Annotated in this window: 40 protein-coding genes and 1 pseudogene (1 of these 41 running past the window's edge); 20 read left to right on the plus strand and 21 right to left on the minus strand. The window is 49.7% G+C overall.

The features are described 5' to 3' along the window. Together G451_RS0118095 and G451_RS0118100 are read right to left on the minus strand one after the other, a co-directional pair. A pseudogene (locus G451_RS0118095) lies at positions 1 to 248 on the minus strand (helix-turn-helix domain-containing protein); the annotation flags it as partial. A gap of 507 nt (positions 249 to 755) precedes the next feature. Then, entirely contained in the window at positions 756 to 1862 is a 1107-nt protein-coding gene (locus G451_RS0118100; RefSeq protein ID WP_084448641.1) for a nucleoside hydrolase, read from the minus strand. 401 nt (positions 1863 to 2263) lie between these two features. Between G451_RS0118100 and G451_RS0118105 the strand changes: the two genes are divergently transcribed. The 9 genes from G451_RS0118105 to G451_RS33050 all read left to right on the plus strand — a co-directional run bounded on the left by G451_RS0118105 (position 2264) and on the right by G451_RS33050 (position 13481). Beyond that, complete coding sequence (locus G451_RS0118105; RefSeq protein WP_027185359.1) at positions 2264 to 3619, plus strand: phosphatidylserine decarboxylase family protein; 1356 nt, start codon at positions 2264 to 2266, stop codon at positions 3617 to 3619. Between the two features lie 278 nt (positions 3620 to 3897). Further along, the gene (locus G451_RS0118110) at positions 3898 to 5358 is read left to right on the plus strand and encodes a hypothetical protein (RefSeq protein WP_027185360.1); all 1461 of its coding nucleotides are present in this window, start codon (positions 3898 to 3900) and stop codon (positions 5356 to 5358) included. Then, a complete protein-coding gene (locus G451_RS30255; RefSeq protein WP_051261653.1) occupies positions 5355 to 6326 on the plus strand; it encodes an AAA family ATPase in 972 nt (323 codons plus the stop codon). The genes G451_RS0118110 and G451_RS30255 overlap by 4 nt, the downstream gene beginning before the upstream one ends. Before the next feature lie 2 nt (positions 6327 to 6328). Next, on the plus strand, positions 6329 to 9148 hold the full coding sequence (locus G451_RS34820) for a formylglycine-generating enzyme family protein (protein ID WP_211236364.1): 2820 nt from the start codon (positions 6329 to 6331) through the stop codon (positions 9146 to 9148). Between the two features lie 192 nt (positions 9149 to 9340). Then, positions 9341 to 10153, plus strand: a complete 813-nt coding sequence (locus G451_RS0118125; RefSeq protein WP_027185362.1) for a formylglycine-generating enzyme family protein — start codon at positions 9341 to 9343, stop codon at positions 10151 to 10153. Between the two features lie 183 nt (positions 10154 to 10336). Continuing rightward, complete coding sequence (locus tag G451_RS0118130) at positions 10337 to 10792, plus strand: DUF3795 domain-containing protein (RefSeq protein ID WP_156921705.1); 456 nt, start codon at positions 10337 to 10339, stop codon at positions 10790 to 10792. A 450-nt stretch (positions 10793 to 11242) separates the two neighbouring features. Further along, positions 11243 to 11716, plus strand: a complete 474-nt coding sequence (locus G451_RS0118135; protein ID WP_027185364.1) for a hypothetical protein — start codon at positions 11243 to 11245, stop codon at positions 11714 to 11716. A gap of 27 nt (positions 11717 to 11743) precedes the next feature. Next, entirely contained in the window at positions 11744 to 12148 is a 405-nt protein-coding gene (locus G451_RS0118140; RefSeq protein ID WP_156921706.1) for a hypothetical protein, read from the plus strand. Positions 12149 to 12158: 10 nt separating this feature from the next. Then, the gene (locus G451_RS33050; protein ID WP_051261654.1) at positions 12159 to 13481 is read left to right on the plus strand and encodes a GGDEF domain-containing protein; all 1323 of its coding nucleotides are present in this window, start codon (positions 12159 to 12161) and stop codon (positions 13479 to 13481) included. Between the two features lie 236 nt (positions 13482 to 13717). On the opposite strand, the gene G451_RS0118150 is transcribed toward G451_RS33050, so the two are convergent. Further along, positions 13718 to 14284, minus strand: coding sequence for a flavodoxin family protein (locus tag G451_RS0118150; RefSeq protein WP_027185366.1), 567 nt, complete (start codon positions 14282 to 14284; stop codon positions 13718 to 13720). An 849-nt stretch (positions 14285 to 15133) separates the two neighbouring features. Between G451_RS0118150 and G451_RS0118165 the strand changes: the two genes are divergently transcribed. After that, positions 15134 to 16888 carry a hypothetical protein gene (locus G451_RS0118165; protein ID WP_027185369.1) on the plus strand — a complete coding sequence of 585 codons (1755 nt, stop codon included), beginning with the start codon at positions 15134 to 15136 and terminating at the stop codon, positions 16886 to 16888. A gap of 221 nt (positions 16889 to 17109) precedes the next feature. Here the strand turns inward: G451_RS0118165 and G451_RS0118170 are convergent, their stop codons facing one another. Together G451_RS0118170 and G451_RS0118175 are read right to left on the minus strand one after the other, a co-directional pair. Next, a complete protein-coding gene (locus G451_RS0118170; RefSeq protein WP_027185370.1) occupies positions 17110 to 17568 on the minus strand; it encodes an Lcl C-terminal domain-containing protein in 459 nt (152 codons plus the stop codon). Positions 17569 to 17613: 45 nt separating this feature from the next. Next, complete coding sequence (locus G451_RS0118175; RefSeq protein ID WP_027185371.1) at positions 17614 to 20454, minus strand: Lcl domain-containing protein; 2841 nt, start codon at positions 20452 to 20454, stop codon at positions 17614 to 17616. A 691-nt stretch (positions 20455 to 21145) separates the two neighbouring features. Here G451_RS0118175 and G451_RS0118180 point away from each other — a divergent pair. Further along, on the plus strand, positions 21146 to 21997 hold the full coding sequence (locus G451_RS0118180; RefSeq protein WP_027185372.1) for a class I SAM-dependent methyltransferase: 852 nt from the start codon (positions 21146 to 21148) through the stop codon (positions 21995 to 21997). 109 nt (positions 21998 to 22106) lie between these two features. On the opposite strand, the gene G451_RS33755 is transcribed toward G451_RS0118180, so the two are convergent. Continuing rightward, entirely contained in the window at positions 22107 to 22676 is a 570-nt protein-coding gene (locus G451_RS33755; RefSeq protein ID WP_084448642.1) for a DsbA family oxidoreductase, read from the minus strand. Positions 22677 to 23234: 558 nt separating this feature from the next. On the opposite strand from G451_RS33755, the gene G451_RS0118195 reads away from it, so the two are divergent. From G451_RS0118195 to G451_RS0118240, 8 genes are all read left to right on the plus strand, one after another. Continuing rightward, positions 23235 to 25787, plus strand: a complete 2553-nt coding sequence (locus G451_RS0118195; RefSeq protein ID WP_027185375.1) for a hypothetical protein — start codon at positions 23235 to 23237, stop codon at positions 25785 to 25787. A gap of 2 nt (positions 25788 to 25789) precedes the next feature. Beyond that, the gene (locus tag G451_RS0118200; RefSeq protein ID WP_156921707.1) at positions 25790 to 26254 is read left to right on the plus strand and encodes a hypothetical protein; all 465 of its coding nucleotides are present in this window, start codon (positions 25790 to 25792) and stop codon (positions 26252 to 26254) included. A gap of 351 nt (positions 26255 to 26605) precedes the next feature. Beyond that, positions 26606 to 29650 (plus strand): formate dehydrogenase-N subunit alpha, encoded by a 3045-nt coding sequence (gene fdnG / locus G451_RS0118215; protein WP_156921708.1) that lies wholly within the window; start codon positions 26606 to 26608, stop codon positions 29648 to 29650. Between the two features lie 55 nt (positions 29651 to 29705). Beyond that, positions 29706 to 30452 carry a 4Fe-4S dicluster domain-containing protein gene (locus G451_RS0118220; protein ID WP_027185379.1) on the plus strand — a complete coding sequence of 249 codons (747 nt, stop codon included), beginning with the start codon at positions 29706 to 29708 and terminating at the stop codon, positions 30450 to 30452. Positions 30453 to 30614: 162 nt separating this feature from the next. Further along, positions 30615 to 31538: a formate dehydrogenase accessory protein FdhE gene (locus tag G451_RS33055; protein ID WP_051261655.1), complete on the plus strand. Its 924-nt coding sequence runs from the start codon at positions 30615 to 30617 to the stop codon at positions 31536 to 31538. Positions 31539 to 31554: 16 nt separating this feature from the next. Continuing rightward, positions 31555 to 32337 carry a formate dehydrogenase accessory sulfurtransferase FdhD gene (fdhD, locus tag G451_RS30270; RefSeq protein ID WP_051261656.1) on the plus strand — a complete coding sequence of 261 codons (783 nt, stop codon included), beginning with the start codon at positions 31555 to 31557 and terminating at the stop codon, positions 32335 to 32337. Between the two features lie 233 nt (positions 32338 to 32570). Next, the gene (locus tag G451_RS30275; RefSeq protein ID WP_084448643.1) at positions 32571 to 33002 is read left to right on the plus strand and encodes a winged helix-turn-helix domain-containing protein; all 432 of its coding nucleotides are present in this window, start codon (positions 32571 to 32573) and stop codon (positions 33000 to 33002) included. 116 nt (positions 33003 to 33118) lie between these two features. Beyond that, on the plus strand, positions 33119 to 34012 hold the full coding sequence (locus G451_RS0118240) for a transposase (RefSeq protein ID WP_084448644.1): 894 nt from the start codon (positions 33119 to 33121) through the stop codon (positions 34010 to 34012). A gap of 100 nt (positions 34013 to 34112) precedes the next feature. On the opposite strand, the gene G451_RS0118245 is transcribed toward G451_RS0118240, so the two are convergent. The 13 genes from G451_RS0118245 to cbiR all read right to left on the minus strand — a co-directional run bounded on the left by G451_RS0118245 (position 34113) and on the right by cbiR (position 52683). After that, entirely contained in the window at positions 34113 to 35855 is a 1743-nt protein-coding gene (locus G451_RS0118245) for a diguanylate cyclase (RefSeq protein WP_169727901.1), read from the minus strand. 258 nt (positions 35856 to 36113) lie between these two features. Further along, complete coding sequence (locus G451_RS0118250; protein ID WP_245587843.1) at positions 36114 to 37904, minus strand: aldehyde ferredoxin oxidoreductase family protein; 1791 nt, start codon at positions 37902 to 37904, stop codon at positions 36114 to 36116. Positions 37905 to 38118: 214 nt separating this feature from the next. Then, positions 38119 to 39273 carry an iron-containing alcohol dehydrogenase gene (locus G451_RS0118255; RefSeq protein ID WP_027185383.1) on the minus strand — a complete coding sequence of 385 codons (1155 nt, stop codon included), beginning with the start codon at positions 39271 to 39273 and terminating at the stop codon, positions 38119 to 38121. An 85-nt stretch (positions 39274 to 39358) separates the two neighbouring features. Then, a complete protein-coding gene (locus G451_RS0118260; protein WP_027185384.1) occupies positions 39359 to 40783 on the minus strand; it encodes a solute carrier family 23 protein in 1425 nt (474 codons plus the stop codon). A 789-nt stretch (positions 40784 to 41572) separates the two neighbouring features. Next, the gene (locus tag G451_RS0118265) at positions 41573 to 43030 is read right to left on the minus strand and encodes an NAD-dependent succinate-semialdehyde dehydrogenase (protein WP_027185385.1); all 1458 of its coding nucleotides are present in this window, start codon (positions 43028 to 43030) and stop codon (positions 41573 to 41575) included. 425 nt (positions 43031 to 43455) lie between these two features. Next, positions 43456 to 45540: a sigma 54-interacting transcriptional regulator gene (locus tag G451_RS0118270; RefSeq protein ID WP_027185386.1), complete on the minus strand. Its 2085-nt coding sequence runs from the start codon at positions 45538 to 45540 to the stop codon at positions 43456 to 43458. A 154-nt stretch (positions 45541 to 45694) separates the two neighbouring features. Further along, on the minus strand, positions 45695 to 46312 hold the full coding sequence (locus G451_RS0118275) for a retron system putative HNH endonuclease (RefSeq protein ID WP_027185387.1): 618 nt from the start codon (positions 46310 to 46312) through the stop codon (positions 45695 to 45697). Then, on the minus strand, positions 46309 to 47562 hold the full coding sequence (locus G451_RS0118280) for an AAA family ATPase (RefSeq protein ID WP_027185388.1): 1254 nt from the start codon (positions 47560 to 47562) through the stop codon (positions 46309 to 46311). Before G451_RS0118280 ends, G451_RS0118275 begins: the two co-directional genes overlap by 4 nt. A 220-nt stretch (positions 47563 to 47782) precedes the next feature. Next, complete coding sequence (locus G451_RS0118285; protein WP_051261658.1) at positions 47783 to 49237, minus strand: NAD-dependent succinate-semialdehyde dehydrogenase; 1455 nt, start codon at positions 49235 to 49237, stop codon at positions 47783 to 47785. 143 nt (positions 49238 to 49380) lie between these two features. Further along, positions 49381 to 50361: an HD-GYP domain-containing protein gene (locus G451_RS0118290; RefSeq protein ID WP_169727902.1), complete on the minus strand. Its 981-nt coding sequence runs from the start codon at positions 50359 to 50361 to the stop codon at positions 49381 to 49383. Positions 50362 to 50391: 30 nt separating this feature from the next. Next, positions 50392 to 51381 carry a DHH family phosphoesterase gene (locus G451_RS0118295; RefSeq protein ID WP_027185391.1) on the minus strand — a complete coding sequence of 330 codons (990 nt, stop codon included), beginning with the start codon at positions 51379 to 51381 and terminating at the stop codon, positions 50392 to 50394. 1 nt (position 51382) lies between these two features. Further along, positions 51383 to 51907, minus strand: coding sequence for a bifunctional adenosylcobinamide kinase/adenosylcobinamide-phosphate guanylyltransferase (locus G451_RS0118300; RefSeq protein WP_027185392.1), 525 nt, complete (start codon positions 51905 to 51907; stop codon positions 51383 to 51385). Continuing rightward, on the minus strand, positions 51904 to 52683 hold the full coding sequence (gene cbiR, locus G451_RS33060; RefSeq protein WP_156921709.1) for a cobamide remodeling phosphodiesterase CbiR: 780 nt from the start codon (positions 52681 to 52683) through the stop codon (positions 51904 to 51906). Before cbiR ends, G451_RS0118300 begins: the two co-directional genes overlap by 4 nt. A 170-nt stretch (positions 52684 to 52853) precedes the next feature. Between cbiR and G451_RS34590 the strand changes: the two genes are divergently transcribed. Further along, on the plus strand, positions 52854 to 52997 hold the full coding sequence (locus tag G451_RS34590) for a hypothetical protein (RefSeq protein WP_169727903.1): 144 nt from the start codon (positions 52854 to 52856) through the stop codon (positions 52995 to 52997). A gap of 82 nt (positions 52998 to 53079) precedes the next feature. Here G451_RS34590 and G451_RS0118315 read toward each other — a convergent pair whose 3' ends face one another. Beyond that, positions 53080 to 56319: a UvrD-helicase domain-containing protein gene (locus G451_RS0118315; protein WP_027185393.1), complete on the minus strand. Its 3240-nt coding sequence runs from the start codon at positions 56317 to 56319 to the stop codon at positions 53080 to 53082. A gap of 118 nt (positions 56320 to 56437) precedes the next feature. Continuing rightward, positions 56438 to 57671, minus strand: partial view of an HD-GYP domain-containing protein gene (locus G451_RS0118320; protein ID WP_169727904.1) — the 3' portion only. Its footprint extends 206 nt past the window's final position; the window shows 1234 of its 1440 coding nt (coding positions 207-1440); its start codon lies beyond the right edge, outside the window; it ends in the stop codon at positions 56438 to 56440.

Here is a 57671-nt window from a genome sequence, read left to right on the forward strand (position 1 = left end):
CGTTCAATAGCGGCCTCAAGCCCCTGCTCTACAAATCTTTTTTTTAAGTGCTCAAGGCTACGAGTGGTCACTCCCAAGGCTTCAGCGACCTTAGCGACAACCCACTTGGGGCCATGTTCTCCTGCGTCGAGAAGGAGCAATGCACGCCCGTAAAGCACAGTACGCGCAGCCCTTTTTCCCTTAGATGATATTGCCTCAAGCTCAGCTCGTTCTTCCTGGGTCAGTGTCACTTTGTAGCGCGGCGCCATTCCTTCTCCTTCTTAGTGAAGAGAGAATAGCCTATTGCAATACAAATGCGAAGACTTAAATTTTACGATGTACTAGTCTTCATTTTTCATTTTGCCCGGTGATGGCCCTGCACAATAATATTGTTGATCTACATTGTGCAATTTATTCTTTTTGAATTCCGGTTTGAATAGTGAAAAAGTATTGATAATATTGAACAAAGATTTAAGAAGATAACAAGTATGTGTTGTGTCTGTTGCTCGATGTCGGCAAAAATATGAGTTCCTCCAACGTCATATCGTCGCAGTCGTTACACCGAGAATATTTTCGACTGTCGCAGTATAATACAGGGGGCCGCGATAATGATAAAGTTATTGAATAACTATATGATGGGGATAGTGTTCAAAGGTAGTTTGAGTTTGTGCTGCAAGTTCGGTCGAGACATCGGCTCTATTCTTCGTCAAAAGAGAATAGAGCCGTTTCTCGTAGCTAAAAATCGGGAGCATTATGATTTCAAGCGATCTAGCCGTTTAATTATTGTTCAATACCGCCGCAAAATCTTTTGCAAACAGATAGTTGGAAACCCCCTGGATGACGCGGATTTTGCGTGATCCGTTGTCGACGTGAATGAGGCGACCGCAGGTGTCGTGTTCTTCGGATTCCTGGATATCAACGTCGAGATAGACCGAGACGTATTCGTAGTTCTTCAGACCGTGTGCCATGACCATGGTTGCGAGAGGATCGAAAATAGGCACGGGGATGCCTTCTTTATGCGGTCCGACTTTTTCTGTCAGAATATTTTTTGCCAGTTGCGAAATCGAATCATTGCCTTTGATGGTGTTGACGACTTTTGGAGACAATAGAACGTAGTCACAAGCATCAAGAGGAATCAATGTGAGCGGAATTTTTGATTCGAACACCGTTTTTGCGGCCAAAGGGTCGACAAATATATTCCATTCGGCGCGATAGTTTTGTCCATAGACAGGCCCTTGATCCCATGATTTTCGGGCATTGTTGAGCAGGGCAACGTTGCCATCGACAAAAATGGCTCCAGCCATGGCATAGACGTTTTTGATCATATCAATTTTTGTATCAGGGTATTCTTTCAACATCATGGCGAGGTTGGTGAATCCGCCGAGACATAAAATAGTCACGGGCTCTTTGGTTGTGTTCAACAGGTCGGAGAGGAGTTTCCAAGCCGGCCTCGGATCGAGCTTGACGTCTATCGTCGGATTGATTGTTCCCAAGAGCCCCATCAGGTCGTTCATATCGTTGCGAAAGTTTTGTGGGAATATATGGTCGAACTTCATCGGGGTACTTGTCCCGGCACTTACGGGAACGTGAGCGCGATCTCCCAAGTCCATCAAACTTCGAGCAATAACCCTGCCCCATCGCAAATTCGTTTCACCGCAGCCAGTAACGGACATTCCGATGATTTCGATATCGGGTCGTTTCATCAGATACAATGTCGATAAGGTGTCATCCCACCCCATATCTGTATCGATAATGATTTTTTTCTTTGGCTTGTGCGGTGACGTTTTTTCTTGGGGAGATGCATGGTATGCCGATTGTTTCGCGAGCGATAGGGAGGGGCAACAAACAAGAACACAGAGTGCAAGAATCAGAGATAATTTCATACTGTTTTCCTTCAGAAATGTTGAAGTTAATATTGTATGTCCATATGATATATGTTTCTTTCGTCTTATTAGTATGATGGTTCATTTATGAGCTTCAGTATGACGTTTCAATTTTATGCACTATTGATCATATTCCATATGGTCAATAAATTATATTGTCGATAGGAGATCATGAAAACTGTCTCCAATTCGATTGTATAGGGGGGCGAGACGAGTGTGTATTCCTTGGGGGATTTGAGAAAAAATTTTAAGAAATGATTTTTTCTTACAACACATAAAGAGAATGATGATGGAATGTCGTGTCAAAATTGTGCTAACGCCTGTGATGAACCCATGTGGAAATGCGAACCGAATGGCATGACAGAGGACAATATCACTTCAACGGGTAGAGGGAGGCGTGTATGAAAAGGCGTTTGTGGTTGGCTGGTGTCGTTGGCACATTGTGTCTGGTGTTGATTGCTGTTTCGGTGCCGCCTGTTTGGGCGGATACGCCAGCGGCATCACCACCGTATCAGGTGGGGAAGTGGCTTCCGTCGGATCAACACACGTTGGACGAATGGAAAGCAAAGCTCATTCAGGAAACAGAAGCCGAGACGGTACAACGTCCACTGTTGCCTGTCATTCGAGACTTCAAAAGACTGATTGAAAGAGATCCTCAACTCTTCATGCTGTTTACTGAGATGTTCAATCAGGTTCCCCGCACGCCGGAATATGCCAATGATCCCACCGGCAGTCCGCAAATTCGAAATTATCACCAGATGTTGCAGTTGATGAATGTTATTTTGACACAGGCACCGGAATTCAACACAACCGGCTTGGTTGGGTTTCCCGTTAATGCGATTTTGGATTGGCCTATGGGCACGCAGGCTGGGTCCGTGGCCTTTTTGAATACAAAAGTGAATCGCCAGTTGAAGAAGATTCTTAATCAATGGGCTGTGTTCCTTGAATCCCCTGATTCACGCTACGTATTGAGCGATGACCCTGAACACGGTTGGTTCGGTCGGGATGCCCAAAAAGCGATGCCGACCTTTGTGGACGACTTTATCTGCGATCCCAAGGCGCCATATTATGGATTTACGTCATGGGATGACTTTTTCACTCGCCAGTTTCGCGAAGGACGGCGTCCCGTGGCCGAGCCTGAGAATGATGCTGTGGTGGCCAATGCGTGCGAGTCTGCGCCGTATCGTCTGGCAACGAACGTTAAATTTCGTGACACGTTTTGGATCAAAGGTCAGCCGTATTCTTTGACCCACATGTTCGGCGGCGATCCCATGGCAAAGCAGTTTGTGGGCGGAACCATCTATCAAGCGTTCCTCAGTGCATTGAGTTATCACCGTTGGCATAGCCCGGTCAGTGGACGGGTGGTACGAACCAAACTGCTGGATGGGTCCTATTATGCCGAAGCACAAAGCGAAGGCTTTGACCCGGCCGGCCCCAATATGTCGCAAGGCTATATCACCAATGTCGCCGCCCGCGCCTTGGTTTGCATCGACGCCGATAACCCGGATATCGGCCTGATGTGTACGATGTTCGTCGGTATGGCCGAAGTCTCGTCCAACGAAGTCACGGTCTACGAAGGCCAACACGTCAACAAGGGCGATCAACTCGGCATGTTCCACTTCGGTGGCTCCACCCATACCCTCATGTTCCGCCCCGGTGTCGAACTCGACTTCGACCTGCACGGTCAAGAGCCAGGTTTGGACTCCCACAATATCCCGGTACGCGCTAAAATTGCGACGGTGAAAACGGGGACATGACACCTGAGCGTATACCGTCAACTCAAAAGAGGCAGGCATCACGTTTTGTGTAGTATTATACCCTTTATGAAAACAGAGCGGCCGCTTTATGCGGCCGTTTTTTTATTGGGAGAGTACAGATAAAGACTAGATTATTAACCTTGAAGAAATATAAATTTAGATTTATATTCTATGACATTTTTATTTATGTGTAAAATTGATAGTTTTTATCGTGTGTTTTTTTGTGTAATCAATTTGTTCTATGCTTTAGGTGTTGTGAGGTAAAAGTGAGTTACGGCATGAGTTTGATCTATGATTATCTTGCAAATCATGGACCTAATATTTGTACATATTTGGGGACTATTCCTCTCGTTGTAAGTATAGTGAAAAAATTCAAATCACGAAGCTCTACGATACGAATGAGCTATACAAATGTTCATTTAGATAGACTACAAAAAGAAATTGAAAAATTGTCGCGTGATCAATTGGGTGGGGAGCGACGCATTTCAGACAATATTATTTCCCCTAGGCTTTTTTTGAAGAAAATAATTGATGAAGGTCATGTTGCTGATATTTACGACTTGTGCGAGGATTATATAAAGTCAACATGTGATTTGTCTGTCTGTAAAAACAATATCAAATATGGAGAACTAAAAGAAAAATCAAAATCATTTCAGCTTTCTTCTCAAGATGTATTTGATACGTATATGACAACTTTAATCCCTCTTTTTTCTATTGTTATTTTCGATACACCTAGTGCTACTGAATTGCTTATTCTCAAAGAGTTGAGTTCCATCCAAGAGCTTCTGATCAATAGTGGTATAGGTAAAGACTACGAATTTTTTGAAAATAACTTGTCGTCTGTAATATCAGTGATAACGAATTGGAAAGAAATTGAATTATTTAAAGGCGAAAGTAATGACCATGAAGAGCGGGTTAGAGTGTTGTGTTATTCTTTGTTGATGATTTGCGAACGACGTATCCAGGACATCATAAAAAGATCTGCGTCGAAACTCATTCATGATAACATCGAACAGAATTGCTTTGCATTGTTTCGTAATTTTATTAGCCATGAAGAAAACACATTTACAGAAATTTCAGATGCAATACTGAGTTCAGTAAGAGAGTTACGAAAGAATAATATGCCCATGGATGATAGGTTGAGGAGTGATATCATTGGTCTTATTCTTTTGATTGGCCTCCTGAAAGAGAAGAGTATTAACAATAATGTTGTCAAATTATGTGTAAATGGTTGTGAGAAAAGCCATTATGAATGTCAGTTTCATAGTAAAAAATTGGTTGATTTAGATGTGATTATCTCATTTTTTTTGCCAAAGAGAATTGATATCAATAATATTGATGAATATTATTCTGAAGTATCTTGTATTGAGGGTGGGATTGGAGATAAAAGTAGTATAGATGATTTTTCGTATCCTGAGACAATTACAGCAGTGATGAATGCTTTTTTCTTAACAGAGAACAATGAACGTAAAATTGTTTCTATTTATCAAGATGCTATTGATGATGTTACTGATAGATCTCGAAGGATTTTAAAAGATGATGTGCCGAGTTATCTGATTGCTGTCCTTCCTTATTATGTGGGAGATAGCGCCATAGAAAAACTTGTGTCTATATTTCCTAGTGTTGTTATTGTTAGAAGAATGAAGGGAGATAATCACCTTTGTTTATTAAATGAGAAATTTATTCGGCAATTTTCAAAAGACATTAACGCAGATTTAAAAGTTAAAGGTATAGAATGAAAACAATTCAAGAGAATATACGGCAACATAATTCTGAAAATATGTCTTATTCCGGATTCAGCCAATACCAATGGGATGAAAATCACAAATTTGCCGTACAAGCTGCATTGGCAGCGAACCGCCCTTTGCTTGTTCGGGGCGAACCGGGGGTTGGGAAAAGTTCTCTTGCACGGGCTGCCGCAATCGAGTTGCAGCGGCATTGTATTGCTGAAGTCGTGACGGCCAAAACCGAACCGAATGACCTGCTGTGGCAGTTTGATGGCGTGCGACGTTTGGGAGACGCAACCGCGGTTTGCAATATAGACCAGAAGCAGGTCGCTGAGCTCTTGGATAGAAAAAAGTATACTTCTCCTGGTGTGCTGTGGTGGGCTTTTCAGCCGAAACAGGCATACGACCAATTTATACAATGCCCAACAGGGGCGTGTCCGTCCTCGAAAGTGAGGGAACGTGTCGCGCCGGGGACTGACACGACCGGCTGGGTCGTGCTCATTGATGAAATCGATAAGGCTGATGCGGATGTTCCCAATTCCTTGTTGGGCGCGTTGGCCGATCAAGAATTTCAAGTACCTGGTTTTGATGTTCCCATTCAGCAAGCCTCTGTTAAGCCTCCGCTTATCATTATCACCACCAATGAAGAACGCGAGTTGCCCCCGGCGTTTTTGCGGCGGTGTTTTGTTTTGCACATGGATTTCCCCAACGAGGATCAAAAGACGTGGCTCAAGGATCGTGCACGGAAACACACGACTACTGTTTCTGATGACGTCATGAACACAATGGCCGACATGCTGTTGACGGCACGTGAACATGCACAAGGTTGTCATACCCCAGGATTGGCCGAGTATATCGATTTTGTATGTGCGTATGAAAAATTGCTTGAAGCAGAACACCAGAAATCAAATGGACTGGATGGGGCTGCAATTTTAAAACGCATTGCTTCGTTCACATTACACAAAAACGCTCGCCGTTAATCATGGGCAACCCTACGTCTGGTCGAAACCATGCCGCTGTCGGGTTTAGCGATCTGGTTCGCCTGTTACAGGCATTTCCCGATGAAGAAGAGCGTATTGCCGCCTTGTTGGGGTATACGTATACGGCTCCGGCTCCCAAGGGACAATCTTTTGTAGACGGAGAGATAGCTTTACATGGGACTTCAACAGCGACGATGGCTGGACACGTTGAGTCCGAATCTTCTCCACCCCTCATGCCGCATTTCTGGCATGTCAAAGAGCGCGAACGCAAGGCGACCACACACGATTCATTCCCAACAGATCTCCCCAAACTCGCCGAACTCCCCGATATCAGAACGAACGTTTCTCCGCCGTTTTCTCCCATCGTCCCGTGGGCTGGATTGTGGCCGTTTCTCAAACGTGTGTTGTGTGGCGAGCAGCATTCGCGCGAACCGGACGTGGAAGAGGCCGTACAGCACATCGCCCGCGGAGAGTTCCTGACGCATATTCCACGAAAAACACGTTCTACGTGGGCGGATCGGGCGCGTGTTGTGGTGGATAACTCGCCGCGACTTTTCCCGTTTTGGGGGGATTTCAATCAGGTGGTCGATGGTCTCACCGCTTGTCTCGGGACGTTTCGCCTTAGGGTTTCGCGTTTGAAATCCGGGCCGTTTGGTCTGGACTATGATCCGCACACTCTGTCACATACTCCTTTTGATCCTCGTCCATTTGATGTGCCGCTGCTTATTCTTTCCGACCTTGGGGTCTATGGTGGGGAAGAGGAAAAAGAAGCATGGCGTCGATTTGGTGTTATGCTGCAGAAACAGGGCGTCCGTCCTGTTGTGCTGACTCCGGTTCCCAGCAGATTCTGGGATGCACGACATGATCATATCTTTCATAGAGTTGTTTGGGATGACACGGTCCCACGGCCTCGTTTGAACGGGCCACAAGCGCGTGAATCCGTCTCTACGGTGTCGGAGAGTGAGGATATCGAAACGCTTCTTACACTCTGTTCGACTGCTGTACGAGTGGAGCCGCGACTGTTGCGCGCCTTGAGGAGGCTTATCCCCTTTGCCGATGTCGGGACCGAGGGGATGGTGTGGAATCATGAAGCGGTTGATTCGACGTTTCTCGCCTTTTCATTTCAATGTGGAAACGATGAAACGTATAGAAAGAAGTTTGAGACGCTTGAGCCCTCTCTCTGCCGGAGTGCGACGCAATGTATCCGCCATTTTCATACGTTTTTGCCCCCGGAAGTCCAGATGGAAGAACGGCTTGCGCAATATGTGTTTCGTCCCGACAAGGACGATGACGCTTTTGACAGTGAATTGGTGCAGTTTCTCGGCTGGTTTCAAAACCAGCAGTCGGACATGGGGGACCCGGAGGCGGTGAAAGAATGGTTGCGGCGTGTTGGTTGGCGGCTATCGTCGCGGATTACAGGTATGCCGCAGGCGCAGTTTTTGCGCAGCAAATTTGTCGAGGCATTTCTCGAAGAAATTGCGCATGGGGGTGATCGACCGCCCGTCATGACCGAGCAAGATATTGCGAAGAGTACAGGGAGAGACGTCAAACCGATAACACCATGGCGAATTCTTCAGATCGGGGAGACGCTGGTCTTCAAGCAAGGCGACGACACAGAACAAGGCGAGTTTCCTTTGGGCTGTGTTTTGGCCCGGATTCGTGCGCGAGGCATGATCACCGTATCGAAGGATGGGCGCGCAGTGCAGCATACGTTGAGCGACAGATATACTTTACCGCTTCCCGCGTATGGGCCGTTATCTGTGAGCACAGAGGGAGATACCGTTGTTTTCGATACAATGGAGAAACCGCCATGGGCGGAGGCGCTTTACCATGGGACACAGGATATTTTGTGGCCAGCTCAAAATGGTATGGCTGACTCTGCTTTCTTTGCACGTCTTCCTCTTAGTGATGCGACTATCAAGTGGACTTTTCCTGATGAGCGGATTGGTTTTTATGGCGTTGAACCGACTCGAAGTGAAGCAACAAGAAACAAACAATGCGGTCGATGGATAAATTTATCGCAAATTAAATATCTTAGTGTGCATGGAGTTCCTGACCTTTCTTGGACACAAGAGCACGGCATTGATCAATATGGCTTATGGGCGGCTTTTGAGGTGTCGGAAGTACGGCAGGTCATGCGCTGGATTCAGCCTGGACGTTTTCTCATGGGGTCGCCGGAGGATGAACCGGAACGGGGGGATGACGAAAGGCAACATGAAGTGGTTTTGACTGAGGGGTTTTGGTTGGCCGACACGACGTGTACACAAGAATTATGGACAGCGGTCATGGGCAAGAATCCCAGTCATTTTACTCATGAGGCTGAATTACCGGTGGAGAAAGTCAGTTGGGAAGATTGCCAGGAGTTTTTGCAACATATTAATGGACGGTATTCGAGATTAGAGTTGCAATTGCCCACGGAAGCGCAGTGGGAATACGCCTGTCGGGCTGGTACAGAAACTCCCTTTTCTTTTGGGGAGAATATCACTCCGGATCAAGTGAATTATAATAGTAACGTTCCATATCGTAATGGGAAAAAGGGGATAGACCGTGAGAAAACCGTTCCGGTAAAGGCGTTACCGTGCAATTCTTGGGGATTGTACCAGATGCACGGTAATGTGTGGGAATGGTGTGCTGACTGGTATGGCGAGTACCCAGAGAGTGTGATAACCAACCCCGGTGGTCCTGATGTGGGCGGGGACCGTGTCATTCGTGGTGGGACTTGGTTCTCCTACGCCGGGAACGTTCGTTCTGCGTTCCGCTACTGGGCCTGGCCGAATTCTCGCGACGACTCCGTAGGCTTTCGTTTTTTTCGAGGTCGATAAGGCGCCGGAGGCGGGCATGAGGGGGAGGCTCTGGCGGTCCGGCCGCGGATGCGGCGGACAAGCAAGAGCCGGATTTATAGAATCTCTGCTTTTTCCCGGTTGCAGAACAGTACTGTGAGATTCGATAATGCAATATGCGTTTTTTTCTATTCCAGCATTGAGTGATTGACTGTGCGCGATAGGACACAAATCATGCCCCCAAAATTTTCAGACAAAAACCAACCTCCTTCCCCATTTCCACCGGAATGGGCGTGTGCCTGGGGGCAAGATCAATATGGCCTGTGGGCGGCGTTCGAGGTTTCTGGTGTGCGGCAAGTCATGCGTTGGATTCGCCCCGGTCGTTTTCTCATGGGATCGCCGAAAGGTGAGATTGGACGGGATGATGACGAAAGACAACATGAAGTCGTATTCACGTCCGGGTTTTGGTTGGCCGACACCGCATGTACCCAAGAATTATGGAGGGCGGTCATGGGCAAGAATCCCAGTCATTTTACTCATGAGGCCGAGCTACCGGTGGAGAAAGTCAGTTGGGAAGACTGCCAGAAATTATTGCAACGCATCAACGGACTGTATTCGAGATTAGAGTTGCAATTGCCCACAGAAGCGCAGTGGGAATACGCGTGCAGAGCCGGTACAGAAACTCCTTTTTCTTTTGGGGAGAATATCACTCCGGATCAAGTGAATTATAAGGGTCACTCTCCATACCGTGATGGGAAAAAAGGGATATACCGTAAGAGAACCGTGCCGGTGAAGGCGCTACCATGTAATCCGTGGGGATTGTACCAGATGCACGGCAATGTGTGGGAATGGTGTGCTGACTGGTATGGCGAGTACCCAGAGAGCGTGACAACTGACCCCATTGGTCCTGATCGAGGCGAGAACCGTGTCATTCGTGGTGGGTCTTGGATCTTCTACGCCGGGGACGTTCGTTCTGCGTACCGCGGCAGGGGCGGGCCGGATAATCGCGACGACACCGTAGGCTTTCGTTTTTTTCGAGGTCACTAAAGCCGCCGGAGGCGGGGGACAAAGGAATGAAGCCCCTGGCGGACCGTCCGCGGATGCGGCGGGCAAGCTCGGGGGCGTTTTGGGGGCATCTCAGATCCTTCTTTCGCCCTTGTCCTCAATCTTTGAAGAAGCGTTCCTCCCCCAAACTTGTTCCCCCTCCGTTCTTCCGATACCATTCCTCGCATGACCACCAAAAACAATACCGCGTATTGCGGCATCTATTGTCCGGATTGTTTGCATCTTCATAATCAGTACAGCACGTTGGCCCGGCAGCTTGAGGAGCATCTTGTTGCTCTTGGGTTCGACAAATATGCGTCCATTGAAAGTCCGTTTGGGCAGGGTTTTCGGCATTGGCAGGAATTTGCTGACGTCTTGCATACGCTGGCGACGACGCAGTGTGAGCGTCCGTGTCGGTCGGGTGGGGGATGTTCGGGGAAGCCGTGTGCGATTATGGAGTGTTGCTTGGACAAAGGCTTTGAGGGCTGTTGGGAATGCGATGGGCTTGATGACTGCGATAAATTTGATTTTTTATCGCCACGATGCGGGAGCATGCCGAAAGACAATCTACGCGAAATTCAGCAGCATGGTTTGGACGGATGGGAGTCGCGGCGGCATCCGTTTTATGTTTGGCAGAAATGATATATTGTGTTGTGCCGAGATATTCTTGTGAGGTGCGTTCTGTCGGTGTGATCTCCATTGCTTTAATGATACTCTGGTATTAACTGGTGTATCATTATTGAGCAAATATTGTGCATGAGAACGGTGGGTGTCTTTCCGTCTCTCGGCACACCATGTCATGACGATTTATGTATACTGTAGCGTTCAATGACGTGAACATGGGAAACACCTCTTTGTATCTGGACGAATGGGCGACGAAACAGGCATAGAGACGAAAAGGAGGTGACAGGATTCGACGGTATCGTTCAGTTTTGTCCCCATTTTCAGAAGGAGTGCGTTTTGTTTGTGTCGTATGACTGACGAGTCAGTGCACAGAGGGGGAGACGAAAACTTCAAAATATGAAATAATGAAACGACGTTGTACTCTTTGTGAATTTGGCCATGCAATCAAGAGATGTAAGGAGATTGCACATGATTCGTCGTATGAACGCTCAGTCTGGGAGCCGTGCTCTCATACCATTCTGGAAGAAGTTTCTGTTTGCCGTTGTCTGTCTGTGGATAACGATATTCCCATCACGCGCCTTCAGTAAAGAAACCATTCATTGGCTCCGATTTGATTATCCACCCATGTATATCGTGGAAGGCGAGTACGCCGGCCAGGGATATATGGACAATATTCTCAATCTCCTCATTGCACACCTTCCGCAGTACGAGCATTCTGTTCGAGTCGCGAACCTCAGTCGCATCATGTCGGAAATGGAGCAGGGAAACGAGGTGTGTATCGCGTCCTTGTTTGTCAATGAAGAACGCAAACGATTGGGATGGATTTCCGAGGGGAACACGACGTTTCTTCCTCCTGTTCAGCTGGTGTTCAGGGCGGAAGACGCCGACAAGTTTGCCAAGTTCGGTTCTCCGGCCTCGCTGGAAGAAGTGATCAGAGATTAGTCTCTTATTTTGGGTGTCTCCGATCGTATGTCGTATGGCAAGGTCATTGATACCGTTGTTGCAGCGCACAATGGTCAACCGAATGTGTTTTTGCGAAGTGGAGAAGACGTCGGCCTGGGACTGCACGAGATGCTGTTGAAAAAACGGATAGATTATACGGTGAATTATCCGTGGGCCGCCACGTTTACGGCGGGGCCGGAACATGCCGACACGTTGCGATTTCTGCCATTTATCGAGGCAGGGAAAAATCCGGTGCATCATGTGATTTGTACGAAAACTCCGCTGGGAAAGCAGGTTATCCAGGATGTAGAAGCGCTCCTGGTTGATCCGGATATCACGGTGCAACGCCGGGAATATATTGAGAAATGGCTGCCGAACGAAGGAAAAGACGAATTTCTCACGAAATTTAATGCTCATTTCGGTTTGCAATAGGGCAGATTGAATGAGTCACGTCGCGCTTGTAAACAGCCTGGCTTATCGACAGGCTATGACTTGTGTCTGTGTCGCTTTTGTCATTGGGACATTGTTGAGCGCCACCCAGGTGCTCTTTGATTGGTTTCAAGAAAAAGATCGACTTGAAACGAATATCATTCAAGTCATGCGAACGCTTGAAAAGCCGGCCTCGCAGGCGTTGTACACCGTAGACCGCTCTTTGGCGGGCATCGTGGTGGATGGGTTGATGGAATACAAAACCGTCTATCGCGCAGCCTTGGTGGATGAATTCGGCGATGTCTATGCGGTCAAGGAAACCCTGCCTCCGGCCGGACTGTTGCGCGATGTTTTTATGACGATTTCGGATGCCAACCCTGAATTCAGCATTACCCTCGAATATGGAGTCAAAAAACGCAACGTAGGGCATATGGATGTCTCGCTTGATATCTATAGCGAAATGTTCGATTTTTTTGAGCGTGCGCTCATGACGTTTTTTAGTGGCATGTTCAGAAATTTCGCCCTTGCACTCTGCCTTATTGCCGCATTCAACTTGACGCTGGTCAAACCCTTGAAACGTCTGATTGCCGACATCACCATGCTGAAGCCGGGAAGCGAACACCGACACGTGGGAATTCCCGAGCATCACGAAAAAACAGAGTTGGGTATTCTTGCGGAAAATGCCAATCGCATTTTTTCTCTCTATGAAGAAAATGCCCAGTCTCTCCGTGCCGTGGAAAGAGAGCTGTTGAATCAAAAGAGTATGCTGGAAAAGACCGTTGAAGAGCGAACAACGGAATTGCGAGAAATCAACGAAAAATTGTCCTTGATGTCGCAAACCGATGCGCTCACCGGGCTGGCGAACCGGCGCTGCTTTGACAACACGCTGCAATCCGAATGGGCTCGTGCCCGTCGGACTGGGCAACCTTTGTCGTTGGCTATGATCGATGTGGATCATTTCAAAGTGTTCAACGACACCTATGGACACCCGGAAGGAGATGCATGCCTTCAAACCGTTGCCCGTGTTCTGTCGGAGCAAATCAGGCGGTCCGGCGATCTCGTCGCTCGGTATGGAGGCGAGGAATTCGCCCTGATTCTTCCCAGCACCAGTGAAGCCGACGCGATTCTCTTGGGAGAAAAAATTCGCAACACGATAGAATCAATGGAAATACCCAATGTTCTCACGTCGTGGCACGTTCTCACCGTCAGCATTGGCGTTGCTGCTCTGAACGTAACAGGAGATCAAGATATCCAAGCGCTGCTTGAAGCCGCCGACCAGAGACTCTACGAGGCGAAACGTAAAGGGAGAAATTGTGTAGAGCCCGCTGCGGCCTGAAGTCGTGCATGTCGTGCTGTTCTTCCAATTTGGAATACACAGCGCAGCCCTTCTCGACTCATCCTAACCGTGAGAAGTTTTTGAAGATGCTCAAGAAACTTTTTTCAAAAAGTTTCTTGAGTAGTCGGAGGCGTTGCCCTCTCTTTACCGAAAAATACTCAAAATATAGACAAAGAACGGGGTGAATCGAACAGACTCGATCCACCCCGTCGTATGCAATCGAATACCGCGTGCTTCTATAAACAGAGCCCGCAAGCCAGTTCAATGGCGCGCTCCTGGGTGCCGTCCGGCAGTGCATCCGGCGTAGAGCATCCACCAACAAACAGTTCAGCAGCCTTTTTTGTCAAAAGATATCCACTGAGACGATCAAACGCCGTGAACATGCCGTCGGCATTGTTTTCAAATTGTCCCCCGCCCGTGGCAAGCAGGGCAATGTTTTTGCCTTCCATGAGCGAAGCATGATTTGGCGTATGGTAGTTGACGACCAGTGAGTAGGTCCGGTCGATCAACGCTTTGAGCTGCGCCGTGAACCCCCAAAAATAGACCGGAGATGCAAACAGCACACAATCGGCTGCAATCATCTTCTCCATGATTTCAATGGCGTCATCGTTTTGGATACAGCCAATCTCTTCAGCTTTTTCTCGACATTTGGCGCACCCGATACACCCGCCGATGGTCTTGCGCGTTACGTTGATACGCTCAACCGTATGGCCTTGTGACTTCAATTCGTCTTCCACCCATCCAAGAATCGTCGCCGTATTGCTTTTGGGCCTGGCACTGCCCAAGAGTGTGAGAATGGTCATGTGTTGTCTTCTCCAAATTGTGTTTACTATACTGAGTGCTCGTGCGCGGACGAGGAGTTTAGACTGGGGCTTGGAAGATCACAAATGAATTTTTGTGCGGTGTTTGAACAGAGGGTGGGGAACGTGTTCGGCTTCGGTCTTGGAGGTGCCCGTCATTTGTAGGATAAGGTATTCTTATCCTGGCTATCCGCGCCGGACAAAATCAATCATTGAGATGAATGAGCGCGCAGGGAAGCTGATCAGGTACTTTGTGCTCCTTTGAGCAGTGGCTGTGTCATGTCACTTCTAAGGTCGCGAAACGTCCCCCCTGAATTGAAGCATCTGTTTGGTGCATCCTGATTCCTTGAATTGAATGTGATATATTGCATTATAATATTTGATAGATAGTGTAGATATGTAGAGTTGTTTGTTTGTGTTTTCTGGTGTTGCATAAGAATATTCGTTGAGCAAAAAATAAAATTGTCGTATATTGAAAGAGGCGTATTCAGTTTTTCATGGAGCAAGGTTTGCTCGGCTGACTCGAAGACGCTCATCGCCGAAGAGTGTGTTGTGCTTGCCCTGCGCCTCTCCTGGGATGAATTGAAGAGAAAACGGCTTGAGTTTGTTGTCTATTCTCAAAAACATCACTGTTGGCGTAAAAAAAATCCAGGTGGATACTGCATAGATGTGGAAAACGTGATCGCAGCATTTACCTCTCTCAGTGCGAAAGCAAACGTATTCTTCAATACAGCGAGCTTGGGGCAAACATACGGATTCGGAAAATTATAACCAAATTGAGCGATTTTTGACTGTTGTACTGGGTTTTCATAATTTAATTCAATCATACTTCTCGTATAGAAGGATAAAGTCATGACAACGACTATCTCTTCTTCCGTCAACCACATTCTTACCAGCTCTTCTTCTCTGCAAACAGATTTCCAAGACGTTGAAAACGTTTCACAGCAAGATCAGAACAATACAAAAAGTTCTGAGGATACAGTTTCTATTTCAAAAAAAGGCCGTGCGCTTCAAACCAAAAGCACGGGATTGAAAAATACAAATGCAGTGGAACGATGGGCAAGACTCTTTGGGTTTGTCGAGGGAGAACATTCTTTAGATAATGGTGGTTCGCAGGTTATATCAATAGAAGGAAGCGGGGTTGAAATACAAGAATATGATAAGGATGGAAGATTAGTAAAAAAAATACATGGCGCTTTAGATGGAGATAGAGCTGTTCTTGACACGGAGATTTATGGTCTTGATCGGAATATTTCACAGACAATACATGTCGAAGTCTCCGGTTTGCACGATGCATTGTATAGTGAAACAACGGCAAAAATTTCGAGAACGGTCTCCTGGTATGATGAGGCGGGAGAGGTCAGTCGACAAATGCGTGATTCCATAGAATTGGAAACAACGTACTCCAAACGAGCCGAAGGGGATCACACCAATGTAGCGTCGTCGTCAATAACGAAGTCAGCGTTGCAGATGGATTCTCTTTTTGATTTAGGAAAAGTAAAACAAAATGTAAGTCTTGAGGATTTATCTGGAACGATTACAAACGATACACAAAATGTTAACTATTCTGTGGAGATTCAAGATTATGTTAATGGACAATTGCGTCAAGAACTAAAAATGGGGCAAGATCTGAGTTTTCATATAACAACGAATAGATCTTCAACGGCATATGAAGGCCAAGATCCGCATACATCATCTCAACACAGTTCTTCTTCAAGCAATTCTCATGCTTCATTAACAAACTATGATGAAGATGGAAAAATAGTGAGTTCGATGCGTTTTAATAATGGAGATGGCACACGTGAATCTCCATCAGACATTGAAATATCGTTGTATGAAGATGGAGTTATTGCATATCACGGGAGTGGTTACTTTTCATCGTCAGAGAGTATCATGCAAGAAGCAAGTGATACTATGTCTTTCTTCCAAACGTTTCATATCGATCAAGAATCGTACGCAGACACGACGCCTCTCGCAGCATCAGAAATTTTATCCGGTATGGCGTATGAGGCATCAACAGAAGATACATTCTTTGAAGATACGCTAGGAAAAAATGTACTGAAATCAATCGAAAAGAAGGTTGATATGTTGAAATCTGTTGATGAAATAGCTTCAGAAGATGCCATCTATGATTTTGCTTGGACTGAAGAAGGCTACAAAAATGGTGAACTTCTGTATCGTCAGGAAGATACAGCCTCTTCACGATTGGAATCCATCGAAGGAAGTCAAGGAACAAGTACCGGAGGAGACTATGATTTTACTGTTGGAGGAAGACTGACGAAAGAAGATAAAACCGTACTTTTACACGAGTCAAGTCATCACTATGAGACATACGAGAACAATATTCTCAAGTCTGATGTGAAAATTACAGGAAGTGAATATGTAAAGGAAAATGAAGATGGTTCGTATGAACTTCGATCAAAATTGCAGACTGAACGACGCGATGGCGTTTTGAATAGACAACACAACGACCAAGATGTGGCTGGACCTCTGGAAGAGGTGGACGGTTTATTTCACAATGTCGAGGATGATATTTCTGGTCAACTTCAGGTGCTTTTGGATGGACTTACAAATACCATTACAAATCTTACATCCGTTAAAGAATGATTGCTAAAAAACGGAAACAAACCAAATATGATCTGTTGTGTTGTTGAAAAATGTTGACACAAAGCATACTCCCTATACTGAAATTGATCATAACTTGGGTTCTCTTCTAGAATTCGCATTATAAAATTGATATTTCAAACCACAACACACCGGCTGACTTCATACATGTCAGCCGGTGTGTTGTGGTGTTTCCAGTTATGCAGGCAATGTATGCAAATGCATTATTGTGTAGAACGAACACAACGGACGTAGAGTTGTGATGTTTTGTTGCTTGAGCTCAATCGGCCGTCATAAAAGTTGACAATGTAAGCCGACGAAACGTCGCCTCCATTTTTTCGTACGGTTGTACTTGACCAGTATGAGCTGTTTTTACCCTGAAAAAAGTAGTGTGCTGCCGGTGCCTCTCGTTCTTGGTTTACGAGTGAGGCAAGTTCTTTAATGTTGGGGAGTCTCCACGTGGATTCCCCCCCGAGCGTCAAGTTTTCGCAATAGTCGAGCGCTTCTTCCCAAGTCCGCTTGTATTCGTCGTTCGACTGCATCCACGTCAGTTGCGTTGTCGTGTCGACAACTTCATCGTCCATAAGCAGATATTCGGCATACGTTGTTGAGTGTATTCCAAGTGCAAGGAAAAGGGTGAGACATGCCAACAGTCCAAAGTGTCGTTGAAATGAAGCCTTCATTGTTGAATTCCTTGTATTGAATGCCGTGTGTTTGTTTTATTTATATTACCGGACACAACGGATACGATAATAGCTTGTCTTACTGGTGTGGTGTTGATCCAACGTTGCGTTGAAACCAATTTTCCAGGCAAGCGAATCATCTGACGCCACGCTGTTGGACGTCCAGTACCATCCCGTCGTAAAGTAAAAGTACGGAGGAACGGGTGGTGAATACCGCGAAAAATCGGCGAGATTGATGAACTCGTTCGTTGTGGGTAACCGCCAATCGGAAAAGCCACCAAGCGTCAGCGCATCGCAATATTCCACGGCTTCATACCATGTATGTCCTTCGCCATCATCGTCTTGCGCCCACACGAGTCCGGTGATGTTGTCGGTGACGGTGCCGTCGCCGTTGTCGGTAAACGACTGCTGTTGAGCAACCGGATTGTATTGCGCATCCTGTCCATAGAATGCTTCTCCTTGGGATGGGCAGGAAATTTGCGAATCTCCATTATAACACTTGGTCACACCGGTATCAGGCAATACACCGGATGCTTCCTGTTTTGTCTCTTGCGACACCTCAACAGATTTGCCGGCAGCCGTTATGCTCCCTGACCTGTCCTGGTCCGTTTCATTGGTCGACGCCGTTATGGAGAGGGTTGCACTGCCTTGCCCGGCCGACGCGGAAACCGAGAGCCAACTCAATGCGCTTGTCACCGTCCAGGAGCACTCGGATTGCGTCGATATGGTGAATTGTTTGGTGCCGCCAATCCCAGGAAACGTCACTTTCAAGGGAGAGACTTCATAGGAGCACGTGCTTTCTTCGGCTCCATTTTGGGATATATTGATTGTTTTTCCTGCAACCGCGGCGATGGCATTACGTGGTTCTGTAGACGTGTTTTGTGTAGCCTGAATCGTCACGGACCCGCTTTGATTGCCGTTTGTTCCTGTTATGGAAAGCCAATCTTCATTGACCGACGCATCCCAAGAGCAGCCTGTTGTTGTGGCGACGGTGAGTGTTTCACTTCCACCGGATGCACCAAAGAAAAGTGAAGCAGGAGACACCGCATACGAGCATGTCGTTCCGGACGAGAACTCGAAATGTTTATCATATCCAAGTGTTCCCGATGCTAAATACCAATGCCACTTGTCTTGTATGTTTGATGACGTTGATACGGTATATCCAACATCATTAGAAAGCGGGCTGTAATCGCTGCCGAGTATGCCGCCTTCTCCTGTATTGGGAACAAGGTGGATGGTTTGGAGGAACCAGACAGGAATATATGGTACGTCGTTATTGGAAGCATCGGTCAAAGAGAGCAGGCTTTCCACAGACGATTGATCCATATATTTCGAGAAGTAGATCCCTTGAGAATACGGGCTCTCGACATAGTATTGCATGACAAGTGGATCATATCCTGTGTCCGCCGCAGGAACCTGAGGCGAAAGGATTTCGATATCTTTGACATTGGCAGCTTCTTCCGTAGCGGAAGCAACGGGAGTCAGCGTAAGAAATTCCGATTCAGGACGACCGGCTTTCAATTGTAATGTATCGATGACGCCGGAAACCATCGTTGCCGACGATGCGGCCTTGTCCCTGGCGGTGAAATAGAGCTTGTCTCCGCCACCATCCTGTTTCCAGGCATAGATTTCGTACCGCCTTTCAGCAAGCAACGTCACGGTGTTGCCATTCGTCAGGCCCATAACGTTGATGACGTCGCGCGTACCAAGACCGTCGTTGCCATCGATTTGCGCAACATAATACAAATACCCCTTGGACATTTGCACCGGGGTGTCATTGAAAGAAAATGACGATTGTGAGCCGGCGTCGACATCATGCAGTACAGTGGAACTATACGGCAGGACTTCATAAACATTCAGGTGCGTACCGGAGCTCTGGACGCCATAGAGCTTGCCGTCGTCACCACGGCTGATCCATGGGGTCGTGTTTGGGAAGCCGGCCCGAATCACGCCTCCCTCGTCCAGTGAGCGCAGAAAAATCAACTGCTCACCGGCCTTGAAGAAAATGGTGCTCGAATCATCTTGATCCAGGGAGTCAACGGCCTCGTTGGTCAGGTCTATGTTGTTGACGCTTTCTTTCCATAACCAGAGCTTTGTGGAATCAAGACTATTGCTCGCCTGATAGACGATTTCACCCGAAGGCATGACCAGAAAAAAATCGATGGTTTGGGCATCGTCGGTGAGTTTGGTCACGGTTTCATTGGCAATGCGATACACCCCACCCGAGGTGGCGTTGTCGACAACGCCGTCTTGCACGGCATAGCCATTGAAAAATATGTTTCCAGCCTGATCGAATTGGACTGGCTTTTTTCCTCCCTGGACTTTTGTATAATAGTCGTCGGGAAGCGTTGCCACCACATAGCCTGGGGCAACCGCTGTCCAGTCATCAGTGGAAATGTTGGCTTTTATGAGACCGGACCCGATGGTTTGGATAATGGATAAAGTCTCGGTGTCTGTATAATCGAGCGCGATATACAGATATTCCCCCTGCGGTCCCAGAACGGTGAAGAGTGCTTTGACGTTGCCATCGGGAGCCGACAGGGCAATTTGCGTGGTGCCGTCAGACGAGACTTGAAACAGGTTGGAGCCGGTACCTGTTGATGATGTGCGGGTGCGCTGTTGTTCAGAGGTTACTGTATAGCGGAGCGGAACGTTGGAAGAACGGGTTGTTGTTGCGGGAATAACAGTCTGGTCGAGGGTATAGAGTTGTGTTGCTCCTTGAAGATGAACCTGAAGGGAATCCGATGACTTTCTGATGTGCGAGAGTATTGTCGGAATAAGATCCAAAATGACATCGTCATCCGATTCCGCGGCATTTCCCGGTGAGGAGACCAAAAAAAATATGGAGAGGAAGACGATACTCACCACCAAACTACCTTTTCGCATACATACCTCCGTTACAGATGAAACCCGTAGCGTTTCATGTTTGGTGCGTTATTGAGCCTTGCCTGCACTCTACAAATATTTCATCGAGTTTGGCGTGCGACTCGCGATTTTGTGGATTACGCTTTGGAAATAAAAATTCGTTGTTTCCCCTTGTACATTCCCCTGTGGCGATGGTTCTTCTGTGAATCTGTTAAAGATGTTGCATCGATATCGCAACATTTCCATTGTTTTTTGTGCGACACGTGATTGTTTCATGAAGGAACGAATACAGTTTGCATGGAACAACGCAGTCCATGAGGCAAAAAATATGCCTGGAATCCCGACAACATCGCGTCAGTGATTCTTTTTTTGGAGGAAAGAATCTGTCAGCGGAATAGGGTGAAGCGTATGCTTCGTAATGGTCAGGAAGGAAGTGTGATTGCTCTGTCGTTGAAATGAAGCCGTATATCATTTCCAAGAAGCTGAAGACGAGAGTGGTACATCGTCGGGCCTGAATGCAAATACTGCCTAAAATACGTTTTTTCCATTAAGCATGCTCTCATTGTATCAATGCAATTTTCAAAACTCAAGAAGTTAATTGTCTGATTTTGTTGTATAAAACTTGACGACAGGACTGTGTCGTGTCATATGTATTCAATTGGTCGAGTATTCTTTCTGATGTTGTAGAGACTGACCAGAGAGGGGGAGTTTTATGAGAAAAAACAATTTCAGTATAACGGCATATCACACTGCTTTGATGCGTGCAGCACATCAGCTTCTTGATACGCCAAAGATATTTGATGATCCTTTGGCTTTGCGTATCATAGGGAGTCAAGCGGCGTCTGATATCCGTGTTCAAAGAAAGTATAAATTACGAATGGAGAAGTATATTCGGGCTCTTGTTGTCGCACGAAGTGAATTTGTAGAGCATGAACTTGCTCAAGCGATACAGCGCGGTTGTCGTCAATATGTTCTTCTTGGTGCAGGGCTTGACACCTTTGCCTATCGAAATCCGTATGCTGTAGACGGATTGCAGGTCTATGAGCTTGATCATCCCGCCACACAAAAATGGAAACGCCAGCGGCTCAAAGAAGCGAACATCACGCTTCCGGAATCTGTATCCTTCATTCCTGCGGAATTTGACCACCAATCCTTGCCATCTCTGCTCAAAGAAGCCGGAGTCAAAACAAATGAACCGACGTTCTATTCGTGTCTTGGCGTCTCAATGTATCTCACCAAAGAGATGATGATGAGCATGATGAACGATCTCTTTGCATGCAGTGCCCCAGGGAGTGTCATCGTGTTCGACTACATGATCCCTCCCCCTTGGCGCAATATACTGCGCTCGATGGTTTTTCTCCTGTTGTCGCTTGGAGTGCGCAGACTGGGAGAGCCCTGGCGAGGCTTTTTTCGCCCCAGTACATTGAAAAACGATTTGCAAGCAATCGGATTTACAAACGTTGAAGGCTATTCTCCCGAAGACATCAACGCCATGTATTTCAGCAATCGAACAGATGGTCTGCGAGCTGGGCAATTTGGGTATTTGATGAAGGTTGTGGTGTAGGGTGGGGAAGACTCTCTGAGTTTTTTCAAATTTTAATTATTAGCATAACAAAGGCGCCTCCCACCCCGGGACACGCCTCTTCTTCAATTTCCCTTCAATACTCCCCACCTCATCCCAATATCTCCAAGCCTTTTCCCATGGCTTTATCCAATGCGGCTTTGAAGATTTCTATGCCTACGGCACCGACGATGCGGGGTTGATCTTCGATGAAAAATGTCGGGGCGGCGGTGATGTTTTTGTCTCGGGTTTCTTTGGCTGCTTCAATCAGGCGGGATTCATAGTCGCCGTGGGTGAGGGCGCGTTCGAGAGCGCTGCTGTCGAACCCGATCTTGTGGGCGACGTCGAGGATGACGCCCATGTCACCAATGTTGCGACATTCTGTAAAGCAGGCGTGGAAGAGACCTTCGTGCATGGCATCGTGTTGCCCGTGGTCGCGGGCAAACTCTCCGGCGGCAAGGGCCAGGTGCGAGTTGGACAGTATGGTCCAGTGTCCGAAGGTGATGCGGAATGGTGCGCATCGTTTATTGAAGGATACGACCGCCTCGTCGATATCCCAGCCGGGGAAGCGATCTTTTATGGCAACACCGCTGAGTGGGGTTTCAGGGTGGACTTCAAAGGGAAGCCATGTATCAGCAATGGGGTAGGATTCTTTCAATTTTTCGACAAGACCTTTGCCGATATAGCAAAATGGTCAAATGTAGTCGGAATAAATGGTCATTTTGATTGGATGCATACGGCAATCTCGTGTGGTTGAGGTGGAGGAGGGTTTTCGTCTTCTTCAGCATCATGCCAATGGGGAGAATGCTGGTCAAGCGAAGAGAGCTTTCTCTTCCTTTTTCACGCGAGTTTATTGCATTCATAATTATGAGCGTATGTTGCGTTTATGGATTCATTTGAGTGTAGATTGGGGGACTTGCTGGAATTGCTTTGTTGATTTGTATCGCTCACGTTGTATGTGTTGTTATTTTTGGTGTGTCGCCACCTCATGCATACTCAATCGTAGAGAATGATTGTGTTCTTCTTTTTTTAGAAAAAATGATTATGTAAAATGTAGTTTTGTTGTGTTGATGTTGAGCCTGTTTGGTTACGCTCTTTATGCTAATTATGTGGATTTTTTTGTTTAAATTGTTTACTCTTCGGTGTGGTGCTCATTTGGCAATAAATTTACATATATAGCAAGTGTGTCGTTGAAAAATACTTTCGTTAACTGAATTGTACAAGAGCATGGAGGTTTGTAATGCGAAAGCTATTGATATCTACGCTTGTATTCGTATTTTGTATTCTCTCGCTGCATTCAGTCTACGCAGCCAATGATGACGATGATATTTTCGTCTTAATCGTTGGAGCTGTTACAGCACAACAAACAGTACCGTATGTTGTCGTCAAAGACATTGAAAACAATTGGCTGGAAACGACGGCAACATCAGTTGTACTTTCTGGGTATTATTCGGGGAGCACTTCGCTGACGTGGAGGAATACGACGAATAATACGTCGGGGAGTGTCGTTGGGACGTATGAATTTAGTACGGCATCGATTCAACTTGCCTTGGGTGATAATACAATTCAATTTCTTAATGGCTCAAAAGTCCTGACAACCATCACTGTCACCAGAAGCCCTACGGGCGTTGATATTAACAGTCTACCGACCTTCAATCCTGGGCAAATTGAAACAGACACCTCGACCACAGTGTACTGTACTCTCGGTGTAGATATACAACCAGGTCGAACCTATACTGTTATATTATACAACTCCGATGCAGATGGTCACTTAGGGACTCAAGCAGCGACCATGCTTGATGATGGCGATTTCCAGGGAGCAAGTGGTGACGATATCCTCAATGATGGAGTGTTTACGGCCAAGCTGGTGCTTTCCCCAACGGAGGAAGGTTTTCAGTATTATCGAGCCGCTGTCACAACGGACTTGAACGATACGGCGCAATCATCGCTTGGATTGTTGGAAGTCTATGCTGCGCCATCGCAGGAACATATCACGCAGGCGGAAACAGTCAGTACCGATATCAACAGCTTTTGGAACAACATTGCACCGGTATCCTCCATGTATCGGTCAAAATCCGCATATCTGCGTGCAGTCAATGACGCGCAGGATTCTCTTGTTTCTCACATTTCTTCCATGAGCAATGCGATTTTTGCCACCAAGGGGGAAAATGCGGTCGTCTTTGCCTTCAAGGACGTTCCATTTCTCATGATGCAGAAAACGATTTTTGATCTCTCACAATGGGAATCCAGTCTTGACGATGGTGTCCCGGCGGTGCCGGAGGGGGCCGTCGTGGTGGGACCACCGGTTGATGCGACGACAACGAGTCTCGATCGGTCGGGCGGTGTGCCACAAGTCGTGGCTGGTGCCAAGTATCCCACGTTTCTTCCCTCGGGAAAACGGACAACACGTGCTACCGCTGACGAAAACATCATCAAAAACAAGAGTGCGCTCTTTCTTGATCCGTATTACTGGCAGCATGTGCATAGCACGAAGATGAATGATGCCAACGGCCCATGGCCGGTTATTACCGGTTCGGAAAAGCCAAAGTTGACGTCGACAACCGTCCTCAACGGTTCCGATGCCTCCGCGAATGTCGATCCGAAACGCACAACGCTTGAAATTCTCGATGCGTTCAAGACGTGGTCGCAGTATGGAACGGTTATATTGCATACGCATGGAGCATATTGGAGCTTCCACACACCGAGCTGGTTGACCGAGTTGAAAAATGTAGTCGCAAGCCTTACTGACCCGACGGTCAAAGCCGCGTGGCAAACTATTGTGAATAACATTGAAAACTCCATGATGAGTTGGAACGGTAAAATGGTGCTGTTGACCACTGGAACCTATGTCGGCACCAGTTTTGTGGATATCGTGGATCACACGTATGTTTCGGACATTGTTACGGGGCGAATTGTTGTGGCGACGGATGGTGAAATGTTGGTCACGCCGTGGTTTATCGATAAGTACAACGACAATTTTCCGAACTCGTTGATCTGGCTCGGAGCCTGTCATAGTTTGCAAAACGATACGCTCGGCTCGGTGCTGCGCAAGGATGGTGCCGGGGCACTCTTCGGATTTGACGAATCGGTGTATCGCTCCTGGAACGTGTCGCGCGCCGGGGTGGTGCTGTCCACGATGCTCAAAGACAAGAAGACCGCGCAGGAAGGGTTTGATAAGGCGATTGAAAACGGTAACAATGATGGTGATGGTACAAAGCTTGTCTTATCGGGTAATGGGAAGCTGAAGTATGACAACAGCTTGCAAAATCCCGACTTTGAAGATCCTGACGGTGCGGGAAGCCTCCAGTCGTGGACGAAGAGTGGAGACGCTCGAGCCATCAAGGCCATGCAGGACGATGTTCCTACGAGCGGCAAAACGATGGCCATTATCTCGTCTGGTCTTGGTCGAACCACTTCCTACGGGTCGTTCTCGCAGAGTTTCACCGTACCCGCCGGGGCAACGAACATGACGTTCTCGTGGAACTTCTATTCGGCCGAGTTCAATGACTACTGCAACAAGGGGTATGACGATACATTCCGCGTGCTCATCAATGAAGCCGAAGTGTTCCGTACATCGGTCGATTCGTTGTGTGGTACAGGCTTGATCGAGGTGGAAGACATCGACGAAAAGGGCGATTGCTTCAAGAGCGGATGGCGTGGGGCCACGGTGGACATGTCGGGATACGCCGATAAGGACGTGGATATGCGTTTTGAAGTCCAAGATAAGGGCGACACGATCTACGATACCGCCGTACTGGTGGATAATATCGTTATCAATACCGCGACGCAGTAAGTATGAGGAGAAAACGTGCAACAATCATCGCGTGGCTGGTGGCCGTCATGATGGCGGCCACCGCCTGTGCAGGCGAGATGGATTCGGCAACGCAGGTTCGGTTCTGTTTAGATGGACACCTGCGGACATGCAACGCATCGCAGGGAGGAGCGTTGCTGGTGAATATCCTCGCTCGGGCCAGTGAAATCTTTGATGGTCTGTATTCACCGGATGACGTTGCGGAGCTGAAAGCAACCCATCCGTGGGCCGAAGCGGAATGGAATACGCCAATTACCATACAGCCCATGGCTCTTCGCGCCGATATTGCCGTGTCTCGGATACTAATTGTCATAAAAGATTCTCGTCCCCGCTGGATTTTTTTCGGTGGAGATACGTATGACATGCGCACGGTGTTGAGTGCTCCAGACGTGTCTTCGGACATTCTGAGCCGGTTAACAACGTTGTGTTCCGAGACGGCGTCACCGTAAGAGGACAACAGTAAAGGAAAGACTTTTATCAGCTGAAGACGATCGTTTTTTTTGAGAACGTTGAACAGAAATCGACCACGTTGCCATGTGTTGGCAGCGTGGTCGTCTTGTTTGGAATCGTAAAAATATAATTGACTGGAAAATCAAAGTGTACGGCACGAAAAGGCTGTTTTTTGTAAAATGTTTTTTTTAACATGTTGAAATTGTTGGAACTCCTGTTACGCTATGCCCAATATCCTCAACGTGGCGGGTTTCTTTGGGAAGCCGGCGTGCCGCGTTGCGATGAATCGGAAATGGAGCGTGCCGCCATAAGGCCGGGGCGCGGCATCAGCGAATGGAGGATGCAGAACTATGAGTTGGAATCGAAGAGATTTCCTCAAAATGACAGGGGTGAGTGTGGCGGGCCTTGGCCTGACGCAGCTCGGATTCAACCTGTCGCCGGTGGAAGCATATGCTGCCGGTCTCAAAATTGAGGGGGCCAAAGAGCTGGTCACGGTGTGTCCGTTTTGTTCCGTGAGCTGCCACATTATGGCCTATGTGAAGGACGGGAAGCTTGTCAGCACGGAAGGTGATCCCGATTACCCCATCAACCAAGGTTCGCTGTGTGCCAAGGGCGCGGCTATGCTGTCGATGACACGCAACGAACACCGCCTGAAAAAGCCTCTGTATCGGGCGCCGTTCTCCGATAAATGGGAAGAAAAATCTTGGGAATGGTCTCTTGAAGAAATCGCCAAGCGCGTCAAGAAAACCCGCGACGAAAATCTTCTTTTGAAGAACGAGAAGGGACACACGGTAAACCGGCTCGACGAGATGTTCCTTTTGGGCACGTCGCATGCCGATAACGAAGAATGCGCTTTGGCGCATCAAGCCATGAGAAGCCTGGGCGTCGTCCACATGGACCACCAGGCCCGTATCTGACACAGCGCCACTGTTGCGGCTCTGGGAGAGTCGTTCGGACGCGGTGCGATGACGAATCACTGGATCGACATTAAGAATGCCGATGCCATCCTTATCATGGGCAGCAATGCTGCCGAACACCACCCCATTTCGTTCAAGTGGGTGCTTGACGCCAAATATAATCGGGGCGCCGTGGTTATGCACGTTGACCCGAAGTTCTCGCGAACCTCGGCTCGGTCGGATTTCCATGTGCCGTTGCGTTCCGGTACCGATATCGCCTTCCTCGGCGGTATGATCAACTACCTCATCAGCAATAACAAAATCTACGAATTCTACGTCAAAGAATACACCAATGCCTCGTTCATCGTGGGCAAGGACTATGCGTTCAAGGACGGTCTGTTCAGCGGATATAATCCCAAAACGCGTTCTTACGACAAGTCCAAATGGGCCTACGAACTCGACGAGAACGGTGTGCCTAAACAGGACAAGACTTTGAAAAATCCGCGCTGTGTCTATCAGCTCATGAAAGACCACTATGCGCGGTACACGCTTGATACCGTCTCGACGGTGACCGGTGTCTCCAAAGACAACTTGATGCGGGTCTATGAAGAGTATGCCAAGACGGGTAATGGTCAAAAAGCCGGAACCGTCATGTACGCGTTGGGTTGGACGCAGCACACGGTGGGTGTCCAGAACATCCGAAGTGCGGCCATCATTCAGTTCCTGCTCGGTAATATCGGTATCGCCGGAGGTGGTATCAACGCATTGCGCGGCGAGCCGAACGTGCAGGGATCGACCGACCATACCTTGCTCTACCACATTGTGCCCGGCTACATGGCCATGCCGCACGACGAATGGCAGACGCTGGAAGACTACAACAAGGCGAACACGCCGGTCAGCCATGATCCGCAAAGCGCGAACTGGTGGCAAAACAAACCCAAGTACTTCGTCAGTCTTCTGAAAGCCTGGTATGGTGAAAGCGGAACCCCGGAAAACGGATTTGGCTACGATTACATTCCGAAGATCGAAAAGGGGCAGGACTACTCGTACTTGCCGCTGTTCGACAAGATGTATCACGGCAAGATCAGGGGCGGGTTCATCATTGGTCTCAACCCGATGCAAAGCGTGCCGAACTCGAACAAGGTGCGCAAGGCGCTTGATAATCTTGATTGGCTTGTCACGTCGGAACTGCACCATTCCGAAACCACGGATAACTGGCACCGTCCCGGCGTTGATCCGAAGACGGTCAAGACGGAAGTCTTCCTGCTGCCGTCGGCGCACCGTATTGAAAAAGAAGGCTCGGTGACCAACTCCGGCCGCTGGTTGCTCTGGCACTATGCCGCTATTCCACCCGGCGGAGAAGCCAAGCCGTTCGGTGATATGTTTGTCGGCATCATGAACATCCTGCGCGACAAATACAAAAAGGAAGGCGGTATTCTTCCTGAAGCCGTGCTTGGTCTGGATTGGCCCGAAACGTACGTTCCGGAAGACATCACCAAAAAGATCAACGGGTTCTTTACCAAGGACACGAAGGTCGGTGACAAAACGTACAAAAAAGGACAACTCGTCCCGTCGTTTACCGCCCTGAAAGACGATGGTTCCACCATGAGCCTCAACTGGCTCTACACGGGAAGTTACACTGAAGAAGACGGCAACAAGTGTCAGCGTCGTGATACGACACAAACACCTATGCAAGCCAAAATCGGACTGTTCCCGAACTGGAGCTGGTGCTGGCCGGTCAATCGTCGCATTCTCTATAACCGTGCGTCGGTCGATCTCGACGGAAAACCGTTGAATAGCGAACAGCCCGTCATCGTCTGGAACGGGAAGAAATGGGAAGGTGACGTCCCCGATGGCGGCTGGCCGCCGTTGTCGTCGGGCAAGGGCAAGTATCCCTTCATCATGACGGTGCATGGCTTCGGCCAAGCGTTCGGACCGGGCCGCATGGACGGACCATTCCCCGAACACTACGAGCCTGTTGAAACGCCGGTAACTTCGAACCCGTTCTCCAAGCAGCTCAATAGTCCGGTGTTCAAGTTTACCGACAGTGATATGGACAAGCTCGCGAAGGCCGGTGATCCGAACTATCCCATCGTGCTCACGACCTACAGCGTTACTGAGCACTGGTGCGGTGGTGGTGAAACGCGCAATGTCCCCAACCTGCTTGAGGCTGAACCCATGTTGTATGTGGAAATGAGCCCCGAGTTAGCCAAGGAAAAAGGAATCGAGAACGGCGACGGTGTCATCGTGGAAAGCATTCGCGGCACAGTCGAGGCCATTGCCATGGTCACGGTACGCATGCGTCCGCTTCACGTCCATGGTCGAACTGTCCACGAAATTGGCATGCCTTTCTGTTTCGGATGGACGACGCCCGGATGCGGCGACGCCACCAACCGGCTCACGCCGTCGGTGGCCGACCCCAACACGACCATTCCGGAGTACAAAGCAAGCTGCGTGAACATTCGCAAAGTCGACAAGCTGACCGAGCTTGCTGGCTGACCACGTACGCTCGCGGGGGGAGCAATCCCCCCGCAGCCATCGCAAGGAGCATGATATGCCGAAATCGTTCTTGATCGATACGTCGCGTTGCACGGCTTGTCGCGGTTGCCAACTTGCTTGTAAGGAATGGCACGAACTCAAGCCCAACAAAACCACGCAATACCACTGGGGAAATCATCAAAATCCCCCAGATTTGAACCCGAACAACTATAAAGTCGTCCGTTTCAGAGACCGTATGGATGACAAGGGTGTTGTGCGCTGGAATTTCTTTCCCGACCAGTGCCGGCATTGTGTCGCGCCTCCCTGTAAAGATATGGCCGACATGGCCTTGGAAGGCGCCATTCTCAAGGATGAAAAGACGGGTGCCGTCCTTTTTACCGACAAAACCAAGGAACTCAGTGCGGAAGAGTGCGAAGCCGTTCGTGAAGCCTGTCCGTACAACATCCCTCGCCGTAACGAAGAAACCGGTGCGTTGACCAAGTGCACCATGTGTTTTGATCGCGTTCAGGCAGGGATGCTGCCTGCTTGCGTCAAAGTGTGTCCGACGGGCACCATGAATTTTGGTGATCGTGAAGATATGCTGAAACTGGCGGCGAAACGTCTGGAGATCGCGAAAAAGACCTTTCCACAGGCTATGCTCGCCGATGCTCAGGACGTGAATGTCATTTTCCTCCTCACCGACGAACCCGAGAACTATTATCAATTCAGTGTCGCACAGGCGAGCCCGAGTGACTTGGATCGGAAACGGTTCCTTGCCCACATGGTCTCCCCGTTGCGTCGGGCGTTTACACGTCTTGGATAAAATGCGCATTGTTGTGTTTGGTGAAATCGTTCCCGTCAAATAACGGGGCGGTTTCACCAAACATCGTACGATGTTGAGTTATTCGTACGTGCATTGATCTGCTAAAAATAGCATAGTCATCGTACAAGCGCAGGGTTTTTAACGAGTCGAGGAAATACGAATATGCAGCAAAATACTACTCGCCGTCTTCTTCCGGAATCTGTTCGTGTCACCATTGACCGCTATTGCGCACAACGGCCGGCGCAAAAGGACATTCTTGAGGCCTTTGCTCCGCTGCTGGAAACGCGGTCGCAGCTTGAGGCTATCTTTGTTGAAGAACCGCTCGAACTTGATATTGTCGATCAGGCACGACATGGGCAGGGTGTTCCATTGTTGAGTGACATCAATATTGATGTTCTTATGCCGTGGATATCGCGCTCGGCCGATACAATCCTCCCGGTTTTGCTGGAGATGATTCCAGATAATCGAGCAATTACAGCCATTGCCGACGCGTTGAAGGCGGGCCGTCTCGATCTGAAGACCTGCTGTCTTAGCCGAATCAGTAACGACGGAACATCATTGCAAAAACGTGCCGAAGCGGCCGGGCTTGATGCCGGTACTTTGGCGTTTGTTATCGATCAGGTGCTTGGCGCACCGGTGGGGGCGTTGGCGCAAAAAATCAATGCCATGCTTGCGGACTTCAATTGGAACGAAGGGTACTGTCCCATCTGCGGAACGCTCCCTTCCTATGGGACATTGTCCAGGCCCGAACCAACCGAACTTGATGCGCTTGTTGGCGGTGGTGGACAAAAACACTTGCATTGCGCCTTGTGCGGGAACACCTGGCGATATCGTCGCGATGCCTGTCCGGCATGTGGGAATTCGCATCCAGGCACCCGTGAAATCTATCACGCCGAAAAGGCGACTCAGGAGCGCATTGAAGTCTGTAGCAAGTGCAATTCCTATTTTCCGTGTATCGATTTACGCGAGTATGAAACAGACCCCCATGGACTTGTTGTTCCGCTCGCCCTGATGCACCTGGATTTGATCGCTGCCCAAAATCAGTTACGGCCGCTTGTTCCGGCACCCTGGAACACGTTTTCGTGACCGAAAGGGGGGCACAATGGTCAGCACAAGCAAACGCCAGATCATGCGCCACCATCGCGACATGGTGGAGCATTTCGAAGATACCTTGGCCGTAGAATGCGGCTTGAATATTGTGGTCAACGGGCGTCAGGTCGGTCGCACCATGTGTACGCCGGGTATGGACAGACAGCTTGTTCTGGGATTGCTTTATACCGAAGGGCTGATTCCACATGCGCACGTGGTCCGTGACATGCAGTTTGAATCACATGATCGTTGGGAAATGACGGCGCATGTGGTTCTTGATGAGATGCCGACATCATCTGATGAGGACATCACACACTCAACACCGCGTCATGCTGGAAAATCGGTCGATGTCCATCGCATTATGCACGCCATGCAGGTGATGGAAGCGAGCCAAGATGTTTTCCGGCGCACCGGAGCGACCCATTGTGCGGCGCTCTTTGATATCCATGGGTGTCAACTGGGGGTTGCCGAAGATATCGGACGGCATAACGCGCTGGATAAAGCCATTGGCTCGGCGTTGGAGCAGGATATTCTGGAGCAAGCCGCCATGGCTACGATTTCGTCTCGACTCAGTTATGAGCTGGTGAAAAAGGCTGTAGCCATCGGACTGACTTTTCTGTGTGGCATTTCCGTTGCCACAAGTTTGGCCATGGATGTGGCAAACGCCCACGGCATCACGCTGATCGGTCGCGTTCGCGGCGGTCGGATGAATGTCTATACGCATAAAGACCGCATTACCATGTCCAGAACGATGATTCGACGACCACGTTCTGTACTGCATTCCGTCTCCTCATAAACCGGGCGCCTCGTATTTCTGCGAGGCGTTCGCGTTTCTTTGTGTCAAAGCTTTAAATTTCATTTCAAGATTATTTGTTCCGACAGGGTACGGACGCTATCTTTTTTTGACACGGCGTTGTTGTCGAAAGCGTCTGTTCCGTCGTTTATGCAATGGAGAGTGGTGGACGCCATATCGCCGCCAAAGCTCCGATTGGGGAGTCACGATATGGTTGAGTGCAGGGGAGGAGTGCAATGGAAGATCGCCAACCGACAATTCGTATGCGTTTATGGCTTGAAGATGGGGGAATCTTCTTTGGTATGGGCCGGGTCTTGCTCCTGGATCTTATTGAGGAGCATGGTTCGCTCAAAGATGCGGCCAGCGCGTTGGGAATGTCGTATCGAGCAGCCTGGGGTAAGCTGAAAGCAACAGAAGAGGCCTTGGGAGCAAAGCTTGTCGAGACATGTGGCTCCAAGCGGAATGGATGCCGTTTGACCGAGCAGGGGCGTAGCGTTCGCGAAAAATTTCGGGAATGGTTTGCTCTGGTGGAGCAGGACGCATTACAGCATGCCAAGGAAATATTTCCGTGGGAAGTCAAAAGCTATGACGAGGCCAAGGAAGAAGAGCATGCAGCTCAAGCCGCACGGTCATTGAACACGGCTTCCCACGCTGTCTATATGAAATAGTATGGTACTCGGCGAGATGTATGTGACCGCGCCATAAGCAAATGATCACCGGGAAAACCCTGTTGTTTTCGAGAAGATCTTGTTATGTCTTTTTGGACATATAAAAGTGCGAATGTATGGACTTAATTACTTTAAATCATTTTGCTTCCAGCGAGAAAACTGCGCGCCGGTTCTTTTTGGGATTTTGCTGGAAAAACCACCAACGCTTTTGTCCGCGGTGCCGGGAAAGAAAATTGTACCGTGTGGCCGACGGACGCAGGCGGTGTGCGCGTTGTCTGTATACTTTTCACGATTTCAGCCAGCGGTTTCTCAATGGATGCGGCCTCTCGTTTCAGCAATGGCTGCTGTTTCTCAAACTCTTTGAACTTGATGTTGCCAACGAAGATATCGTCAAGCAACTTCAGATTTCTTATCCCACCGTCCTCAAAGTCAAAGATATCATTCGGCGGGCCATCCTTGCACAAGCGCTGGACGCGTCGGCGATGTATGCCAAAGGAGTCTGGCCCGGACCGGGGCGGCGAAAACCTGGGGCTGTCATGACGAATGCACCGGTTTTCGGCGTTATGGATATCGGTGGCTATATCATCTGCGACGTATTGCCGGATATCGGCGTCGAGAACATCGTCCACTATAAGATGAGCTTTCACCTCAAGACGGCCAGCCTTGGACAGGTCGTGTACACAGGACCATATCGGCAATACACCATGCTGCTCGCCTGCGGTCCAGAATTATGGCCTACGGGATTCATACAACATAATGACCAGCATATTCCTGGAGCTTCCACGGAATTTTGGCAGTTTGTCAAGAAACGTCTCAAGCAAGTCCATGGCTTGACGCCTGCGAATTTCCCTTTATGGCTCAAGGAGTGGGAAATGCGCTTTAATTACCGCGAACGCAATGTCATTAATATCTTGGCCGAAGCCGTGTGTGGGTTTGTGCCGCAGGAAGTGGAGACTGAGGACAATCACGACGCTGACGAGGAAGAGCATCGTTCGGTGTGTGCTTCGTAGCGCATGTTTTCGTACCGCACGTCATTGTTTCCAAAAAAAAGAAGCCGCGAGAGGCTCCTTCTGTTTTCAACCTTACTGCTTTTGTCGTTGGCGTTTACGATCAGGGTGCCGCTTCTTTTTCGGCATCATCACGTTTTTCAAAAAACACCACTGCATTTTTCCCACTGCGTTTGGCCTCGTAGAGCGCTTGGTCCGCTCGTGTGATGATACTCTCGAAATTGTGGTCATTCTGTTTACGACAGGCGAAACCGAAACTCGCCGAGAGGCGTTCTTGATTCTGGCCGAAAGTGAGGTCGTTCCAGAGAGCGAGTCGGAGACGTTCCAAAAGTTGTTGGGCTGCTTCACGTTCTGTATCCGGAAGAATCAAAAGGAATTCTTCACCTCCCCAGCGGGCAAAGATATCGGCGGTTCGAATCCCTTGCGATATGATATCTGCAAATGCCTTCAACACCCTATCACCTTCGTCATGTCCCCATGTGTCATTGACGTGTTTGAAGTCATCGATGTCCATAATGGCGACAGCAAGTGACGTGTTTAATCGTTTGGACCTGGCAAATTCGCGTCCCCCCATTTCCATGGCGTAACGACGGTTGAAAATTTTCGTTAATGCATCCGTTCGTGCAATCTGTACGGCTTCATCGCGGGCCTCGGTCAATTCCAGTGTTCTTTGCGCGACAAGTTTTTCCAGTTCTTCGCGTTTAATCTCCAGGTTTTGCCGGGCCTGTTCTTGCGCGAGAATTTTTTGGGTTTGTAAGTCGCGCATCCGATCGGCCAGAGCCATGCTGAGCAACATGGCATCCATACAGATAGCAACAGGGACAATTTCAAACGTGAGGTCATTATAGGAGATGACTCCCAACACGGTGAGACCGAAGACCAGAAGAGCCAACCATGAAGCAACTTGGCCAAGGATATAGAATCGAGCCTGTCGCTTTCCCGTCAACCATGCCCAAATTCCAGCCCAACAAAAAAGAAGTGGAAAAATAAAGAAAATCGCGGTGGCTACCTGAAATGCTGTAAAGACGGGAAGCACTAGAGTGCATATCAGGTAGGCAACCGCGAGACCTGTCGTGAACAGAAGCAGGCGATCGAGAGCAGGAGTCGTTTTCGTTTCCAGAATTTTTCGTGAAAAAAAAGAAACAAAAATTTTACTGAGGGCACCGAAGAAGACCATCCCTGTGTTGGAGAGCCAGACATTATGTGTCCAGAAGGTGGTCATCCCCAAACCCGTCAACCCGGATATGATGATAATAGCCGTTGTTAAATACGCAGCATAATAGACATAGGTGATATCATTGAGCGAGAGAAAGAGCATGATATTGTATAAAAGGAGAGCAATGCATATCCCAATAAGAAAACCATGAATGACGGATTTTATATGGGCTATACGTTCTAAAGCATCTTGGACAAGAAAAGAGATTGGCATAACTTGTAGGCCTGTCTCCGTATGCGAACGCAAGAGAAGTTGAATATTTTCACCTGCATTGAGTGTAAATGGTATTGCTTGTCCTGATACCCATGGAATGGGGCGTGAAGAGACCATATCTCCTGATGTAATGGAAGTTATTTTGCCATCATCTCGTCGTATAAAGAGTGTTACGTCGTCAAGATTCGGGTTCCATGTGACAAGGTAAAGCTCTTCTGGTGACGTTGTATTGTTTACAAGATCAAGCCTGCACCAGATTGTAGATTGTGTATGTCCATAGTTCAGGAGATTTGATGGTGCCGGTGTGAATTTTGAAGTGTCTGAAAACAGTTCTTCGGCGGTGAAATGGCCTTGTGATGCTTTTAAAACGGAAAATGGTGAAATCGTCACGCCCTGTAACACGGGTTGCTCGAACACGTCTTCCCATGTTTTCCATACAATAAAAAAGGGGAGAACCAACAGCACGAGAACAATACATTTCGTGAGTGGTGATGGGGAAGGCGTATTCAGATATGATGGTGAGCAGATTTCTTTCATGCAAATAAAATAGTTTAAATTTTAACCTCTGTCACCTTCGTACAGGGCTATATTGCTGTATGGAATCGTTGTGTTCTTCTAGAGAAAGGTCAAAGGCCCTTGCGGGCCTTTGACGGGGATGGGGTGTGGAGGTGGATATTACAGACTGGCCTGCTGTGGCTCTCCGGCTTCTGTCCAACCACGGACGTGGTAGTAGTCGTTCACCATGTTTTCGACCTCGGTTCGACTGATGCTATAGCCGGTCTCAGGCAAAGCATGATCGGTAAGAAAGACGGGAAGGGTATCGTCTTCTCGGGTGATGCCGTGCTTGAGGTTGAATTGCCTCGTGTCATCTGTGACAGCAGAGGCACGAGCGATCATCTCGGCTTCCGTCAGGTCCAGGCCTGTCGTGACACGTGTAATTGCAGCCAGACTCTCCCATTGGTACAAATCGCGATAGAATCGGCATACGATAAGCATATCAAAATACGTTAGCCGGTCTTCCCAGGTTTTGAACTCACCGGCCTTGTCATCACTTGAGCGGGGATCGGATATTCCCATGAGTTCCGGTTTATAAAAGGTCGCGCGCAGATGACACGCACCGCGATCGGACGACGCGTATGCCAATCCCATGCCTTTGAGGGCGCGGGGATCATATCCCGGGGGTTCCAATCCCTTGACGTGAACCGCCACGTCTTCCAACCCCCAGACCGACGCGGCATGACGAATGCCGCGGCTCAAAATCAGACCGATTCCCTGGCATGCGGCCATATCTCGCAAGAGTGCAGCCGCGGCTTCCGTGTCTCCATACGAAATGGGATAGTCGATACGTCCGCGGAGCTTGGCTTCCATGGCAAACGCAACCAAATTCCCGGCGGTAATGGTGTCCATACCGAGTCGGTCACACAGATCATTCAAATAAATGATGTCTTCTATGGACGAAATTTCGCATAACCCGCCAAATGCGTAGATGGTTTCATATTCCGGTCCTTCGACGGTGAGGCCGGCATGAGGCCCGTCTTTGATGGTGGCCAATCGGCCGCATGCCATATAACATTTTCGGCATGCCCGGGGTTTGACATCACAACGGCTATGCAGGGCTGAAGCGTTAATCGCATCTTTGTGATCACACCGTCCTTTTTGCCAATACCGTGTTGGAAAACCCCCGACTTCGTTCATGACATCCACGAGCATGGATGTGCCGCATTTTTTATAGGCCGCCACACCTTTGTCGGTTTTTCCTATCTCGGCCATGGATTTGGTGAACGCACGTAACCCCGCCGGGTCGGCAATGGGACGCTTTGCACTTCCGTGAAAGGCAAGTGCTTTGATATGTTTTGAACCGAGGACAGCACCTACGCCGGTACGACCGGCACTACGCCAGTAGTCGTTTTCAATGACCGCGAAACGGTTCAACGCTTCTCCTGCCGGACCAATGACGACAGCGCCACTCGTCTGGCCGCGCAGTGTTTGTATGGCCTCTTTGACGTGGTCTTCCGTTGCGTATGTTTCTTTTCCCCACAGATTGTCAGCGGGGTGGAACGTTGCCCCCGTCTCGTTAATTTCAATCCAAATCGGGCGCTCTGTAGCCCCTGTTATAATGACAGCATCATATCCGGTTGCGCTGATATATTCAGCGGTCGTGCCTCCGCTGTATGATTCACAGTAACATCCCGTTTGTGGGGATTTCGTGAAAACGCCATAACGGCATGATCCCCATACCGACGTGCCCGTAATGGGACCAACCGCAAAGATCAGGACATTTTCCGGGCTCAACGGGTCTGTCCCGGCCGGAATCATGTCGAGTAATAATTGGGTGGCAAGGCCTTTGCCGCCAAGTGTTCGACTGAGCAATGCATCGTCAAAGGCAATGGTATGCGATGATTGCGTGGTGACATCGATAACAAGCCCTCTCTTGAAAAAACCATCCATAAGAACCGCCTTTGTCATACTGCATTCGACAGGTGATGTGTTTCTTTGTCATGAGAACGATGCAGGTCATGAGGGGAGATCGTTTGCCCTCCGTCCTATAAATGTGTGCTCGGGACAAAGAATGTCTGTCGATGTTGTGTTCCGTTACAAGGTTGTGTTGTCGTATCGCGTTGCCATGTGCCCTTGGGCTGGGGAGGGGGCTCCCCAGCATCAGGAGGGCTGCAACGTTTTTCTAAACCGCTGCCGTGTAAATGGAGATTGCATCATCCAACAGTAGCTTTCTCGGATTATTCGCCAGCAAACGCGTCACTTTGAGCACATTTTCGGCCAAGTTAGGCACATGGTCATGTGTGACACCGTATTCAGACAAATGCTGAGGAACCTGCAAGTCACTCGCCAGTTCAATGAGCGCATCAACTGTGACTTGTGCTTTGGCGCGTTGCGATAATCCTTCCGTCGGTTGACCAAAAAAATCGGCGATATCGGCGAATCGGTCGAGATTGCCGAGCATATTGAATTGCATGACGGGGACGAGCATGATGGTGTTGGCAATACCATGTGGAATATGAAACTGGGCGCCAATGGGATAGGCAAACGCATGAACGGCCGTTACCCCGGCGTTGGCAAAGGCCATACCCGCCAGCATGGCGCCGCGCAGCATATTCGTACGGCCTTCGATGTTTTCTCCGTTGGCATAGGCCGTGCGGATATTGGCGTAAATTAATCGCATGGCTTCTTTAGCCAACAGATCGGACATCGGTGTCGCGTTTTTGGAGGTATAGGCCTCGATCGCATGAATCAGAGCGTCCATGCCGGTTGCTGCGGTAACCTTGGGCGGGAGGCCAAGAGTTAATTCGGGGTCGAGCAGAGCGCAGGCAGGATACAAATGCGAGCTGACGACGCCTTTTTTCAATTGCTCGGTATTGTCGGATAAAATGACGATGGGCGTGACTTCACTCCCTGTACCGGCTGTGGTCGGAATAAGGATAGTCGGCAAGCCGGGATTGGGGAGCAGATCGATGCCGAAATATTCACTGACCGAACCGGGGTTGGTGGCCATTGCGCCCGTGATTTTGGCCATATCGAGCGATGACCCACCGCCGATACCGACAATGGCGTCGGCACCGTGTTCTTTGACGATTTCAACGGTTTGGTCGACAAGTTCAAATGGTGGATCAGCCTGCACCTGGTCATACAGGCACACGCCGAGTTCGGCCGCTTCAAGCACCGTGGTGAGGCGTTCGATAATACCGGTCGACATGACGCCGGGGTCGGTCACGATGCAGACTTTTGTCGCTCCAAGACGGCGCAGCTCCGTGCCGATATCGTTGAGCGTTCCAGGACCGAAGACAATGCGGGACGTTGTGCAAAACAGTTCCTTTTGCATGATCAAATCTCCGAAAAATTGAATGATGGGGAGCATGCGGCGGGGCAGAGGCAGCCCCCGCCGCATTGTCAAAGCGAGGTCGGAGTTACTTGGCCTCGCCAGACAGTACCTTACTTTCGCGTTCGGCAGCGAGTTCGAGATCGTCGGCCCACAATGGACCGGCGTTGGTGTCACCTTTGAAGAAGTCCATGGAGTAGATGACAAAGCAGGCGATCAGTCCGGCACCGAATGCCCAGGCTGCGCCCTTGGAGACGAGGATGCCCGCGACCATGCCGGCGATGCCGAGGTCTTTCAGACTCTTGGCTTCACGAGCACCGATATACACGGAAACGAATCCCTGGATAATCATGGTCAATGCCAGTGCAGCAGGCAGAATGGGGCGTGTAACGGTGACGATGGGCAACAACCAATATCCGGTGAACGTCCCCCAGCGAAATGCACCGACACCGCCAATAATGGAGTCCATGGATTCACGGCCTTTCTTCCACCGTTCATAGGTGACAACGGTCATGGCTGCCCAGATGGGGCCGCACATGGAGATGTCGGGGCCCAGCATGCTCATGATGGTGTTCCGGATACCTACGACAAGGTGGGCGCGGTCTGGATTGTAATCGACGGGTTCGTCCGGGCGTTTGGGGTCGGCGTCACGGATGATACCTTGCGCCTGGACAGCATCACCGAAGATGACGATATACGCGGCCAGAACGAGCGGCAGAGCTTTCAAGAACATGGACAACGGAGGCCATCCCAATGTGCCCCACGGAACCCAGTCAGTCCAGAGCGTGGCGAAGTCCGGATGTGAAAATCCCCATTCCACGGTGAACGGTGCTTCACCAACAATGGGGGCAATGATGATGGCGGCGATGATGGCTGGCAAAATACCGAGATTGGCAATGCGCTTTACGACCGGTGACGTCGTCGACCAGTGCCGGAACAGCGGGTTGTACATCATGAACAATGCCACAAGCGCACACACGCTGATGGTAATGGGCATGGAGTAGAACTTGCCGCCTTCCTTGAAAATAAGCTGAATGGCGGCAATACCGGCACCGAGAATAACACCGGCTTTGACCGCTCGTGGTATAAGCGAAATAACGGTTTGCGCCAGTCCTGTTGCCCCGAGCAGAAGACACCATAACCCGAGCGTCATTTCAAAGGCGATAAGTGCATGCATGCGCTCTGGTCCCTCTGGAAAGGCGGCACAGTAGGCAATAAGTAGTGGAATGGCCGGAGTGACCCATCCCGGAACGACGGGGTCGCCAAGCGACGAGTGAAACAAGTAGAGAAAGCCGTTTAAGATAACAATGGCCAGCGCGACTTCGAACGGCATGCCCAGGGTATCCTGCAATACAGGAATGATGGACAAACAAACGGCGCACATGATGAGACCCTGGATGTAGTCAGCCCATTCCCAGCGATAGTGTACACCCGGAATGCGAAGTTTCAGTTTCCATAATGGGATATAGGGCGGTTCCTGACCATCGGGACGTTTGGCGGTCCAGTCTGACATAAAACTTCTCCTGCGTTGACGGCGCGCCTGGCGACGTCGGTTCACACGTTTCCTGACGACATCGGCAGAACAAACGGCCGGTTCGGGGGAAAAATCGACGCAACTCCCGAAACGGTCGTCACATCCTGGTGAAACTCACACACATCTCCTGCTGGTTCGCGAACAGCGTGCTGCTGATTAGAGAATCAAGAATTGTGCCGAGATTGCTTGGAAGAAGTTGTTTTGCATTATCATGTTGTTTTTATTTTGTTTTTTTAAAAAAGACAGACGTTGTTCTTCATGAATGACAAGAGATTTATAATAAATTGATGCGTTTTTGCATCGATTGGTCTGCGAATTTCCCTCTGCAATCAACGTATTTGCCAGATTGAAGCGCGTATTCCCATGTGTTGAGATTTTGGAGAACTGTCGGTGCTAAAGCCCAGTCCGGGAATCACCAAGAGCGCCAGATTCGTGATAGATGGAGAAATATATGAATATTTGAGTCAAGTGATGCTATAATGCATCGCATGATGCTGTTATGCATTCAAGGTTGATTGACCAATCGGTAAAACAAAATGTGTGTGAAGGATATTGAAAAAAGAACCAATGTTCGTCAATGACAACTTTGAGGAAGGCATGCCAAAGAGACTTGATGGTGTCGCGTCATCGCGCAACTCTACGACAGGAGGTGTCATTCAAGTATGGCATGATGCGCCATTGCATTGATGATGCAATGGCGCATTGTCAGCCGATTGAATGATCATTTACACCGCAATGTTGTGAGCATGTCTGCCGTGCAGCGGGGTACTACGCGGTCGTGATGCCTCCCTGACATGCGTATTTGAGGACCGTGTAATCGTCGAGGCCATAGCGAGATCCTTCGCGACCGAACCCACTTTCTTTGACACCGCCGAAAGGGCCTTCGCATGTGCTGATACGACCGTCGTTGATGCCAAGCAGACCGAACTCCAGTGCTTCGCTCACTCGCCATATACGGGCGGCATCGCGTGTATAGAAATATGCGGCCAAGCCGTAATCCGTGCTATTGGCGCGTTCAATGACGTCGTTTTCATCGGTGAATCGAAAAATAGGAGCAATGGGGCCAAAGATTTCTTCACTGGCGAACAGCATGTCATCGGTTGCATCGGCAATGATCGTTGGTTCATAGAACAATCCACCGAGTGCATGCGGTTTGCCACCGCAGACGATACGACCGCCTTTTGCCAACGCATCTTCGGTAAACGATTTCGTTTTTTCCAGGGCATCGGCATTAATGAGCGGTCCCATGTTGATGCCGTCGTCCAGACCATTGCCCGGTTTCAGTGTTTTGACGTGTTCGGCCATTTTTTCAAGAAATGTATCATAGACGGCATCATGCACGTACATTCTATTGGCGCAGATGCACGTCTGGCCGCTATTGCGGAATTTACAGAACACGGCGCCGGCAGCAGCGGCATCGATATCGGCATCGTCAAAAACAATAAAGGGTGCGTTGCCACCGAGTTCCATGGACATCCGTTTGACCGTGCTCGCCGTTTGGTTCAATAAAATTTTGCCGACACCGGTGGAGCCGGTAAAGCTGATTTTGCGGACGATTTTGTTACTCGTGAGTTCTTTGCCGATTACTCTGGAGCTGCCGGTCAGTACATTGAGGACACCGTTAGGAGCACCGGCTTCATGAGCTAGGCGTGCCATGGCCAATGCGGTCAATGGGGTGAGAATAGCCGGTCGAACCACAGCCGTACACCCGGCGGCCAAGGCGGCACTCACCTTACGGGCAATCATGGACATGGGAAAATTCCACGGCGTGATAACACCGACAACACCAACAGGCTCGCGCGTGACAACAAGGCGTTGATCGGCGAATGGTGCAGGAACGACATCGCCATAGTTGCGCCGCGCCTCTTCGGCAAACCAGCGCATATAACTGGCGCCATTGTTGGTTTCGGCCTTGGCTTCGGCCAGCGGCTTTCCTCCCTCCAGCGTGACGATGCGCGCCAACATGTCGATGTTTTCCAACGTCAGACGATACCAATTCATCAGAATTTCAGCCCGCTGCAAGGCTGTTTTTCGCTTCCATGCGGGAAGGGCAGCATGGGCGGCGTTGATGGCGCGGACGGTCTCATCGGTTCTCATATCCGGGACATTACCGACTACGGAGCCATCAAAGGGGTTGGTGACGGGAATGGATTGTCCTGAATCGGCGGCGATAAATTCTCCGTCAATATAACATGCGCATTCAGAGAGAAAATTTTCGGTCAGCATAAATATATCCTTGTTGTGCGGCATACGATGTGCCGGTTTCCGTTGTCGACGGCAACCGCTCCAGTCGAAGACATGTGGAGTCGAGAGCCGTTCAGACCGCAATAATGAATGTTGTATCGAGATGTTTATCAATATATATGCCAAAAATAACATAAAAAGATCTTCAGCTAACATACTCATATAAAATAATTTTATATAAATAGGAGATGTTTTTTTAGGGTCAGGAGAAAATCGATAATGACATTTGATGCATTTTTGCATCAAGAGCGAGAGGGATGCGTGGGGAAATGGCGTAAAGTATTGTCGTATCGGTGCGCCAAATCCAGGAAAAACGCTGTGCTTACATCGTATTGAACGCGATGTCTCTCCATGAATCGGCATGATTCATAAATGAATCAGATGGTCAAGGACTGAAGTGAAGGATATTATTCCGTATCGCTCAAGATGATACCCAACCGTTTGGCTTTACGGACAATAGTAGACTGGTTCACCCCAAGAATCGAGGCGGCCTTTCGGGTCGTGCGGTGCTTTTCCAAGGCTTTCATAATTGCATCGCGTTCCACTTGGTCGACGATGGTTTTCAGCGTGAGCGGTTCGTCATGTGATGTCTGATGTCGGTTGGCGTCGGTTCTTCGGAGAATGCGCAAGACTTCGGCTTTCGTAACGATTTGTAACTTGGACATGACAACGATGCGTTCCATGGCGTTTTCAAGTTCTCGCACGTTGCCCGGCCATTCCTGATCGGCCAGATAATCGAATGCATCGGGTTCCATTTGTCGATTCAGGCCGTACTTCGTGTTGTACTTCCCAAGGAAGTGATACAAAAAGTCAATGATGGCTTCATGTCGTTCGCGCAAAGGCGGGATAACAAGTGGAACCACGTGGAGTCGGTAATAGAGGTCACTGCGGAAGAGACGTTGCCGAATCATTTCCTCGAGGTTGCGGTTTGTGGCGGCCATAATGCGGACATCGACCTGAATGGGATGTACGCCACCCACACGCATGATAGTGCCTTCTTGAAGAACGCGCAGCAATTTCGCTTGAAGTCCAATAGGCATTTCTCCGATTTCATCGAGGAAAAGCGTACCCTGGTTGGCGATTTCAAACAGGCCGGGCTTGCCGGAACGAAGCGCACCGGTAAACGCCCCGGGGACATAGCCGAACAATTCGGATTCAAGAAGTTGTTCGGGAATAGCGGCGCAACTGATCTTGATAAACGGTTTTTCCCGGCGTGGGCTGTTTTCGTGGATAACTTCGGCCAAAACTTCTTTGCCGACACCGGATTCGCCCAACAGCAGCACGGTCGAATCCACGCGAGCCAAGCGTAATGACTGGTCATGGATTTCGCGCATTTTTTGCGAGCGAATGATAATACGACCGGACTGCTCGTTTTTTCGGCGCAGGGTGCTGAGTTCTTTCTGATAATGGACTTTAAGTTCTGAGAGCTTTTCCAACTCCTGTTGCAGTCGACGCAGTTCGGTGACATCGCGAACGTTGGTGACAACGCGAGTGATATGTCCACTCGTGTCACGGAGCGGGCTGCCTGTGACCATGATGGTTTTTCCGTTTTTGACCTTTTGAATAATGGTTTCCGTCTGCCCCGTCGCCAAAACCCGCATGGTGACGGATTCATTATAATAGCCGTCCACCACGAGGTCGGCCATATTTTTCCCGAGCACTTCTGCTGCTCGGATACCCGTTATCCGTTCATAGGCTTTGTTTACCCGGTGTACGAAACCCATTTCATCAGTGATGAAGATGCCGTCGAATGAGGTATCGATAATAGCATTGAGTTCTTGTGTCAGTCCGGTCATTTCTTCAAGCTGGCGTATGGTGAGCATCTGTTCCTGAATATTGCGGAACAGGGTGATCGTGCGCGAGTTCTGAGACGGCCAGCTTAAGACGGCGAAACGGACATCGTCGCGTCGTGCGGTAAGAATGGTTTCCGGAGCATTGGGGGCGGACTCGATCTGAAAACCGACTTCGAGAAGCAATCGAGACAAGACTTGGTTGAGGATTTGGGCAAAATTACGGCTTACGAGGCGACAGGCGGCAAAGTTGCACCAACAAATTGTTCCATCGTTTTCGACGTGAAACAGAGGATCGGGAAAATCGAGCAGGACTTGCGCTTCCGGGGCATCGTTCGTGTCCGGGACCACGCCCGCAAATTGTTTGAGTAACGATGCATCAAGCCCGCCGACAATACGCATGCCGTCACTGACGGCGAGATATGTATTGAAATCCCATTGAATGTCATCAAGTTGGGCATTGGCATTGACTGCACAGACCATATCACGTTTGTGAAGACGGACCGGGTCGGTCAACGAGGCACCACGGGCCAGCGCTTTGACGAGATCTTCACTGGTAAAGACGCCGATGACTTTCCCCACGGAATCAATAACGTGCGCGCCCTGCACATCTCGCCGTTTAAAAAACGACGCAACATCCCGCAAACTCATCTCCGGCGTAATCGCACGCCCCGGTGACTGCATGATCTCTTTGACACGCATGGGATACCTCGAAACGTGAGCGGTTTACGGCCTCCGGCGGCTGGGGAAGGGGGGAAACTTTTTGGAAAAAAGTTTCCCCCCTTCCCCAGACCCCATCCCCTCTTCAAAAACTTTTAGCGGGGTGGACGTGTAGAATATCGTGTTCGCTTGGCATTTATGTAAAAAGGTAGCGGATTGTTGTCCAGAATGGAATGAAGAATCCATTCGTGTCTTTTGATAACAATGCAGCGGCAATGTTTTGAATTTCTTCGGGGGGTAACCCTTCCATGATCCCCTCTATCGCTTTGCTACGCATTTCGCGTAGTTTGGGGATATCCAATCCAAGGCGGTCAATGGTTTCAGCCGCGGCGTTGTCATCATGGTGTGCCGGGGTGATCCTGCCGTCTCCTGTAAAGCGGAAACGCGTTTGGCATGAAGGATCAAGGGGAGAAATCAAAAGCTGTTCATCGAACCAATCACCTTTCAAATTCCCACAATGACGCGGTTTGCCTCTTTCCAGTTGAGCCTGACAAGAGCAGAGCATATTGTTGAAATCAAGAGCATCGACTTCAGGACGGTGTTGCGGGTGAAAATGTTCAATGTGGGAATCATTATCGACAAGTCGGCGTTCGCAGTAACAACAGATATATCCCTGTTCCTGCATTAAAGCCTTTTTTACCGCCTTTTTTTCTTTGCTACGCAAATCATCGTATGTTGGCTGCCAGTCTTCATTTGCAAGTGCCTTCCACTCTGTGAATACTTCAGGTTCAGCACCTTTCACAATGTGTTTCATTTGCCGATCAACTCTTTGCGCGTGATCAGCACTGATGCTTTGACCAATTCGGGATCGTCTCCAATACGTCTTCTCAAACGTTCGACGGCGTGTTTGGCTTCGTCCAACTCTCCTTTGTCAATAGAATCGAAAAGTTGTCGGAGATCATGCGTCACATCGTCGGGCCGGGTGGTGTCCAGCCCCATCAAATCTTCCAGCACTCGTTCAACGGTTTTTCCATACGATTCCGTGGGGCGAACAGCGGTGAGCTCTTGACGTTCCAACGATAAAAGAAACAGATTTTCAGGCTGAACATGCGTAATGACGTGCGGGGAGTGTGTCGAAATCAAAAATTGGCAGTTTGGAAAGACATCGTGCAACTGCGAAACAATCATGCGCTGCCATTTGGGATGCAAATGGAGATCAATTTCATCGACAAGGACAATTCCATACCCTTCTAAAGGATTCGTCCGCATCGGGTTGGCAATGGCCAAGCGACGAGCCAAATCACCAATCATGGCCATCAAAATTTTTTCACCATCCGAAAGCTGATTAACGGCCAGTTCTTCACCATGTTTTTTCACGACCATCCGTAAAGGACTACGCCGCACGGTTAAGTCGGTGAATGCTGGCATGAATTGGAGTAATGCGTCGCGCACGGCTTGAAGTTGAAGGTCTGTTCGAAGTTCTCCCGTTTCGCGAAGGGTTTCATTTTCTAGATCTTCACGTTCTCGGAACCATTCGAAAAAAGTACGAAAGTTTGCTCCGCTGGTGAGCGCATCGTCATATGCGGAAAGTTGATCGAACGTATGCTTCGATCGTATTCGAAGTGGAATATCAACAACAGCGCGATTGACGGGGTAATAGATAAAGAGTGGCAAATATGCTTTTTCATTGACCTCTGTCAGGTCTTCTTGGATATCTCGAACAACGTTGGAGAGTTCAGCGAGAGAGGATGTCGCCGACTTGCTATGTCCTTTTCGAGTTTTTGACAGTGTCCATTCGAATTCACCCCATCTGTTTTCACATCGTAATCCAAGAGAGGCTGTGGATTTTCCGTTACAAATGTCTAGTTCGGAAATGGGGCGTCCCGATGCTTTTTCGCGTTCAATGCGGTTGGCCAGCCAGGAGAGGAGGAGAGCGGTGGCGTCAAGGAGAGTGGATTTCCCCGACCCATTCATACCGACGAAAATGTTGAGATGCCTGTCCAAATCGAGCTGCAGATTTCTGGCACCGCGGAAATTTTCGAGCTTGAGCCGTTGAATGTACACCGTTGTCCTCGTTGTTAAGGCGCGCCACTCTCTTCTCTGAAATATTGAGCAGAGTGGAGGTATTATCTCCCTAGTATGCCTTGAAATGGTATCGAATTATACCTTCATCTGCATCATTTTTCCACCTTCCCATTAATCCCCACACGATACACCTCGTTAAAAAGGTTTGGGGAAGGGAGGTGATGAGGTGGGGTGAGGGGGCGCAGGGGGAGACTACGCTTTACATCTCAATCCCACCCATGCAGGTATATTTCAGCGTTGTATATTCATCGAGACCGTGTCGGGAACCTTCGCGGCCGAATCCGCTTTCTTTGACGCCACCGAAGGGGGCTTCGCAGGTGGTCATGCGGCTGTCGTTGATACCGACGAGACCATATTCAAGACGCTCGGAGGCGCGCCAGGTGCGGCCCATATCTTTTGTATAAACATAAGCAGCCAAGCCATAGGCGGTATTGTTGGCGCGAGCGATGACTTCGGCTTCGTCGTGGAAGCGAAAGATGGGAGCAATAGGACCGAAAATTTCTTCGGAAGCAAACCGCATGTCATCGGTGGCGTCGGCAATAACGGTGGGGGCGTAGAAGAGGCTGCACGAGGTGTGTGCCTCACCACCACACACGATCCGGCCGTTCTTGGCTTTGGCGTCTTCGGTGAAGGCGTGCATCTTGTCCATGGCATACTGATCGATGAGCGGCCCCATGGTGACATTCGGATCAAGACCGTTGCCGAGCTTGAGGGATGAGGCCAGATGGGCCAACTTCTCGACAAAGATGTCGTACACGGCGTCTTGGATATAGAAACGATTGGCGCAGATACAGGTCTGTCCACTGTTTCGAAACTTGCAGACCAGCGCGCCGGCCGCGGCTTTGTCGATATCGGCATCATCGAAGACAATGAACGGGGCGTTGCCGCCAAGCTCCATGGAGACGCTTTTGACGGTGGAGGCCGCTTGCGAAAGGAGCTGCTTGCCGACACGAGTGGAGCCGGTGAAGCTGATCTTGCGGACAATAGGGTTGGTGGTCAGTTCAAGCCCGATGGCCTCGGCATCGCCGGTGACGACATTGAAGGTTCCTTTGGGCAGACCGGCTTCAATGGCGAGTTCGGCCATGGCGAGGGCAGAGAAGGGGGTCTGCGGAGCCGGTTTGATGACGACCGGACATCCGGCAGCCAGTGCGGCACTCACCTTGCGGGCAATCATGGACATGGGAAAGTTCCACGGCGTGATGACTCCGACAACCCCGACAGGTTCGCGGGTGACGAGCATGCGCTTGTCCGGACAGGGACCGGGAACAATATCCCCATAGAGACGACGAGTTTCTTCGGCAAACCAACGGATGAAACTGGCACCATTGATGATTTCGCCTTTGGCTTCGGCCAGTGGTTTGCCTTGTTCCGTGGTGACAATGCGGGCAAGCTCGTCACAATGAGCCATGATAAGCTTATACCACTGGAGAAGAACTTCGGCTTTGCGCCGGGCTGTTTTGGCCTTCCAAATGGGGAAGGCTCGTTGAGCGACTTCGATGGCTCGCGCGGTTTCAGCCGCACCGGCATTGGGGACATTACCGAGCAATGAGCCATCGTAGGGGTTGATGACGGAAAAAGTTTCACCCGAGTCGGCAGATACGAAGGTACCGTCGATACAACAGGCGGACATCGAAAATATGGTATCGAAGCGCATTTCTGAATCCTTAAGGATCGGGCATACGTGTCGGGTCGGCGTCGCAGTCCGAATTTGAGCGAAGAAAAAGACGAGAAGTTTCCACAACAGCAGGAAGACTGTCAACCCGGATGGGAGTGTTTCTCGTGTAACCCCTCAGCACATCAGATGACGCGGGCATTGCCCAGGACGTAGACGAGGCGTTTGTAGATCGTGGAGTCGAAGGCGCCACGGAGTTTGCCTTGCATGGTATCGAGGGCGTCATACGGTTTGAGGGCTTTGGCATAGGGGCGGTCTGATGTCAGGGAGTCGTAGACGTCGCAGACGGACATCACTCGCGCGTGGAAAGGGATGGCTTCACCGGCTAAACCACCGGGATAGCCGGTTCCGTCATACCGTTCGTGATGGAAAAGGATGCAGTTGGTCGTTATCGGCGTCAGCGGGATACTGGAACAGATACTGATAGCGCGAACCGGGTGCGTTTTGACGAGATCCCATTCTTCTTCGGTGAGTTCTTCGGCTTTGTTGAGGATTTCGTCGGGAATGAGGGTTTTGCCGATATCGTGCAGGACTGCGCCAAGTCCGCATTGCAACAATTCGTCTTGCTGCGTGTCCATGGTCTGGAGAATACTGACGGCGAGCACCATGACATTGATGGAATGCGTATAGGAGTGATATTTTCGGGAAACAAACTCGGAAACACTCTTGAGCGTTCCTTCCAGCGAAAGAAAATGAACGGCTTTGAGTACCACGTCCTGCATTTCTTTGTAGGCCGTGGGATTGAGGCCGCGCGGCATCTTGGTGACGAGCGATGCCTGTAAGATTTTTGTGGACATGTTGTAGAAGATTTCCGAGCGCTTTTCGATCGGAAGCTCTTCATTGAGCAGCATGGCACCGAGGTTCTTCGCGAGATATTTTTCGTATTCATACCGTTGGGACACAGGCACATAAAATTCATTGACACGGAGAATACGAGTCAATTTGGGATCAATGGCAAAACTATCGCCCTTGGAAGCATAGAGAACAAACCAGTCATCCCGTTTCAGATAGAGATCGAAATCTCCTGCTGTTTCGGGGAGGATTGATCTGACGGAAATGACAAAAAAATCATCTCTATTTTTGGAAACAGGTTCACCTTTCAACACAGGCTGTCCTTGCAAAGCAGCATACATGGGCTAGAATCCGGCAGGTTTTCTTTTGACAAGCCGGTCCCAAAAGAAGCTTTCAACATCTTTGGTTTCAATGCTCTTCAGATCTATTTCTGCACGAGCCATGGATTTATGTCCACCGGCTGAACCGACATCGGCATAGAGGATTTGGGAAAAAGCCCCCATATCGCGATGAAGCCCGTCGCCACGAAAGACTGCCACCGCTTTTTTTTCACAGTTTCCACAGACCACAACCCAAGATAATCCATGCACCCGAGTAAAAAAATCAGCGAGAATAACAAGGATATCCGGGCTTTCCATCCGTCCCATCCAGACAAAAACACCTTCGCGGCCGATAAAACGCATTTTACGGAAGGCTTGTGAGAAATATTTGAGCCATTCCTTTTTATACTCGCTATAGACAATTTTCTTGAGCAGTGGAGTGTCGGCCCATTTGTTGAGATAGCTGAATGCTTTGATATCCACATCGCAGAAGTTGCGCTCAAAACTCTGAGTATCGGATTTGATGCCATACATGAGCGAAGTCGCGAGCAGTTTCCCTGGTCGGATTTTGAGGTTGTACAGATATTCGGTCATAATGGTGCTGTTCGATCCGTAGTCCGAACGAATCTCACGATAATTCGAGCTGAAAGGAAAGTCGGGGTGTGGTGGATGGTGGTCGATGACGATGGAAAAAGAAATGCCAGCGTAGGCTGTGTTATGATGTGGTTGGGAATCGACCATGGCAAAGTGTGTATAATTGTTCTTCATCTCCGGCGAATAGGATAACAACGGGATACGGAGATAGCGAATCATAGCGAGATTGTCGGGACGTTTGACTTCGTTGATGCTGGCGATATCACACGAATCGACACGGCGGCTCATGATACGCTTGAGCGCCATGGCCGAGGCCATGGCATCGGGGTCGGCATTGATAATAATAAGCCATTTGTTGTCTCGCTCGAACAGAGAGATCAAGTGGGTCATTTCGTCGTCGAGCTGTCGGAAATAGGCCATTTCAGGTCCTTTTGAGCGGAAGTCGAAGGCCGGCAGCGACGAAATAGGCTTCGTCGGAATGGGCGGCGGTTTTCTGGTTGAGTTTGCCGAGTTCGCGGACGAATTGACGCGACGCGGCATGGGCCGGAGACAAGCCGAGCCCGGTCTCGCTACTGATAATGGTGAGATGGGCGCGGGCTGTTGTATTCCACCGGGCAAGACATGCATCAAATGCGGCCAACGCCGTCGTAGACTCGGTGTATGGGGAATTTTGGCAGGTGAAGAGCCAAAAGTCCAGACTATCGACGAGAATTGCACCCCATTGATCAGCATTATCGAGCAAACATTGCCCCATATGCAGTCCTGGCTCAATGACAGCTATGTTGGGAGGCCGTTCGTGTTTGTGATCGAGAATTTGTTGACGAAAACCAAAGTCGCGTGCTTGTCCGGTGGCCAGAAGAAGATGAGGACCGTTGTCGGTCATGAGAAAATCCAATCCGGCTTGTGTTTTTCCCGAACATTGGCCTCCAAGAACGAGGCGAATCACGATCCAACCCCCAATTGGCGGCATAATCCATCGAAATAATCAAGGCTGTGACGAAGATATTCAGGGTCGAAAACTTCGAACACAATGACGAGATCAGGAGATGGGTGCCGCAATATATCAAAGAACAGCGCTTTCCCGGAATCATCCAAAAGCGATAACGGCAAATGGCGATGTCGACCACGTCGGGCGTCTTGGGCGCGATCGCGCAAAAAAGGCGCATAGGCGTGAATCATACGAATGTAACGCTGTATTTCCGGCCGGGCAAACAGTTCGAGATCACGTGAAGCAACAGCATGGCCGATATCGAGACATAATGACAGGTCGTGCCGCACGATAACCGGTAAGTGCGGTCGTATATCATCGGACTCTGTGTTTTCAATCAACAAATCCCGACTTGGCAAGCCCGATCGAATCCATAAACGGGCAAAGGCATCAAGGTCCGCTGGATTGGCCGGAGGATGCAGGACGGCCGCCCAGGGCGACAACGCGTCAATTTTGGACAGCAGTCGGCGCACAATGTCGAAAACAGTGCCCACTCCTTTTTCCCACGGGAGATCCAATGGAAGATGAACGTGAAACGTATACCGTTCCGTGTCGCGAACACAGGGGAGTTCATCGTTGGGCATGGCGAGGGACGCTGCCGTATCGAGAAAGAGAATTGCCACGTCTTCTATTCGCGAGGGAAACAGCCGGCAATTGCCTGCCGCTGTATCGGGCCAGACATAACTTGGCGCTGCAGTGCGCCATGGTGTGCGGTGGGGGCGATATCGTCTCATTATCTTCTTGAGGTAAATTCGTGCGGCCATTTTGTAAAGGTGAATGCGTGGCCGAAAAGGGGAGGTTAATGACTTGCCAAGAAGAGGCAACAACGATAAAAGAGGCTTCCAAGTTCGCACGAAGCGCAGGAAATCCGTGAGAACAGTGTATTTACATTGAAGGATACGTCATGAGCCGTTTTCGCAACCGGCTGCAGCATGTCCTCAATCCACTTCACATGTATTGCCGACTACAGGGGATTGGATTGAAACGGACGGTTGCACACCGTATGTGTCTTGTGTACGAGCGCTATGTCTATCGCTTTATTTTATAACGTAAAACCCTCCCCTCCTTACGTTCCCCATATTTTGCCGGTTGTGAGCACATGGCTCAGCTTCGGGAACATTGATTCGCGATCAAAATAGGTTGAGTTGTTTGACTTGGCGTACTTTCTTCGCCACGAGCGAATGCTGTTTCACGGTGTTTAACGACAATCTGTCGAGAAATCGTGACCGTTTGAGGACAAGATTGCGACCGTAAAGATCTCTTTTTTCAGCATGGCTTAAAAAGAGTCGTCTTTTGGCTCGGGTCAGTCCTACGTAGAAAAGGCGGGCTTCTTCGGCATCGTCAAACATATCATCGCCGGGATTGATTTTTCCCGACAAAAAGCCCGATCCGGCAAACGGAAGAATGCCATCTTCCAATGCCGGCAAAAATACAGCTTCGAATTCCAATCCTTTGGCCGCATGTAATGACATGATGCGGACTTTTTCTGCGGCTTTGCCGACAAGTTCCAGTTCATTCTGCGTATTGATATAGGTAATGAGTCCTGCCCAGCCTTCATGCTCTTTAAATGCCTGAACGAGTTTGCGATAAGCTTGGCTTTGCCAGAAAAAATGATCAAACGGCAACGTATCGCCAAGAGCGGCATGAAGCCCGGCCGGCCCTTGTGCAAGGATTTCGTCGGGACAGGAGAGTTCCGTTTCGTCGTGGGATGGTGCCATACCGAACAAGCGTGATGCTGCTGCAACAATCGCCGCAACTCTGGGTTCAGCCCACCAGGCGTCTGCTTCAGGTACCGCGCAGGGGACGCCAAGCCGGTCGAGCGCTCGTTTAATCGGATCAAACAATCCACGAAAGCGTAAAAGAATGGCGATGTCTCCCGGACTCATCGCCGGCTTTCCGCTATCGCGTGAAAAAGTCAGGCTGGTTCCCCCGAGTAAATCCCGGATACGTTCGGCAATCCATGAGGCTTCGCGTGATCCATTCGGCGCTTTGAAAACGATGATGTCGTCGTCGGCTTCATCCTGCCGCCCTTTGGCGTGCAATGCGGGTTTGTCCGGGAAGACTCCCGCAGATAATGTGAGCACCCGTTGAGTTGACCGATAATTTTCGGCGAGGTCGATAACATCGAGATCGGGCCAAAATTGTTCCAGTGCGTCAACGATATTTGGGGTTGCGCCGCGAAATCCGTAAATGGATTGATCCGGGTCGCCGATGGCAAATATTCGTCGAGTTTGTCCACGAGCCAGCTCACGCAATAATGCGAGTTGGAGTGGAGACAAATCTTGCGCTTCGTCGACAAGAATATGCACGGCTTCGCTCTTGGCGACACCGGCCACAAGTTTTTCCAGCCAGAATTCGAGCAAGTCGGTGTAATCGGCCAGATTCCAGGTACGCTTTTGGACAAAATACCTATTCGCTGCTTCAGCGAGGCTCAGGTCGTGCTGATCTTCGGAGGACGTGAGGAGTTCGTGCGATTCATCCTCCTCAAGGAGCTCGGAGAGCTGATCCTCTTGGCGCTTGCTTTCAAGCGGAAGCAGAGATTCGCGACAGCGTTGAAACGTTTGCCACGCTTCTTTCAGTTGAGCACTCCGAAGCTCTGGATTGACTTCAGCAAATAAACGTCGAGCGGCCTCGTCCGAGAGGAGGACGGGCGGATCGCCTTGTGTGTTTGCCCAGAAATCATAGGCAAGCGCGTGAAGCGTATCGGTACGGGGCAAAGCGATCTCGGCCGGGAGCTGGCGCGTCAGGCGCTCTCGCATTTCCGCTGCTGCCCGGCGTGTGAAGGTTACTGCTAAAATAGACGGGCCGGGAACGCCGGCATCGACGAGTGCGCGGATTCTTCCGATGAGGGTGTGGGTCTTTCCGGTACCTGGACCCGCCAGCACGAGCACGTGCGCTGCCTGTGTCTCAAGCGCGGCCTGCTGTTTGGCATTGAAAACAGCCGGACCGGAAGTCTCCGGTTCCGGCAAGGGCCTGTCGCTGATGTCGTCCGATTCGCCGGCAGTTGTGGCGTCTTTAGTTTTGGTTGCACTCGGAGATGATTTTGAAGAGCGTGACCGCTTTGCCGGTGTCATGGCGACAAGTCGCCCTTGTCCGGCAAAATCTTTTCGTTCTTCCTGAGAGAAGAGGCGGATGATTCCATATCGGCCGTCAAATCCCGGTGTGCGGATGACTTCACCTTGGCGCATGCGCGTCAGGGCTTCACCAAGCGGAGGGAGGACGCGGGCAAGCTCCTCGGGTGGAGCGTCCTGGAGAATACGCAACTCCGAACCGAAGCGTTCGTGAAGTTGGGCCATCACCGCGGCCACTTTTTTGGTTTTGGGGCCGACACCAACAATTTCCGAAATGATTTCATTGAGCGGGATCAGCCAGGTGAAAGCGGGAGAATCCGGAGCATAAATCGGCGTATCACGGTCGGCCAGCTCCATGACGCGGTATAACACGCCGACGGTGAGCGGCTTTTTGCATTTGGGACAAATGCCGCCACGGGCCTTGGTTTCCTGCGGGTCCATAACCACATCGCAATTTGTGTGGCCATCCATGTGATATTTCCCTTCTTCGGGGAAAAATTCCACAGTGCCGAGAAATTTCGATGCCGATTCCTTGCGCTGCAACGCGTTGAAGATGCCTTCGTAGGATCGTTCTCCGGAAAATACATTGGCTTCACGCCCGAGTTTGTCGCCGGAGTGTGCATCAGAATTCGAGACAAGTGTATACCTGTCGAGCGCCGAAAGCATACGGTTCATCTCTGGGTCTGAGGAAAGGCCGGTTTCCAATGCAAAAATTTCGCTCGACAGGTCGCCATAACAATCTTCAAGGCGATCAAACCCGGATTTCGACCCGAACAATGAGAACCACGGGGTCCAAATATGTGCCGGAATGACGAAGGCCAACGGATGTGTCTCTCGGACCATTTCGAGAAGAATCCGGCTATCCAGCCCCAGGATAGGACGGCCATCGGATTCAAGGTTGCCCACCTTGGCCAGTTTGGCGTTGAGTGCTTCGGCAGCCTCGAAGGAGGGCATGTAGACAAGGTTATGAATTTTTCGGACCTTGCCTCCACGTTTGTAAATGGAGGAGATTTCCGCCGAAAGCATGAAACGGGGATCGCCCGGAAAATCGATGTGTTGAAATTGCGGAATTTCTTCCCCAAGAATGATTGGTTCGGCTAAACGCAACAACCCGGTATCATCGGGGACGAGTTGTTCTTTGAGTTCTCCGAGCCAGCCCGAATGCGTAAAATCGCCCGTGGCAACGACGCCGATCCCTTTGACACGAGCCCAGGCGGCGAGGTGTCGTGGAGTGAGCGCCTTGCTTGTTGCTCTGGAAAAACGAGAATGAATGTGAAGATCGGCGACGTACTGGTCCATGAATTATTTCCTGAAGATACAGCGTTGAAGTGCGCCGGACGCAACCATACGTCCAGTCCGGGGCAGACTGTACTGTAGCCTGTGCCGATGCTCAAGCGAAGAGGGAAAAATCGGCATTTTAGAGCACGCCGCTTGTCGGCTGTACTTGCATAAACGCCTGGCGGGCTGAGTCTTGGGCGTGTTGGCGAACCGCGATAAAGGCGTCGTAATTTGTTTTGATGAGCCCAGCCACATCGCCATCGAGTTCATTTTTTACGGCCATGTCGTCGAGAACGGCTAGGGCTTTTGTGCGATCCATGCCAACACGGTAAGGACGGTCTTCGGTTATGGCAGTAAAGACATCGGCGACAGCCAGAATGCGCGACTCGATACTAATCTCATGGTGCTCCTGGTTTTTAGGGTAGCCTTTTCCATTGAGTCGTTCATGGTGCTGTCCAGCCCAGGTGGCGATGTCCTCGAAATGCGGAATGTCGGCAAGAATTTTTTGGCCTTGTTCGGGATGGGATTGGATGAGCGAGAACTCATCTTGCGTCAACTTGCCCGGCTTCATAATGATTTCTGCTGGAACAGCAAGTTTTCCCAAGTCGTGCAAATCGCCGGCAATTGACATACAAAGACGTTTTTCTTGATCAAAACTAAACAGTTCAGCCAAAGCGACAGCCGTTTCGGCAACACCACGGGAGTGTGTTGCCGTGAAGCGTGAACGAAAGTCTATGATTTGTGAAAAGAGCGGCGAAAAATCAAGAATTTCTTCAAGGCAGAGCAATGGATTGTCGAGTCCGCATTCTGTCTTGGAACAATTGAAGTGTTCGGACGACAAAAGCGATTCTTTGAAGTCGGCATCGGTGCTTAAATCGAAAAACGCTTCGACAAAACGCGGATTGAAATTGTTTCGTGCGGTGTAAATCTGGGATCGTATATAGCTGATATTCGGACAACACCCTTTGCCACGCGGCATAAGAACATCAATACGGTCGGCAAGAAAGAGCAGGTTTGCCGCGATCGGAGCGCGTTCGGGATTATGTGGAGAAAAGATCGCAGAGTTCCACTTGGCATGGTGGTACCGTACATACTGGGCTACGATGGCGAATCGGGGAAACATACGAAAGAGCCGGTAGCCAGATTCGCAATGACTGTCTTCGGAAGAATCGAAGGCGAGGGCATCGAGTCGGCAGCTCAAAGAAAATGCGCCGGCATCATGAATCAGGCCTGCCAGAGCGATATCGGTCTTTTCTCTGGTGGTCAGGCCGAGGTGATCGGCAAGGCGCATCGCTAAATAACCGACGCGTCGATGGTGATCGACCACGGCCGGACAGACCAAGTCCATCGCTCGTGATAAACTTCCCACGAGC

This window comes from Desulfovibrio inopinatus DSM 10711 (genome assembly GCF_000429305.1).
GTDB lineage: Bacteria > Desulfobacterota > Desulfovibrionia > Desulfovibrionales > Desulfovibrionaceae > Alteridesulfovibrio > Alteridesulfovibrio inopinatus.

What these genes read in the sequence shown, in the direction of transcription:
- G451_RS0118100 (WP_084448641.1), bottom strand. Translation starts at nt 1,862, where the DNA reads ATGAAATTATCTCTGATTCTTGCACTCTGTGTTCTTGTTTGTTGCCCC.
- G451_RS0118105 (WP_027185359.1), top strand. Translation starts at nt 2,264, where the DNA reads ATGAAAAGGCGTTTGTGGTTGGCTGGTGTCGTTGGCACATTGTGTCTG.
- G451_RS0118110 (WP_027185360.1), top strand. Translation starts at nt 3,898, where the DNA reads ATGAGTTTGATCTATGATTATCTTGCAAATCATGGACCTAATATTTGT.
- G451_RS30255 (WP_051261653.1), top strand. Translation starts at nt 5,355, where the DNA reads ATGAAAACAATTCAAGAGAATATACGGCAACATAATTCTGAAAATATG.
- G451_RS34820 (WP_211236364.1), top strand. Translation starts at nt 6,329, where the DNA reads ATGGGCAACCCTACGTCTGGTCGAAACCATGCCGCTGTCGGGTTTAGC.
- G451_RS0118125 (WP_027185362.1), top strand. Translation starts at nt 9,341, where the DNA reads ATGCCCCCAAAATTTTCAGACAAAAACCAACCTCCTTCCCCATTTCCA.
- G451_RS0118130 (WP_156921705.1), top strand. Translation starts at nt 10,337, where the DNA reads ATGACCACCAAAAACAATACCGCGTATTGCGGCATCTATTGTCCGGAT.
- G451_RS0118135 (WP_027185364.1), top strand. Translation starts at nt 11,243, where the DNA reads ATGATTCGTCGTATGAACGCTCAGTCTGGGAGCCGTGCTCTCATACCA.
- G451_RS0118140 (WP_156921706.1), top strand. Translation starts at nt 11,744, where the DNA reads ATGTCGTATGGCAAGGTCATTGATACCGTTGTTGCAGCGCACAATGGT.
- G451_RS33050 (WP_051261654.1), top strand. Translation starts at nt 12,159, where the DNA reads ATGAGTCACGTCGCGCTTGTAAACAGCCTGGCTTATCGACAGGCTATG.
- G451_RS0118150 (WP_027185366.1), bottom strand. Translation starts at nt 14,284, where the DNA reads ATGACCATTCTCACACTCTTGGGCAGTGCCAGGCCCAAAAGCAATACG.
- G451_RS0118165 (WP_027185369.1), top strand. Translation starts at nt 15,134, where the DNA reads ATGACAACGACTATCTCTTCTTCCGTCAACCACATTCTTACCAGCTCT.
- G451_RS0118170 (WP_027185370.1), bottom strand. Translation starts at nt 17,568, where the DNA reads ATGAAGGCTTCATTTCAACGACACTTTGGACTGTTGGCATGTCTCACC.
- G451_RS0118175 (WP_027185371.1), bottom strand. Translation starts at nt 20,454, where the DNA reads ATGCGAAAAGGTAGTTTGGTGGTGAGTATCGTCTTCCTCTCCATATTT.
- G451_RS0118180 (WP_027185372.1), top strand. Translation starts at nt 21,146, where the DNA reads ATGAGAAAAAACAATTTCAGTATAACGGCATATCACACTGCTTTGATG.
- G451_RS0118195 (WP_027185375.1), top strand. Translation starts at nt 23,235, where the DNA reads ATGCGAAAGCTATTGATATCTACGCTTGTATTCGTATTTTGTATTCTC.
- G451_RS0118200 (WP_156921707.1), top strand. Translation starts at nt 25,790, where the DNA reads ATGAGGAGAAAACGTGCAACAATCATCGCGTGGCTGGTGGCCGTCATG.
- G451_RS0118220 (WP_027185379.1), top strand. Translation starts at nt 29,706, where the DNA reads ATGCCGAAATCGTTCTTGATCGATACGTCGCGTTGCACGGCTTGTCGC.
- G451_RS33055 (WP_051261655.1), top strand. Translation starts at nt 30,615, where the DNA reads ATGCAGCAAAATACTACTCGCCGTCTTCTTCCGGAATCTGTTCGTGTC.
- fdhD (WP_051261656.1), top strand. Translation starts at nt 31,555, where the DNA reads ATGGTCAGCACAAGCAAACGCCAGATCATGCGCCACCATCGCGACATG.
- G451_RS30275 (WP_084448643.1), top strand. Translation starts at nt 32,571, where the DNA reads ATGGAAGATCGCCAACCGACAATTCGTATGCGTTTATGGCTTGAAGAT.
- G451_RS0118240 (WP_084448644.1), top strand. Translation starts at nt 33,119, where the DNA reads ATGGACTTAATTACTTTAAATCATTTTGCTTCCAGCGAGAAAACTGCG.
- G451_RS0118250 (WP_245587843.1), bottom strand. Translation starts at nt 37,904, where the DNA reads ATGACAAAGGCGGTTCTTATGGATGGTTTTTTCAAGAGAGGGCTTGTT.
- G451_RS0118255 (WP_027185383.1), bottom strand. Translation starts at nt 39,273, where the DNA reads ATGCAAAAGGAACTGTTTTGCACAACGTCCCGCATTGTCTTCGGTCCT.
- G451_RS0118260 (WP_027185384.1), bottom strand. Translation starts at nt 40,783, where the DNA reads ATGTCAGACTGGACCGCCAAACGTCCCGATGGTCAGGAACCGCCCTAT.
- G451_RS0118265 (WP_027185385.1), bottom strand. Translation starts at nt 43,030, where the DNA reads ATGCTGACCGAAAATTTTCTCTCTGAATGCGCATGTTATATTGACGGA.
- G451_RS0118270 (WP_027185386.1), bottom strand. Translation starts at nt 45,540, where the DNA reads ATGCGTGTCAAAGAGATCATGCAGTCACCGGGGCGTGCGATTACGCCG.
- G451_RS0118275 (WP_027185387.1), bottom strand. Translation starts at nt 46,312, where the DNA reads ATGAAACACATTGTGAAAGGTGCTGAACCTGAAGTATTCACAGAGTGG.
- G451_RS0118285 (WP_051261658.1), bottom strand. Translation starts at nt 49,237, where the DNA reads ATGCGCTTCGATACCATATTTTCGATGTCCGCCTGTTGTATCGACGGT.
- G451_RS0118295 (WP_027185391.1), bottom strand. Translation starts at nt 51,381, where the DNA reads ATGGCCTATTTCCGACAGCTCGACGACGAAATGACCCACTTGATCTCT.
- cbiR (WP_156921709.1), bottom strand. Translation starts at nt 52,683, where the DNA reads ATGAGACGATATCGCCCCCACCGCACACCATGGCGCACTGCAGCGCCA.
- G451_RS34590 (WP_169727903.1), top strand. Translation starts at nt 52,854, where the DNA reads ATGAGCCGTTTTCGCAACCGGCTGCAGCATGTCCTCAATCCACTTCAC.
- G451_RS0118315 (WP_027185393.1), bottom strand. Translation starts at nt 56,319, where the DNA reads ATGGACCAGTACGTCGCCGATCTTCACATTCATTCTCGTTTTTCCAGA.